Annotated in this window: 42 protein-coding genes and 2 rRNA genes (2 of these 44 running past the window's edge); 14 read left to right on the forward strand and 30 right to left on the reverse strand. The window is 46.5% G+C overall.

Going from position 1 to position 49,658, the window contains the following annotated elements:
* A protein-coding gene (locus tag DP923_RS15665; protein WP_112306880.1) for a bifunctional UDP-N-acetylmuramoyl-tripeptide:D-alanyl-D-alanine ligase/alanine racemase crosses the window boundary here: on the reverse strand, positions 1-2,381 show its 5' portion. 85 nt of this gene lie to the left of the window's left edge; only the first 2,381 of its 2,466 coding nucleotides appear in the window; its start codon is at positions 2,379-2,381; its stop codon lies off the left edge, out of view.
* Between the two features lie 212 nt (positions 2,382-2,593).
* On the opposite strand from DP923_RS15665, the gene DP923_RS15670 reads away from it, so the two are divergent.
* The gene (locus tag DP923_RS15670) at positions 2,594-3,544 is read left to right on the forward strand and encodes an EamA family transporter (RefSeq protein ID WP_112306832.1); all 951 of its coding nucleotides are present in this window, start codon (positions 2,594-2,596) and stop codon (positions 3,542-3,544) included.
* Positions 3,545-3,597: 53 nt separating this feature from the next.
* Here the strand turns inward: DP923_RS15670 and DP923_RS15675 are convergent, their stop codons facing one another.
* Together DP923_RS15675 and DP923_RS15680 are read right to left on the reverse strand one after the other, a co-directional pair.
* A complete protein-coding gene (locus DP923_RS15675; protein ID WP_112306833.1) occupies positions 3,598-3,918 on the reverse strand; it encodes a hypothetical protein in 321 nt (106 codons plus the stop codon).
* Between the two features lie 236 nt (positions 3,919-4,154).
* Positions 4,155-6,734, reverse strand: a complete 2,580-nt coding sequence (locus tag DP923_RS15680) for a DUF5686 and carboxypeptidase regulatory-like domain-containing protein (protein ID WP_112306834.1) — start codon at positions 6,732-6,734, stop codon at positions 4,155-4,157.
* A 268-nt stretch (positions 6,735-7,002) separates the two neighbouring features.
* On the opposite strand from DP923_RS15680, the gene DP923_RS15685 reads away from it, so the two are divergent.
* Positions 7,003-7,479: a regulatory protein RecX gene (locus DP923_RS15685; protein ID WP_112306881.1), complete on the forward strand. Its 477-nt coding sequence runs from the start codon at positions 7,003-7,005 to the stop codon at positions 7,477-7,479.
* A 39-nt stretch (positions 7,480-7,518) separates the two neighbouring features.
* Here the strand turns inward: DP923_RS15685 and DP923_RS15690 are convergent, their stop codons facing one another.
* From DP923_RS15690 to DP923_RS15710, 5 genes are all read right to left on the reverse strand, one after another.
* Complete coding sequence (locus DP923_RS15690; RefSeq protein WP_112306835.1) at positions 7,519-8,154, reverse strand: DUF4230 domain-containing protein; 636 nt, start codon at positions 8,152-8,154, stop codon at positions 7,519-7,521.
* Between the two features lie 145 nt (positions 8,155-8,299).
* Positions 8,300-9,202: a 1-aminocyclopropane-1-carboxylate deaminase/D-cysteine desulfhydrase gene (locus DP923_RS15695; RefSeq protein WP_394341179.1), complete on the reverse strand. Its 903-nt coding sequence runs from the start codon at positions 9,200-9,202 to the stop codon at positions 8,300-8,302.
* 61 nt (positions 9,203-9,263) lie between these two features.
* Positions 9,264-11,708 (reverse strand): YfhO family protein, encoded by a 2,445-nt coding sequence (locus tag DP923_RS15700; protein ID WP_112306836.1) that lies wholly within the window; start codon positions 11,706-11,708, stop codon positions 9,264-9,266.
* A gap of 383 nt (positions 11,709-12,091) precedes the next feature.
* Positions 12,092-13,108 carry a hypothetical protein gene (locus tag DP923_RS15705; RefSeq protein WP_112306837.1) on the reverse strand — a complete coding sequence of 339 codons (1,017 nt, stop codon included), beginning with the start codon at positions 13,106-13,108 and terminating at the stop codon, positions 12,092-12,094.
* Positions 13,109-13,166: 58 nt separating this feature from the next.
* On the reverse strand, positions 13,167-13,460 hold the full coding sequence (locus DP923_RS15710) for a DUF4834 family protein (protein ID WP_112306838.1): 294 nt from the start codon (positions 13,458-13,460) through the stop codon (positions 13,167-13,169).
* A gap of 347 nt (positions 13,461-13,807) precedes the next feature.
* On the opposite strand from DP923_RS15710, the gene DP923_RS15715 reads away from it, so the two are divergent.
* On the forward strand, positions 13,808-15,778 hold the full coding sequence (locus DP923_RS15715) for an LTA synthase family protein (RefSeq protein WP_112306839.1): 1,971 nt from the start codon (positions 13,808-13,810) through the stop codon (positions 15,776-15,778).
* A 75-nt stretch (positions 15,779-15,853) separates the two neighbouring features.
* Here the strand turns inward: DP923_RS15715 and carB are convergent, their stop codons facing one another.
* The 4 genes from carB to DP923_RS15735 form a co-directional block, all read right to left on the reverse strand.
* Positions 15,854-18,667, reverse strand: coding sequence for a carbamoyl-phosphate synthase large subunit (gene carB / locus DP923_RS15720; protein WP_112306840.1), 2,814 nt, complete (start codon positions 18,665-18,667; stop codon positions 15,854-15,856).
* 119 nt (positions 18,668-18,786) lie between these two features.
* Positions 18,787-18,987 carry a helix-turn-helix transcriptional regulator gene (locus DP923_RS15725; RefSeq protein ID WP_112306841.1) on the reverse strand — a complete coding sequence of 67 codons (201 nt, stop codon included), beginning with the start codon at positions 18,985-18,987 and terminating at the stop codon, positions 18,787-18,789.
* Positions 18,977-19,294, reverse strand: a complete 318-nt coding sequence (locus DP923_RS15730) for a hypothetical protein (protein ID WP_165838212.1) — start codon at positions 19,292-19,294, stop codon at positions 18,977-18,979. Before DP923_RS15730 ends, DP923_RS15725 begins: the two co-directional genes overlap by 11 nt.
* Positions 19,243-19,461: a hypothetical protein gene (locus tag DP923_RS15735; RefSeq protein ID WP_125047758.1), complete on the reverse strand. Its 219-nt coding sequence runs from the start codon at positions 19,459-19,461 to the stop codon at positions 19,243-19,245. The genes DP923_RS15730 and DP923_RS15735 overlap by 52 nt, the downstream gene beginning before the upstream one ends.
* Before the next feature lie 186 nt (positions 19,462-19,647).
* Between DP923_RS15735 and DP923_RS15740 the strand changes: the two genes are divergently transcribed.
* The 5 genes from DP923_RS15740 to DP923_RS15760 all read left to right on the forward strand — a co-directional run bounded on the left by DP923_RS15740 (position 19,648) and on the right by DP923_RS15760 (position 23,432).
* Positions 19,648-19,869, forward strand: a complete 222-nt coding sequence (locus DP923_RS15740) for a hypothetical protein (RefSeq protein WP_112306844.1) — start codon at positions 19,648-19,650, stop codon at positions 19,867-19,869.
* Positions 19,870-20,114: 245 nt separating this feature from the next.
* A complete protein-coding gene (locus DP923_RS15745) occupies positions 20,115-20,519 on the forward strand; it encodes a hypothetical protein (protein WP_112306845.1) in 405 nt (134 codons plus the stop codon).
* 468 nt (positions 20,520-20,987) lie between these two features.
* Entirely contained in the window at positions 20,988-21,404 is a 417-nt protein-coding gene (locus tag DP923_RS15750; RefSeq protein ID WP_112306846.1) for a hypothetical protein, read from the forward strand.
* Between the two features lie 94 nt (positions 21,405-21,498).
* Positions 21,499-23,019 (forward strand): hypothetical protein, encoded by a 1,521-nt coding sequence (locus tag DP923_RS15755; protein WP_112306847.1) that lies wholly within the window; start codon positions 21,499-21,501, stop codon positions 23,017-23,019.
* A gap of 74 nt (positions 23,020-23,093) precedes the next feature.
* Positions 23,094-23,432, forward strand: coding sequence for a hypothetical protein (locus DP923_RS15760; RefSeq protein WP_112306848.1), 339 nt, complete (start codon positions 23,094-23,096; stop codon positions 23,430-23,432).
* Positions 23,433-23,508: 76 nt separating this feature from the next.
* Here DP923_RS15760 and DP923_RS15765 read toward each other — a convergent pair whose 3' ends face one another.
* The 4 genes from DP923_RS15765 to DP923_RS15780 form a co-directional block, all read right to left on the reverse strand.
* A complete protein-coding gene (locus DP923_RS15765; protein ID WP_112306849.1) occupies positions 23,509-23,958 on the reverse strand; it encodes a hypothetical protein in 450 nt (149 codons plus the stop codon).
* A gap of 67 nt (positions 23,959-24,025) precedes the next feature.
* Positions 24,026-25,117, reverse strand: coding sequence for a DUF3616 domain-containing protein (locus DP923_RS15770; RefSeq protein WP_112306850.1), 1,092 nt, complete (start codon positions 25,115-25,117; stop codon positions 24,026-24,028).
* Positions 25,118-25,259: 142 nt separating this feature from the next.
* A complete protein-coding gene (locus tag DP923_RS15775) occupies positions 25,260-25,754 on the reverse strand; it encodes a hypothetical protein (protein ID WP_112306851.1) in 495 nt (164 codons plus the stop codon).
* A gap of 223 nt (positions 25,755-25,977) precedes the next feature.
* Positions 25,978-26,766, reverse strand: coding sequence for a phosphatase PAP2 family protein (locus DP923_RS15780; RefSeq protein WP_112306852.1), 789 nt, complete (start codon positions 26,764-26,766; stop codon positions 25,978-25,980).
* 99 nt (positions 26,767-26,865) lie between these two features.
* On the opposite strand from DP923_RS15780, the gene DP923_RS15785 reads away from it, so the two are divergent.
* Positions 26,866-27,429, forward strand: coding sequence for a DUF4864 domain-containing protein (locus tag DP923_RS15785; protein ID WP_112306853.1), 564 nt, complete (start codon positions 26,866-26,868; stop codon positions 27,427-27,429).
* An 8-nt stretch (positions 27,430-27,437) separates the two neighbouring features.
* On the opposite strand, the gene DP923_RS15790 is transcribed toward DP923_RS15785, so the two are convergent.
* The 9 genes from DP923_RS15790 to DP923_RS15825 form a co-directional block, all read right to left on the reverse strand.
* Entirely contained in the window at positions 27,438-27,920 is a 483-nt protein-coding gene (locus DP923_RS15790) for a GNAT family N-acetyltransferase (protein ID WP_112306854.1), read from the reverse strand.
* 141 nt (positions 27,921-28,061) lie between these two features.
* Complete coding sequence (locus DP923_RS15795) at positions 28,062-28,850, reverse strand: pentapeptide repeat-containing protein (protein WP_112306855.1); 789 nt, start codon at positions 28,848-28,850, stop codon at positions 28,062-28,064.
* A gap of 160 nt (positions 28,851-29,010) precedes the next feature.
* Positions 29,011-29,163 carry a hypothetical protein gene (locus tag DP923_RS16755; protein WP_165838213.1) on the reverse strand — a complete coding sequence of 51 codons (153 nt, stop codon included), beginning with the start codon at positions 29,161-29,163 and terminating at the stop codon, positions 29,011-29,013.
* 28 nt (positions 29,164-29,191) lie between these two features.
* Positions 29,192-29,560, reverse strand: a complete 369-nt coding sequence (locus DP923_RS15800; RefSeq protein ID WP_112306856.1) for a GntR family transcriptional regulator — start codon at positions 29,558-29,560, stop codon at positions 29,192-29,194.
* Position 29,561: 1 nt separating this feature from the next.
* Positions 29,562-30,296: a hypothetical protein gene (locus tag DP923_RS15805; RefSeq protein ID WP_112306857.1), complete on the reverse strand. Its 735-nt coding sequence runs from the start codon at positions 30,294-30,296 to the stop codon at positions 29,562-29,564.
* Positions 30,297-30,300: 4 nt separating this feature from the next.
* The gene (locus DP923_RS15810; protein WP_112306858.1) at positions 30,301-30,498 is read right to left on the reverse strand and encodes a hypothetical protein; all 198 of its coding nucleotides are present in this window, start codon (positions 30,496-30,498) and stop codon (positions 30,301-30,303) included.
* Positions 30,488-31,339 carry an ABC transporter ATP-binding protein gene (locus tag DP923_RS15815; RefSeq protein WP_112306859.1) on the reverse strand — a complete coding sequence of 284 codons (852 nt, stop codon included), beginning with the start codon at positions 31,337-31,339 and terminating at the stop codon, positions 30,488-30,490. Before DP923_RS15815 ends, DP923_RS15810 begins: the two co-directional genes overlap by 11 nt.
* Before the next feature lie 211 nt (positions 31,340-31,550).
* A complete protein-coding gene (locus DP923_RS15820; RefSeq protein ID WP_112306860.1) occupies positions 31,551-32,303 on the reverse strand; it encodes a LytR/AlgR family response regulator transcription factor in 753 nt (250 codons plus the stop codon).
* Between the two features lie 13 nt (positions 32,304-32,316).
* Complete coding sequence (locus tag DP923_RS15825) at positions 32,317-33,414, reverse strand: sensor histidine kinase (protein WP_112306861.1); 1,098 nt, start codon at positions 33,412-33,414, stop codon at positions 32,317-32,319.
* 269 nt (positions 33,415-33,683) lie between these two features.
* Here DP923_RS15825 and DP923_RS15830 point away from each other — a divergent pair, with 269 nt between their 5' ends.
* Positions 33,684-36,104, forward strand: coding sequence for a TonB-dependent receptor domain-containing protein (locus tag DP923_RS15830; RefSeq protein ID WP_112306862.1), 2,421 nt, complete (start codon positions 33,684-33,686; stop codon positions 36,102-36,104).
* 248 nt (positions 36,105-36,352) lie between these two features.
* Here DP923_RS15830 and lpdA read toward each other — a convergent pair whose 3' ends face one another.
* The 3 genes from lpdA to DP923_RS15845 form a co-directional block, all read right to left on the reverse strand.
* Positions 36,353-37,756, reverse strand: a complete 1,404-nt coding sequence (lpdA, locus tag DP923_RS15835) for a dihydrolipoyl dehydrogenase (protein WP_112306863.1) — start codon at positions 37,754-37,756, stop codon at positions 36,353-36,355.
* Between the two features lie 272 nt (positions 37,757-38,028).
* Complete coding sequence (odhB, locus tag DP923_RS15840) at positions 38,029-39,576, reverse strand: 2-oxoglutarate dehydrogenase complex dihydrolipoyllysine-residue succinyltransferase (protein WP_112306864.1); 1,548 nt, start codon at positions 39,574-39,576, stop codon at positions 38,029-38,031.
* 107 nt (positions 39,577-39,683) lie between these two features.
* The gene (locus DP923_RS15845) at positions 39,684-42,443 is read right to left on the reverse strand and encodes a 2-oxoglutarate dehydrogenase E1 component (RefSeq protein ID WP_112306865.1); all 2,760 of its coding nucleotides are present in this window, start codon (positions 42,441-42,443) and stop codon (positions 39,684-39,686) included.
* Between the two features lie 491 nt (positions 42,444-42,934).
* Here DP923_RS15845 and DP923_RS15850 point away from each other — a divergent pair, with 491 nt between their 5' ends.
* From DP923_RS15850 to aspA, 4 genes are all read left to right on the forward strand, one after another.
* Positions 42,935-43,225: a WYL domain-containing protein gene (locus DP923_RS15850; protein WP_112306866.1), complete on the forward strand. Its 291-nt coding sequence runs from the start codon at positions 42,935-42,937 to the stop codon at positions 43,223-43,225.
* 155 nt (positions 43,226-43,380) lie between these two features.
* Positions 43,381-43,584, forward strand: coding sequence for a hypothetical protein (locus DP923_RS15855; RefSeq protein WP_112306867.1), 204 nt, complete (start codon positions 43,381-43,383; stop codon positions 43,582-43,584).
* A 223-nt stretch (positions 43,585-43,807) separates the two neighbouring features.
* On the forward strand, positions 43,808-44,992 hold the full coding sequence (locus DP923_RS15860) for a ribonuclease D (RefSeq protein WP_112306868.1): 1,185 nt from the start codon (positions 43,808-43,810) through the stop codon (positions 44,990-44,992).
* 38 nt (positions 44,993-45,030) lie between these two features.
* A complete protein-coding gene (gene aspA, locus DP923_RS15865) occupies positions 45,031-46,440 on the forward strand; it encodes an aspartate ammonia-lyase (protein WP_112306869.1) in 1,410 nt (469 codons plus the stop codon).
* A 164-nt stretch (positions 46,441-46,604) separates the two neighbouring features.
* Here aspA and rrf read toward each other — a convergent pair.
* A 5S ribosomal RNA gene (gene rrf, locus DP923_RS15870) occupies positions 46,605-46,716 on the reverse strand.
* Positions 46,717-46,824: 108 nt separating this feature from the next.
* Positions 46,825-49,658 (reverse strand): 23S ribosomal RNA (locus tag DP923_RS15875) (it continues 61 nt past the right edge of the window).

Raw genomic sequence — 49,658 nt, forward strand, 5'->3', positions numbered from 1 at the left:
TCAACCAAAGTAAGCGCCGGACCGAAAATTGTTACTTCATCGCCAGCTTTTACGTCTAGTCCGGTTACATCTACCATACACATATCCATGCACACATTGCCGATAATCGGGCAGTTCCGGCCATTTATACTCACCTGACCTGCCCCGTTACTAAACCGCCGGTCGTAGCCATCTGCGTAACCAATGGCAATGGTGGCAATTGTTTTATCGGAATCTGCGATGCCTTTGCGGCTGTAGCCCACTGTTTCGCCTTTGCTTATTTTTTTAACCTGGGATACAGTGGTTTTTAATGTACTGACCGGTTGCAACGCATCCTGCTCCGAGCCCGACGCTTCCACGCCATACAAGCCAATCCCTAAGCGCACCATATCAAAATGATGTTCGGGAAAGCGCACAATGCCAGCCGAGTTCAGAATATGTTTTGTTACGGTATAGCCCACGCCTGCTTCAATTGCGGCTGCCATACTTTTAAATGTGGCGATCTGCTGCTGCGAGAAATCATTGTGCAATGCTTCATCTGCCCCAGCCAAATGGCTGAAAGCGCTGATAATCTGTATTTGCGGGTTTTGCTGCAGCAGAATAAAAAGCTGCTCAAAATCTTCGGCAACAAAGCCTAAGCGGTGCATGCCCGTATCCAGTTTCAGGTGGATTTTATACTTGCTGCCTGCCTCCAGCGACGTTACATAAGCCTGCAATTGCTCCAGCGAGTAGATTTCGGGTTCCAGGTTAAATTGTTTCAGTTTGGCAAAGCTGTCCGGCGACGGGTTCATCACCATAATAGGCAAGGTTATTCCGTGCTCACGCAGCATAACGCCTTCGTCGGCATAAGCTACGGCCAGGTAATCTACCCGATGGAACTGCAGTAAATTAGCCACCTCGAAACTGCCGCTGCCGTACGCAAACGCTTTTACCATTACCATCAGTTTAGTATCGGGGTTTAGTTTGGCGCGGTAATAATTCAGGTTATGCACAAGGGCATCCAGGTTTACTTCCAACACGGTGCCGTGTACTTTATGCTGAAAAGCCTGCACGATCTTCTCGAACTCAAAAACGCGCGCGCCTTTCGCTAAGATCACCTCGTTCCGGAAATCAGAGGCTGTAAACTGTTGCAAAAAATCCTGTGTGCTATTATAAAACGTAGCGGTTGCGCCAAATTTACCAGCGTATTTACTGATTTTAGGACCGACGCCAAAAACACGCTCTACCTGATGCGCCTGCAGCAAAGCAGCTACCTGGCTATAAAGTGCTTCTTCGGGCAAACCCGATTCCAGCAGATCAGAAAGTATAACGGTACGCTTGCGCTTCTGAAACTGACCTGCCTGCAGATCCAAAGCGATGGCCAAACCTGCCAGATCATTATTATAGGTATCATCAATCAAATAACAACCATTTATGGCTTCTTTCATTTCGAGGCGCATCGCAACCGGGTGCAGACGGTCGAGACGGTCTTGTATTTCGGCTAATGGCACGTTCCGGTAAAGCAATACAACCAGGCAATGCAGCGCATTTTCGATAGAGGCTTCGTCGGTGAACGGGAGGGCCAGCCGGTATTTTTCTTGCTCGAAAGTATAAACTATAATGGTTTTGTGGCCGGTGGTCGTGATGGATTTTACAGTTACATCTGCCTTGCTGTGCCGCGACCAAGTAAACGATTTTATACGTTGTGCCTGCACCGTTTCATGTAGTTGTTCGTAATCCAGGCAGTAAAACAGGACATCCACCTGACGGAAAAGTTGTAGTTTCTCTTCTATTTTTTGCTGCACCGAAACAAAGCCTTCGTTATGCGCCGTACCTACATTCGTAAAAATTCCCAGCGTAGGTTGTATAACTTCTGCCAGCTGCGCCATCTCTCCTACTTTAGAAATGCCTGCTTCAAAAATGCCCAGCGTATGGTTTGCGTTGAGCTGCCACACACTGAGCGGAACGCCTAATTGCGAGTTGTAACTGCGCGGGCTTTTCACGACCTGCTCATCGGGGCTCAGCACCATTGCCAGCCACTCTTTTACAATGGTTTTACCGTTGCTGCCCGTTATCCCAATCACCGGAATAGTAAATTGTGCGCGGTGCCAGGCTGCCAGTTGCTGCAGCGCTTTCAGGCTATCCTCCACACAAAGTATGTTTGCTTCCGGGTAAAGCTGTGCCAGTTTTTGGTCTGTCAGGTTAGCTGCTTCTTCCAGTATAAACTGCCTGACGCCACGGCTGTACAACTGCGAAAGGTATTTGTGGCCATCGTTATACTTGCCTTGTATTGCAAAAAATAACGTGCCGGCAGGCTGCGAAAGTTTGCGGCTGTCGGTGAGCAGGTACACCACAGGAAGGGGCTGCACAAACTGTACTTCCCTGCCTTGTATAACGGCTGTTAGCGCTTGGAACGTGAGCATATAAATAGACTTTACAAGTGCCAAAGATAGGCTTTTGAGAGAAAGGAGATTTAAAAGTTAAAAAGTTAGCGGGTTAAAAAGTTAGAAAGTTATCTAACGAGCCCTGATGCTGATTTATACTTTGCGGTAACAGTTTATACTTTCGGAAGAAGGCGCTGCAAAAAACTATTCCTTTCCATACCTTTACATGCTTTTTTCCTGATGATGACCCCATGAACGCAACCAACACCAAACCATACTATACGGCGGCCATCGCAGCCTTTGTGATCTGGGGCTTTATTCCGTTTCCGCTCAAAGCGCTGGCCGACTACCCAAGCGGACAAATTCTATACTTCAGAGTGGCGTTTTCGGTAAGTATACTTTTGCTGATCTCGCTGTTTTTCAGAAGAAATCATTTGCTGCAAACAATGGCTGTCGTAAAAGCCGCTGCACCTTCGGACAGGCGCTCGTTTATACTTTACACGTTGCTGGGCGGCCTGTTACTTACTACCAACTGGCTCACGTTTATCTACGTCATCAACCACATCGATATCCAGACAGGCTCGTTCTCCTACCTGCTTTGCCCCATACTGACGGCCGTGCTTGGTTTCCTGCTGCTCAAAGAGAAACTCCGCCGCAACCAGTGGTTTGCTATTTTATTGAGTGCGCTGAGTTGTATCCTGGTCGGCTCCGGCGAAATTACCAGCCTGCTGTTCAGTTTACTGATTGCGGCCAGTTACGCATTTTACCTCATCACACAACGCATCCTGAAAGCCTACGATAAAATTGTGCTGCTTACACTACAGTTGCTCTTGTCTTTTGTGCTGATCGGGCCGTTTTATACTTATTTTAAAGGTGATACTACGCTGGCGCTGGGCTCAGAATTCTTTTTGAATATCGCCTTGTTAAGTATAGTATTCACGATCGTACCGCTTTTCCTGAATTTGTTTGCCTTAAAAGAACTCACGTCCGGCACCATTGGTATCCTGATGTACATTAACCCGATCCTGAATTTTGCGATGGCGTTTTTATACTTTAATGAGCATACTACTACCACCAAAGTGCTGGCTTACATACTTATACTTATCTCGGTGATCATCTACAACCTCAATATAAAAGGGAAACCCAAACCCGGCGATGGCCTGGTCATTCCGCCTGTTGCAACTGGCGCTGTTATAAAATAAAAAGTCCTTGCCGGAGTGTACCAACAAGGACTTCTGAAGTATGATTTTATACGTTACTGGTTATTGTTCAGTGGCTTTTTGCCCTGGCGTTGTCTTTCCAGATCGTTCATATCGCGTGCATCCTGGTTCTGGTTCGGAGAAAGGTTATCGCCAAACTGGTCGGCCTGCTCGCCTGTAACAGAGGTATCGCCAATTGGTGCCGGACGCGGATTGTTCAGGTTGGCCGCAGATGAATCTCCGGCTACAATGGCTTCGGAAGCGCCGCCTGCTTCTACTTCAGCGGCTGTTTCCGGGTTTGCGTCGCAGCCAAAGCTGATAGTAGCAACAAATGCAAGGGCAATTCCGGTTTTAAGTATATCAAGTGTCTTTTTCATGTCTTATTGGGTTAGGTTCTTAGCTGATTTTAACGCACATACGCCCGAATTGTTTACCTCCCCCTGCCCTCTCCTTTTTTCGAGGGCCCCTACCCCCAAAACAGGAGAGGGTGTAAAAGCCTAATTTTACCTTTTACACCGTTACTTTACTAGTCTAAAATCAACAATTTAACAAATATGCAATATCACAATCCAGCACCCCATCCTGTTTTTAGGAGGGGGCAGGGGGAGGTTTGCTAAAATCCTAACCCGAACATCAGGCCCGTGCTTGCTTTTTTGCCTTCCTGAAAGGAGGTTACAAAATCTACCCGCAGCACTTTAAAAATATGTTCTATGCCGATGCCTACTTCTAAATAATTACCCGACGTTTTGGTATTGAGGTAGTTCAAACTGGCTACTTCCTGCCATTTCAGTTTCCGGAACAGTGGTACTTTGTTAAAGATAAAACCATTGAAGTGATGCTCGAAATGCCCTTCCAGGTAACTGTTGCTGGTGCTGTACTGGTAATAATCAAGTAACTGGAAGCCTTCGTAAGAGCCGGCAAATAAGGTGCGGTTGCCGTTAAAATGTTTGTAATCCATCAGGCGCATATCGCTTTTATTCCAGAATGTACCGCCTGTTACACTATAGCTGCCTGCGCCCAGCAAACCAAGGCTGAAATTGTCTGAAATTCGAAGCGCCGCTGTCATATAACCAACATCGCCACCCAGCGCTTTTAACCCGGTCCGGAGGCCTAACCCAAACGTAGGATACTTTGAGCCCAGGTTAAACTTATCATCGGGGCGGGTTATATAGGTTTGCCCCGGCCGGAAATTTATACTTACAGCTGCCGTTAGCGCCTGGTGCGGGGTAAAACTGGCATCTGCCAGCTCAGCATTTACAGGCACATTGGAAGTAAACCGATCACCGGGACGTTCGCGTATAGTATAGCCGGTTGTGTTCTGCAAAGGCATACGGTGCGCGTATTCCAGGGAGGTGCTCAGGTTAACGCCATTCCAGAGCTCTGACCGGAAAGTAGCCAACCCGAAATCGCGCTGGTACAGTTTCATATAATTCCGCTCGGCCAGCAACGTATAAACCGAATTTACAAAAGGCGAAATCGGGTTTGTGTTATTGATCTGCGTTACATAACGGCCGCCTTCCAGGGAAACTACACTGTTCTTAACTGCATCATACTGGTACATCAGGCGCAGTTTGGCATTCAGCTTTTCGTTGGAAAAACCATAGCGCACGGCTGGCTCAATTGTATAGCGGCGGCGGTCTTCGAAACTTTTACGGTAAGATAAGCGCACATCGGCCACGGCACCTTCCACGGTATTGTAATGGAGAATACTTGGCCCTCCCGTGAAGCTGATAAGCGGATCAAAGCCAAACTGCACTTTCCGGAACGTGTTGGAGTAGGTATAGCCGCCCAGAAAAAAGTTTCCAAATGAGGGTTTGTTGCGCACGCGGTCCAGCGAGTCCTGGTAAGGCTTCGAGTTCTTGATCACTTCCAGGCTATCTTTTTCGTGGTAATCCACCACCTCGGCTTTGGTAAGCGGCACCGGCCGTATCTCGGCCCAGTACGCTGAGTCGCGGGTGTTGGCTTCTTTTTCTACCACCAGTATTTCTTTGCTGAATAATTTTTCGTCGTGGATGGCCGGTTGCTCTTCAGGTGTGGCTGCTTTCGGTTCAATTATCCTGAATTTTGGTTTGCGCGCCAGTTTTGCTTCAGCTACTATTTCTTCTTTTTCAGGTTCAATTTCTTCTACTTTCGGAGGTTGGCTGTAGGCTGCCTGTACTTTATACTTTGAGTAAACGCCCGTTACGTAGCCGCGCCCTTTAAAACCCAGTCCGCCTGCCTCAAAAGTAAAGCGTTGCGATACCGGCATCCAGACATTAGCGTGTACCGGCGCATACACCTGCCGCAAGCGTATAAAATCAACAAACTCGATGCCTGCGTTTTTTGTCAGTTTTAAATCTGAGCTGTGGATGCGCCAGGTGCCGTCCACAATATAAATGCTACCCGAAAACACCGGATCATTGTTGCGGCGCGGCGTCACTTTTATTTTGTTGATGGTACGTCCGTTCTCTTCGAAAGCCCCCAAATACTCGAACCGGTAATAGAAAAGCGCATTATTGGCCAGTGGCGATATAAATCCACGTTCGCTCAGGCCCTGTACTTTTATCAGCGGGTTGTAGAAGCTGATGTTCATTTCGGAAGCCTGGTTAAAGCTGAAACCCTGCTTTTTGCCGCTCACCCGCGAGGAGATCATCCTTTCGTTAATCTTATTCGGCTTTTTAAAATGCAGCTCACTCACCGACTCCGATAAGTATACAATGCCCGTATCCACATCAACAACTTTTATACCCAGCACTTTGCTAGGCACTTTATCCATGCGAGCCACGCTTTTCATGTACACGCGGGCGCTCCAGGCGTTGGCTTCATTCTGGTGATATTTCCGCAACCGGATAGCATTGCGCATGATCGGGTAGGCTGGGTCTTCTTCTGCCACGCGCACTACTACTTCTTTCAGGTTAAGCGTTTCGGGGAGCAACTGTACGTTCAGTTCCTGGGTTTCATCAGCAATAGTTACCGTTACCAGTTTTGCCCGATAGCCTACATATTTAAACTCTAACGTATAAGTGCCCGGCGCCAGTTGCAGCGAAAAATGACCTTGCTCGTTAGAGCCTGTTCCGCTTGAAGTTTCTTTGATATAAATGCTGGCAAAAGGCAAACCGCTTCCAGCTTCGTCGGTGATGCGGCCACGCAATGTACCGGCTTGCGCTACAACACTAAGCAGGACCAGGCAGAAAATAAGCTTTAAAGTGCGCATGTATACGTATAAGGATAACCCGTTGAAATTACAAGATAAGCATCGGCTGTCATACATCTAAGCATCCGCATATTTTTTGACCGGCCAGTTATGTATCAGAGCCATTTTATACTTGGCAGGTTGCTTTGCCACAGATAAATTTTCAAGGTCTATACTTTAGGCCTTACTTTGCAACTTATAACGCAGGCCGTTGGCATTTATTAGTTTGCAACAGCGTAACCCAAAGCAGCTCTTATTTGTTAGCATATCAGAAAGTATAACCCACAATTTGGAGCAGAAAAAGAAATATTATACCCCAAAGGAAGCCCTCCTGAAAGCGGCTGCTTACTGCGCCTACCAGGAGCGCACGCAGCAGGAAGTACGTACTAAACTTTACTCGTATGGCCTGGAACCCGACGATGTGGAGAACCTGATCGTGCGCCTGAGCGAAGAAAAAATGATTGACGAAGAACGCTATGCGCAGAGTTATGTGCGTGGCAAATATGGCATTAAGAAATGGGGCCGTCGTAAAATTGTGCAGGGCCTGAAAGGAAAAGGTATTTCGGATTACTGCATCAAACAAGGCTTAAAAGAGATTGATTTTGACCAATACGAACAAAACCTGCTGAATTTACTGGAGAAAAAAGCCCGCACCGAAAAAGAGAAAAACCCTTTCCAGCGCCGCCAGAAGTTAAGCTACTATCTGCTCAGCAAAGGTTATGAAAACGACCTGGTACAGGATGCGCTAAAAAGTATAGGTGAGTAGTTATTTATGCTTCCTCAGGTGAAATCCGATACTTTACTATTACCTTTTTGCCGGCACTTTTGGGTTCTCTATTCTTCGTTGCGGCACCAGCACGACCCGGCGGCCGGTTATTTCTTCGAGCATCGGCTTCAGAATTTTTTCTGCATTTACCTGGGTCTGGCGCAAAATACCGGAGTTAAGGGCAGCGCGTTTCACGTTCTGCTCGGCGTAGCGGTAGCCTTCCTGCACCAGCTCAGCATCCTGGAAATAGGTGTTTTCTTTTGAGAAGACTTTTGATTTGCTATGGTCTACTTTATAGTAGCAAAGCTGCGCTGCCGGTAAGGCTACCTGTACCACCGAGTCGCCCTGAAAAACAATATCCTGCTGTTTTATTTTAGTGAAATCGATACAACCAACAGCTTCGCCAGCCACAATTAGTACCAGCTTGGAATTTGGCACCCACCTCGATACGGCCTTCTCATACTCTACCACATCCTTGAAATTATAACGCACCAGTTCCATGCGCCCCAGGTCTTCCACGGATGTTAAAATGGTGTTATAAGTTAGCGTTACTTCGGGCACTTTTTTCTCTTCTTTCTCCCCGAAAAAGTCTTTAAAGCTGCGCCAAATAAACAAGCCGACAGCAAAAGCTAAAATCCAGGGAAGTAATTTTATTAAAACTCGGAGTAAAGGCATGGGATGGTATATTTATACTTTAGTAAGTATCTAACAACAAGTTCTGTTTAAACGAAGTTATGTTCTACGAATTGACCGGTTCAGAAAGGTGGTAGATTCGTTGCCAATATACGTTAGAATCATCTTCCTGAAAACTAATCAACAATCATACCTCAACCCCCAACCGTTCTTTAAACCCTGCGTTGCCCTGCAAGCCGCCGGTGTGGATGGCTACAATCCGGCTTCCGCTTTTGAAATATCCCTGTTTAATCAGATCGAAAAGGCCGAAGAACATTTTTCCGGTATAGATTGGCTCCAGCAGTATATGGTGTTGTTTCTGAAAAGTATAAATAAAGTCTAATAACTCAGGTTTTACTTTGGCATAACCTCCAAAATGGTAATCGGTTAGCAGTTGCCAGTTGCTATACTTTTTGCCGTTATACTTCAGAATAAGCGCTTCTATTTCCTTTTGTAAAAAATTCCCGCCCTTTAAAGCCGGGAAACCCAACACCTGCTTTTCACCGTCCAAGACTGCAATAATTCCTGCGATGGTGCCGCCTGTTCCGCACGCGCAACAGATGTAATCATAGGCTATGTTAATATCTTCTACGATCTCGGTGCAGCCTTTTACAGCCAAGGCGTTGGTGCCGCCTTCCGGAATGAAGTAAGGTTGTTTATACTTTTGAGAAAGCTCTTCTAAGAAATTAGCATCATCTTTTAACCTGTATTGTTCGCGGCTGATATAATGGAGTTGCATGCCGCGGCTAATTGCAAATTGGAGCGTTGGGTTAAGAGGTTCGTGTTCTTCGCCCCGGATAATACCAATGGTTCTGAAGCCAAATTCCTGGCCGGCTGCAGCTGTTGCAGCGATATGATTGGAATAAGCACCGCCAAATGTAAGCAGTGTGTCTTTGTTTTCTGAACGCGCCTGTTGCAGGTTATACTTTAGTTTCCGCCACTTATTACCCGATATGGCAGGGTGCAGCAAATCTTCGCGTTTTACCCAAAGTTCTATACTTTGTTCATCTAAAAGCGGGTGTTTTAATTGCTGCAAAGGTGCTTCCATCATCGTTAAAAAAGAAGCCCCAGCATAGGCTGAGGCTCAGTTTATACTTTGTAAATGCTGTAATTTATACTTTGGCTACGATCTTTTCTTCCAGTGTTGGTCGCTTTTTAACGGCGTAAGCAATGGTACCGAGCAGCACCAGCACCAAAAGTATAGAAGAAATTAAAGATACCGTATTGCCTAAGGTATAAGATTGCGGCTCGAACTTAAACTCGATGGTATGCTTGCCAGCCGGCACCTGCATGGCGCGCAAAATGTAGTTGGCCCGGATATGCTCTACCGGATTTCCATCTAAGTAAGCCTGCCAGCCAGCCGGGTAGTAGATTTCAGAGAAAACAACCAGGCCATCTTCTCTCGCGTCGTACTCATACTTCAGGTAAACAGGTTTGTATTCTGTTAGCTTGATGTTCGCGTTTTCGGCGGCAAACCTGTTATACTTCACCGGAAACTTCTTTGTGTCGATAATTGCGGTTGTGCCGGCATCAAACATGGTCAGGGCATCCAGTTCTTCGTCCGGAGATTGTACCGGCTTTACTTCTTCTACAAACCAGGCATTGCCTAAGGCGCCCGGCACACGCTGCACCGGTTGTTTCGGATCGCCGGTTATAGCATAGCGGGTATTCAGCATGCGGTATACTTCCAGGTTGTTCTGCGAAATGTGGCGGTCGATCACATCCTGATAACGGCGCATTTTAGCCCCGTGGTAACCACCCACAGATTTATGGAAGTAGGATGTGCGGGCATCGTTAAATGGATTTGGCAGGTTGATTACACGGTAGCTCAGATCCTTGTCCTGCAATATAAGTTGGTCGGCTGGCGTTGGCTGAAAGTGGTTGGCTACTACCTGCGCCTGAAAATCGTCGTTGTTCAGGTAACGCTTGTCTACCGTCCAAAGATCAACTAAAATCAGAACACCAACACCCACAATGGCAACGGTGGCCGACAGTTTATTTTTCACATAGAAGTATAAAATTCCAAGCGCCAGCACGATAAATACCAGCGAGCGGAAGGCATCGGAGCGCATCATACTTTCGCGGTCAGCACGGATAGCATCGATCGGGTACTGCGCCTGAATGAGTTGCTGGTCTATGGCAGCTGTAAAACTGGCCGAACCTGCGAAAAGCCAAACCAATAAGCACAAGCCGCCGGTTATACCACCCGAGATCAACAGTTTTTTATCCAGATTTTTCAGGTTCGTACGCTCACTGATCAATTTCCAGAGGGCAAGTATAGCCAGGAATGGGATCGTGATCTGGGCAATTACCAGCGCCGAAGCTACCGCCCTGAACTTGTTATAGCCCGGGAAATAATCGAACATGAAATAGTTAAACGCTTCGAAATTCTTACCCCAGGCAAGTATAATCGAAAGTATGGTTCCGGCTACCAGCCAGCTTACCCAACGCCTGTCTACAATAAACAAGCCCAGCACAAACAGGAAACAGATAATGGCACCCACATACACCGGCCCGCTTGTTATGGGCTGATCTCCCCAATACATCGGCAGGCCTTGCTGCATCATTTGTTCGGCTTGCGCCGGAGGTACGCCTAACCGGGTAAAGGCCGCAAAGGTTTCAGAGTCTTTGCCAAGCGAGGCGTTGCTGCTGCCCCCGTAAAAATCCGGAATGAGCAAGGTGATGGTTTCTGTGATGCCATAGCTCCAGTTAAAGGCATAGTCGCGATCCAGACCGCCGCCAATTTGTTCACCGCTATTGGGTGCTGTAAGTTCTGATTTACCCCGGATGCTGTACTCGGTGTATTCGGCGGTGGTATACAAACGCCCGAAGTTTACGCCAACGGCCAAAATTGCAGCTACCAGCAGTACCAATCCTCTCTTTAATAACTCAGGAAAACTATTGTGTTTGATGGCGTAATATACTTCTACAATACCGTAAATGATCACCAGCAACAGCATATAGAAGGTCATTTGCAGGTGATTGAAGTGCAGATTAAGCGTTAGACCAAGCGCAAAAAGCGCTGCACCTATCCAAAGATTCCGGCGAAGCGCGTAGATCAAACCACCCAGCACTACCGGTATATAAGCAATAGTCAGGGATTTGGTATTATGCCCCGCCTCGAGTATGATGATGTTGTAGGATGTAAAACCGAACGCGATGGCCCCGACCGTAGCCAGCCACGGACTCATGCCCAGCGCGATCAGAAGTATATAAGCACCTAGTAAAGTGATGAAAATATTGCCGGCCAGCGCAGGCATATCAAAAGTAAGAATCGAATGGATCACACCTGAAAAATCGCCGGGATAGCGGGTGTTGATCAGGTAAGAAGGCATGCCGCTGAACATGGAGTTGGTCCAGAGGGCTTCTTCGCCGGTGGCTTCGCGGTAATCCTGAATTTCTTTGGCGCCGCCTTTAAACTGCAGCATGTCGTGCTGCGAAAGAGCTTTGTCTTCAAATAAAACCGGGGCAAAGTAAGCTGCCGTCAGCAACAGGAAAACCAGAATAGCAACGATGTGTGGTAATACGTCGCGTTTAAAGTTAATAGAAGTTGTCATATCTTTCAAAAACCGCCAATTATAGCGCTTGAAAGATAATAGTTTTATTTTACTTCTCCTTTATGATGGTAGAGTTTGCTGTTGATACTACTATAAGCTAATCATATTCAGTATATCTTTTTGTTGTCTTTTGCAGAGGTCCTAGAAGTCTCATTCAAAGGCTAATCTTATATAGCTAAACTCTTACAACTAACCATGTCGCGAGTTTAGCGAGCGCGTAACTTGTGGCTGTGCATAATGCCAGTTTGTAACTGGTATTAATTCCATTCTTATGCTTTCGCCAGTTATTCTGTCCCGAAGCATTTCGGGGAAACTGGCTGCCATACCAAACCACCAGTTACCGCTTTGCTCAAATCGGCGGTATACAATAGTTATATTTCTGTTTATCTTCTTTTTCCTCTACCACCGCCAAAATTGGCCTGCAACCCGATAGAAGGGATAATGGTGATGCCTGAGAAACTGACTTCGCGGCTTTCCAGAAACTTATACGTGCCGTAATTCTGGTAATACATGGTGAGGGCCGGCAGAACATAAATATGCTTGAAGCCGATCTTACCATTCACAAATAACCCATAAGACGGAAAGCTATTCTTCTCCATCAGGCCTTCCACTTTCACCGATTCGCCGGCTACTTTTTTAAATATCCGGCCCGGCTCAAAGCCATACTTCACAAACGTATGGTTATACACAGCGCCAAACGAAATATTCCCGATCTCCTCCTCTACGCCAAACGATTTACTGAAAACCAACGGAATTACAATATCGCGGCGCTGGGCGGTAAAGGAGAAAACAGACGTTAATCTATCCAGCAGAAGTTTATCTACAATACCTGAACTCTGGCCGGCATACTGCAAACCAACGCTGCCATACCATTGCCCGCCCTGCCCTGGATTCTGGGGTGTGCCAAGTGCGCCCATAAACTGGTACATCGCATCGAACACATGCACCCCGGAAGCAAACTTATACCCTACATCCACACGCGGCGCGACCCCATAACGCAGGTAAAAATCAAAGGTAGGGCCTACCGGATCGAGAGCATACGAGACTAGCGCTTTCGAAAAGACATCCACCTGCTCATCATAAAATACGGTATCCCGGTCTGCAATGGCATCTACGGCAGCTTTGGTGATATCATCTAACTGTGAAATAGGCTCGCTGGCAATATTGCCGCCAAAGTTTACACCCGCCTTAAACTGCCCCTGCGGTGTAACTTTACCAGAATGTATAACCGAGCGCGGAGCCGTACAACCAGCTGCCAGCGCAACCAGACAGATCATCCAAAATAAAGAAAGTGATTTAGAGCGCATGGCAGAAAGTATAAAATTGTTGTTGTAAGAAAAACAGATGCACTGACCCAAAGCCAGCTGAAAGGTATAATGGCGTTTACATACAAAAGCCATACTCCTTTACACTACTAATGAAAGAGTATGGCTTGTAAGTATAGAAATGGCTTTACGCCTATTTTACTTCTTCATAATCTACATACTTGCCGCCATCAAAACCTTTGCGGCCGGGCTTTTCGGGTATGTAATCAATTTTAATATCACTGTTAGGTGCTTTCGGGCCGCCATAGGTATTGTTAAAAGGCTGTCCGTTGGTACGCGGGCCCTGTTGGTGCATGTTGCCATTAAAAAAGGCCCCATTACCCATTTTCTTTTTGATGAACGTGGCCAGCAGATAACGCAGTAACACCGGCGCTACTAACCGCATAAAGAAAAATATCAGAGCTGTAATTATGATGAATTTTAGCATGAATCTATATGTGTTAACTATAAATGTTAAAGTAAGGCAGCAAGTATACTTTATACTACACAACTCTCCTGCCAAAAGTTTAGGATATGGCATTTTGGCGCTATAATCTTTCAAAAGAAAAACACCTTCTGCTTTATTTTACATTAGCGCTGCAGCATGGCAGTAACTTCGCTTCTGAACTTCTTAGCCCTTTGCGGCCTTTTAAGTGTTAGTGCCCGGCAGCCTGATTAAAGTATAACTTATACTTAGGCAAGTGGCTGACCGATTGTTGCGCTAAATTAATTAATTTTGTAAAAAACTAACAAACCTACTTTTCAGGGCTTCGGCTCTGCTTTTGGCTATTCCCCATGTTATTGAAGCGAAATAAAATCTGGCAGCAGGTGCACGTTGCCCTGGCGTTATACCTTGGCCTGGCCATGCTGCTGTACACCATTGCGCGCATCCTTTTCTTTGTATTTAACAGAGAGCTTTTCGCGGCCACTTCCTTCTCCGATTTTGGTTACCTGCTGCTGGCGGGCCTGCGCTTCGATCTTTCGGCGATGCTGTATACCAACCTGCTGTTTATTGTGCTGCTGCTGCTACCCTTCCCGTTCCGGTATAATAAAACGTACCAGCGCGTGGCAAAGTATGTTTTTATCATCTTTAACAGTATTCCGCTGCTCGCTAACCTGAGCGATATTGTCTACTACCGTTTCACGCTGCGCCGTACTACCTTTAGTGTGCTCCGCGAGTTTGCCAACGAGAAAGTAGGCACGCTTGCGTCCAGCTTTGTGGTTGATTTCTGGTATATTCCGCTGATATGGCTGCTCCTGATCGGGTTAATGGTTTGGTTGTATAATAGAATTAAGATTAGCACGCCGCAACGCATTAATCCGTGGCTTTACTATCCGGTGCATACGGTGGTAATGGGCTTGGTGCTGGGGCTGAGCCTGGCAGGTATGCGCGGTGGTTTTCTGCACAGTACGCGTCCTATTACGCTCAGCAACGCCGGCGAATATGTAACGCGCCCGAACGAAATGTACCTGGTGCTCAACACGCCTTTTTCCATGCTGCGCACCATCAGCAAACAGGACTTCAAGAAGATGGATTACTTTCCGGAAGCTGAACTGGACTCTATTTACTCGCCTGTACATTACCCAACCGATACGGCCGCTTTCCGGAATAAAAATGTGGTGGTGATTGTGCTCGAAAGTTTCAGCAAAGAAGCCATTGGCGGTTATAACCCGAACCGGGTGGGCCAGGATGGCTACGAAGGCTTTACGCCGTTTATGGACAAGCTGATGCAGGAAAGCAAAGTATACTGGCACTCCTTTGCGAACGGAAAAAAATCCATCGACGCGCTGCCATCTGTGCTAACCAGTATCCCGAGCTTGCAGGAGCCTTTTGTACTTACGCCTTACGCCGGCAACAAACTGCCCAGCCTGCCACGCTTACTAAATGAGAAAGGCTATCATACGTCGTTTTTCCATGGGGCACCTAATGGCTCGATGGGCTTTAAAGCGTTCATGAACCTGATCGGGGTGCAGGAGTATTACGGTAAAGATGAGTATAACAACGACGCGGATTATGATGGTATCTGGGGCATCTGGGACGAAGAATTTATGCAGTTTCATGCTGATAAACTGAACACGTTCAAGGAGCCGTTTATGAGCACGCTTTTCACGGTTTCGTCGCACCACCCGTTCGAGTTGCCAGCGCGCTACGATGGGAAATTCCGGACCGGGCCGCTGCCAATTTATGAGTGCATCAACTACACAGATATGGCGCTTCAGAAGTTTTTTGAGAAAGCCAGCAAAATGCCGTGGTTCAAAAATACGCTGTTCGTCATCACCGCCGACCATACCGCCACCGCTAAATATTATCCGGAGTACCAGTCAGATTGGGGAGCTTTCGCGATTCCGGTTATCTTTTACGCGCCCGGCGATCCGGATTTTAAAGGTGTGGAAAAGCGTGTAGTGCAGCAACTCGATATTATGCCAACGGTGCTGGGCTACCTGAATTACGACAAGCCATACTTTGCTTATGGTAAAAACATGCTGGCTCCAGCCAAAAACGAAGATTTTGCGATCAACTACCTCGGCGCTTACCAATGGTTCGAAGGCGATCACATGATCCAGTTTGATGGCGAAAAAACCATTGCCATGTATAATTATGTAGAGGATATCCTCCTGAAAACCGACCTGAAAGCACAACTGCCTGAGAAGCGCCAGCACATGGAAAACCGTGTAAAAGCCTTTATCCAGCAATACAACAACCGCATGGTAGAAGATAACCTGCAGGTACCAACCGCTAAATTAGCCGCAGAAAGTTTGCAGTAAACTCAAATCAACATATAAAAAAAGCCCTCGCCTCTTTTTACAGAGCGAGGGCTTTTTTATACTTCATACCTGGTGTTACTTACTCAGGTACAGGTTTCTTTCAGAGTATACTTTTGTAAAGTAATCGTCTTCGAGGTTATCGATAAAATAGATCGCTTCGCCAGTGGATTTCATTTCCGGGCCGAGCTCCTTGTTTACTTCCGGGAACTTGCTGTAAGAGAAGACCGGCACCTTGATCGCGTAGCCATGTTTGTGCGGGTTAAACGTAAAGTCTTTCACTTTGGCGTGGCCCAGCATAATTTTGGTAGCGTAATTAATGTATGGCTCGCGGTACGCTTTGGCAATGAACGGGAACGTACGCGATGCACGTGGGTTGGCCTCGATGATGTACACAATCTCGTTTTTGATGGCAAACTGGATGTTGATCACCCCAACCGTACGAAGTGCAACCGCAATCTTTTTGGTATAATCCTCTATCTGGCGCATTACATTTTCGCTCAAATCGAAAGGAGGAAGTACGGCATAGGAATCTCCGGAGTGGATACCGGCCGGCTCAATGTGCTCCATAATCCCGCAGATATGCACGTCTTCGCCATCACAGATCGCATCTGCTTCGGCTTCTATCGCTTTATCCAGGAAGTGGTCTAATAATACTTTATTCCCCGGATGGTCTTTCAGCAGGTCGATTACGTGGGCTTCGAGTTCTTTTTCGTTGATCACGATCTTCATGTTCTGGCCGCCTAACACGTAGCTTGGACGCACCAGCAACGGAAACTTCAGATCCTTGCACATTTCCAGCGCTTCTTCCGCCGACTCGATTACGGCAAACGAAGGGTACGGAATATCCAGATCGCGGAGCAAGGAAGAGAAAGAACCACGGTCTTCGGCAAGGTCGAGGGCCTGGTAGCTGGTACCTAAAATCTTGATGCCGTAGCGGTGCAGTTTCTCGGCCAGCTTCAGGGCTGTTTGTCCGCCCAACTGTACGATTACGCCTTCCGGTTTTTCGTGGAGGATGATCTCGTAAATATGCTCCCAGAACACCGGCTCAAAGTATAACTTATCCGAAATATCAAAGTCTGTACTTACCGTTTCGGGGTTGCAGTTAATCATGATGGTTTCGTAGCCGCACTCTTTTGCCGCCAGTACACCGTGCACACAACTGTAATCAAACTCAATGCCCTGCCCGATGCGGTTCGGGCCAGAACCCAATACAACTACTTTCTTTTTATCGGTTACAATACTTTCGTTTTCGCCATCATAGGTGCTGTAGTAATACGGTGTGCTGGCCTCGAACTCAGCAGCACAGGTATCCACCATTTTAAACACACGCTTAATGCCCAGTTCCTGGCGTTTGTTAAATACTTCGCTTTCGCGGCAACGCAGCAGGTGGGCAATCTGGCGGTCGGCGTACCCTTTAATTTTGGCTTCCTTCAGCAGTTCTGCCGGTAGGGTAGCCAGGTTATACTTTTCGATCTCTTTTTCCATCTGGTCCAGCTCCTCAATCTGAGCTAAAAACCACGGGTCGATCTTGGTTACTTTCTGAATGGTGCTGGTTGGGATACCAATGCGCATGGCATCTTTTACACTGAACAGGCGGTTCCAGCTTGGGTTTTTCAGGCTATCGATCAGCTGGTCGTAATTGGTCATTTCCTTGCCGTCGGCGCCAATGCCGTTGCGCTTGATCTCCAAGCTCTGGCAGGCCTTCTGAAGCGCTTCCTGGAACGTACGGCCAATGCCCATAACCTCACCCACAGATTTCATCTGCAAACCAAGTTTACGGTCGGCACCCGGGAATTTATCAAAGTTCCAGCGCGGAATTTTCACGATCACATAATCCAGGGCAGGCTCGAAGTAAGCAGATGTTGTTTTGGTGATAGCATTTTTCAGCTCATCCAGGTTATAGCCAATGGCAAGTTTAGCTGCCACTTTCGCAATTGGGTAGCCGGTAGCTTTAGAGGCAAGTGCCGAAGAACGGGAAACACGCGGGTTAATTTCGATGGCGATAATCGTATCATCATCCGGGTTAACGGAGAACTGTACGTTGCAACCGCCTGCAAACTGCCCGATGCCATTCATCATTTTAATGGCCAGGTCGCGCATACGTTGGTACACGGTATCAGGCAGCGTCATGGCTGGCGCTACGGTAATAGAATCGCCGGTGTGGATGCCCATCGGATCGAAGTTCTCGATTGAGCAGATAATGATGATGTTCTGATTGTTATCGCGCAGCAGTTCGAGTTCGTACTCTTTCCAGCCCAGGATACTTTGCTCTACCAACACCTCGTGCGTTGGCGAGGCGTGTAAACCACGTGTTAAAGCTGCATCAAACTCCTCGGGAGTGTTCACGAAACCGCCTCCAGAGCCGCCCAGCGTAAACGACGGACGAATTACCAGCGGAAATCCGATCTCCTGTGCAATCTCTTTACCTTCCAGAAACGAGGTAGCGGTTTTGCCTTTGCAGACGTTCACTCCCAGTTCCAGCATCTTTAAACGGAACTGCTCGCGGTCTTCGGTCGTTTCGATGGCCTTGATATCCACCCCGATAATGCGTACACCATACTTTTTCCAGATGCCTGCATTCTCGCACTCGATGGCGAGGTTAAGGGCAGTCTGGCCACCCATGGTTGGGAGTACAGCGTCTATTTTATGTTTCTCCAGTATTTCTACAATGTACTTCTTTTCCAGGGGTTTCAGGTACACGTTGTCCGCCGTAACAGGGTCTGTCATGATGGTGGCGGGGTTCGAGTTAATAAGCGTTACCTCAATTCCTTCTTCCCGGAGCGAGCGGGCGGCCTGTGAGCCGGAGTAATCGAATTCGCAGGCTTGCCCGATAACGATAGGACCTGAACCAATAATGAGAACGGATTTAATACTGGTATCTTTTGGCATAGTAGGGTATGTATAAATTGCTCAAAGTTAAAGCAAAATGTTGGGGCTGGCAAAAGGAATATGCCAATACCCGAAATTTTAATTCTGATTTATACTTTACAGCAACCTTATACTTGTGCCTAATCGCCTTCTTCTAAGATAAAAAGCTCGTTTACCGTTACGCCAAAGTACACCGACATTTTAAGGGATAGCAGTGTGGAGGGCAGGTATTTATTTTTCTCGATGGCGTTGATGGTCTGGCGGCTTACGCCCATGGCTTCGGCCAGTTGTTCCTGGGTAATGTCTTTTTTGGCACGCTCTACTTTGATGCTATTCTTCATCCGTTTCAAGTTTTTTGCGCACCACATGCAGGTTATACTTAAACGAACCGTAAATATAGGCCAGCAACAAAAGCAGCGCACCCAGCATACCGCCCACATCCGGCATTTTTATACTTTGGCTCATCAAGTAAGTATAGACATTGCTGTAAAACGGCAGCAACAACAACCCGATCACCAGAAAAAAGACGCCGCTCACAAACGCTTTATAGCGCAGGCTCTGCACCATTTCGTCTTCTTCTTTTTCTTCGGAAAAGTTTAAGAGCGCAGCGCGATAATAAGCGGGTAGTACACCAGCGGGTAATTCCACTCGCCCCAGAAAGCAGTCTCATCAGCAATCAGATTAAAGGAAGCATCCAGGGCAAGTATAAACAACCCTATACCAAACATAACCGGGATAGCCAGCGCCAGCAACCAGTAACCGATCTTTTTGTAGCTGTACGGCAACAGCTTTATCTCTAGTACATCAGCTTTCATACCTATACATTTAATGTAAAACATTATACGCTAAATGTATACTTTATTTTACATTTAGTAAAAATTTATTTTCAATTTATACCTAGTTGAATGCCGGTAAGTATAAAAACGCCAACCTGACCGCCTAAAAAACAAAAAAGCCGGTTTGCGTACGTATAACCAATACACCACTTAAACCAACAACCTATGGAAATGCCAGGAGAAGACGATATCATTACCAACGCAGACGAAAGCAAGCGCCTGCCCGACGAAAACCCGGAGCCGCTGGAAGGCACTAAAACAGAAAGCACCGATATACTGGACCAGGAATACGAAGGCAAAGAAGAAGCCGGAAACGTGGCCGCTAAAGACGAGGCAGACACCCGCAAACTGGATGGCAGCAACGCCAACAACATGCGCACCAAGTAAAATCTGAAATTGGACAAAAAATGAGCGCCGGCCAAAGTATAAACTTTGGCCGGCGCTCATTTTTTTTGCATCCGGTCCTGAAATTGAAGTATAAAAACTAACCGCTATACGAATGCAAACGGTACAATTTAAAACTTAAAAATCTGCGCTAACGGCGAGTAATGTTAAAAATCGGGTAAACACTTTGATAATCAAGCACAAATAAGTATACTTACTAACTCTTTCGTACTAAGCCTGCTCGCTATATGGTATATTTTTACTCTGATTACCTGCAGATGGAATATTATTCGGCCCAGCGTGTATTGATAAGCCAGTGGTATGCTTCCTGTAACAGTCTGCAATACCGGAACGCCCTCATCAAGTTTTTGCGCCTGACAAGGGATCTGGGTATTAAGTATGCCGTTAACGACCAGCGGTTGCTCCCAAGCCTTTCCGAAGACGACCTGAACTGGACCCTGGATGTGTACCTGCGCTCTTTTTGCGAAGCTCCTTTGCAGCGTTTTGCCATCGTTAACCCTTTCGATGCCGAAGCCAGCCGACAAACCAAGTCTATCTTGCACAACAAACACCACCAGGTACCCTTCGAGACACATATTTTCGAAGACCTCACTTCTGCCTACGACTGGCTCCTGAATGGCAACGCTAAATAAGTGTAGCTGCGCTGTACCTCCTCACTTCCCGGCTTTCAATCAGGTTGCTATAGTTACTCCTTTCCTTAAAAGTTATACTTTATACGATGTGTAGTTGCGGCCTTTGGTTCGTTTAAAATTCTTTTGCACCTATAGGGTCAAAGGTATCCTTCACTTTTTATTTTCCCGTTGAAGCCAGCCTAGCAGGATATATTTTTCTGATCGCTCTTCACTTAATTCCTGGCGCTATCCTGGCAGCCTACAAATAGTCATATCCTTTAAAAAGTGATGTTATAGTAGTGTAACACGCTTTTATTAGCCTCTGTATCAGAAATTCTGAGAGGCAAATTAAGTTTTACAAGGGCCTCCATAATCAGGAAGAGCTATATAACATTATTAATTTGGATAAATTAGTTATCCTATTTTAAAAATGTCCGTAAAAGGGGAATCAAGTTTAATTTAAACTATTAAAAATAATTTTTGAAAGCTATGAAAAAGACATTTTTAAACGTATTCGCGTCAGCTTTAGTAGTAACAGGACTACTGGCCAGCTGCTCTTCAACTGACACGACAACAGACGGAACAGATACGACTGACGAATATGGTACTACCACTGGTACTACTGACGGCACCACAACAGATGGTACTACTACTGGCACTACCACTGATGGAACTACTACCGGAACAACAACAGACGGTACAACCACTGGCACAACTACTACTGGCACCACAACAGACGGTACTACAACCGGCATGACAACAGGTACGACCACTACTGGTACAACAACCGGCATGACGACAGGTACTACTACTGGTACTACGACAGGCACAACCACCGGAACCACTACTGGTACAACAACAGGAACAACTACAAGCGGTTCTACAACCGGAACAACAACTATGTAGTAAGTGCTCTAAGCATATCATTATCATCCGTGAAAAGGCAAGCTCCAACAGGTTTTTGCCTTTTTGCTTTTACACTACATGATCTCCGTAAAACATGAAATTCCTGGAGCTATACTTCCGTAAAACTTTTACAGTTGATTTGCGCGCGCTTGCTGTTATGCGCATCTGGCTCGCAGGCATAGTTCTGATTGATCTTGGTATCCGGGCCACCGACCTGGAAGCCCATTATTCTAACATGGGAGTGTTGCCGCTGTATGTACTGCACCAGTTTCTGTGGTTTCCGCAGCTTTTCTCGTTGCATGCGCTAAATGGTATGTGGCAGTTCCAGGCCGTACTGTTTATGGTGGCAGCGGTTTTTGCCGTATTTCTGCTGGTGGGGTACCGCACCCGATTGGCTACTATTGTTAGCTGGGTACTTTTACTATCGGTACAGAACCGTAACCCGCTTATAGGCCAGGGCGGCGATGACTTACTGCGGATGCTGTTGTTCTGGGGCATCTTTCTGCCCTGGGGAGCTTTTTATTCGTATGATGCGGTCAAAAAACAGCAACCAGATCTTCAGGAAAACACCAGTTATTTTAGTGCAGCCACTGTGGCCTATATCATGCAGATTGCCCTGGTATACTTCAGCACGGCCATGCTCAAAAACTCACCGGAATGGCACACCGATGGCACCGCCTTATACTATGCCCTAAGCTTAGATCAGATCCTGATGCCTGGTGGCAGACTTATTTACCCCTACCCGGAGCTGCTGCGTTTTTTAACCCTTACAACTTACTATACCGAACTTATACTTCCTTTTTTACTGCTGATCCCGGTTTACAATAATTTCTTCCGGATGGTGGTGGTGCTTGTACTTTTAGGTTTTCATATCGGCATCAGCTTAACGTTATTTGTTGGCTTGTTTTACCTGATCAATATTGCCTCTATAACTGGTCTGCTGCCCGGCCCGGTAATGGACTGGATCGACAGAAAATTACTGCGCGTTTTCAGGAAACCGTATACCAAAGAATTCCGGGAGATCTTTGCCAGAATCACACAGCAGCCCAAAATCCTGAGTTTCCAGGTTTCGCTGCACCAATCCATCATAGAAAAAGATAACCGCCGCTATATCCGGAATGTGCTGGTAGCGGGCATGCTGCTCTACTGCATCTGGTGGAACCTGGGCACCACGCATTTGCCTGTACCTAAAATGCCTGAGGGCAGTAAATGGTTTGGGTATATGTTCCGGCTAAACCAGCATTGGGGCATGTTTTCTCCGATTGTTTTCAGGGATGATGGCTGGTATATACTGGAGGGCAAAACCGAACAAGGCACACTCGTAGACCTGAACCAACAGGGCGGTGAAATTAATTATACAAAGCCCGCTTCGGTGGTATCACTCTTTAAAAATGACCGCTGGCGCAAATATTCCGAAAATTACCTGTTTGTAAAGAATGGGTATATGCGGCCCTACTACTGCCATTATATGATGCGCATCTGGAACGAGTCGCACCCTGGCAAGCCTATTAACCAGCTTGAAGTAATCTACATGAAAGAGCCATCGCTGCCGGATTACCAGGTATCCGTACCAACCCGCGAGGTGCTTTGCAGTTGCGCCCTGGCAGCCGAGTAAAAACAGTATAATCGTTTTACTGGAAATCCCGTAAAAGACTAACTGATAAATTATTAACCTAAAAATTGACAACTATGAAAAAGACAACATATGCTTGTGTACTTGCCGGAGCGCTGTTTGCAACTACAGCTTTTACCGGCTGCTCTTCTGATACCACAACAGGCACCGAAACTGATGCCACACAGACTGAAACAGATGGCATGATCAATGAAACGGACGGAGCTATGGATGACGCTACCATGGAAATGGACTCGGCCACTATGGATACCGGCACAGATGATATGGGCACCACTACTGGTACTACTACAGGCACAACCGGAGGTACTACAGCCGGAACCACAGGCACGACAACTGGTACAACTACCGGAGGCACTACAGGCACCACGACTGGTGGTGGCACAACAGGCCGATAATTTTAATTTCTTATAAAAGCAGCAGCGCCAGCAAGATTATATTTTTTTGCTGGCGCTGCTGCTTTTAGTTTATACTTTACGCTTCGTCTTCGTCGTTACCGATCAGGCTACCAACTACGCCGGCTACTAACCCGCCCAGCAGGTATAAGCCCACCGTCATGGCCTGGGTTTCGGGTGTGCGGTTGCTGGGTTCTTCGCTCAGGCCAAGCGGCCCTGGCAATAAAACTGCACCGGCACCGGCTGCTGCGCCAAGTACAGCTCCCACCTTTAACGCACTGCTGCCAGTTCCGGCAAAGCTATAATACAGGCTGTTCGATACCACATCACCTACCATGGCCCAGGTATGTAATTTTTCTTCGCTTTGCGGTGGTGTATGGCCTGTCATTCGGAGGCCTTTGGCAATTGCCTGCATCCCCAGTATATCCATCCGGGGGGCGTTTGGTATTGTGCGGCGCACGGTTTCATGTACAAGGGTAAGAACACAGGCACCGGCCAGGCCACCCACCATTGATTTTAGTATGCTCATAGTTTCAGATTTTAAATGCTGCGATAATTTAACTGGTATAGCCAAAAGTAGATCGGAAGGTTACATTTTAGCCTGCTACTTTTACCAGGTTAGCTGTTACCGTGTGTTCGCCTAGTTTGCGCGCATCGGTCGGGCTATCAAAAACTACGAGCAAGGTTTCGTTATCGTAAATGGCCAGGCCTTCTGCTTTGTCTTTCCCGGATTCGTCGCCGTGGCCGTGCGGCACTTCGTGCAGGCGTTCCAGTTCGCTGTGATACACCAGCTTTTCTTCGTGCGCACCTTTCAGGGCATCTAACCAGCGGTAAATATAAATGGCGCCATCCAGGTCCATGGTGGGCCCGGCCAGCAGGTACATATCATCGTCTAAAATCCGTAGTTCCCGAATGCCCTTGCCACGCAAATGCAGGAAGTGTTTTTTATAAGGCCGCTTTTTAGTAAGCTGCTTTAGCGTAAGCTCGCCTCTTTCATTTTCTTCTACTTCAATTTCGAGTATGATGGCCCAGCCCCGCAGCACTGGCCCGCGCAACCCTATAAAAATACGGTTGCCCTGCATAGCCAGCCCTTCAATATCGAAGCCGTTATCTTTGCCGGGTATACTTAAAAACGGGCCTATATGCTCGTCGTGCTTCAAAGCGTCTGTTAGCAGGCTGCTGCTTTGGTTGCCTTGTAGCTTGGCAGCGCGCAACGTATGGCCAGCATCGTTAGGGTGCGGATGTTCTTTATGCAACTCAAAGCGGCCGGTTTGTTTGTTTTGGATGATGGGCACCCGGGCCAGCAGAAAGCGGTTCGGGTCTGTTTTGACTTTGGAAAGGCGCTTGATCTGGTCTGCGGCATCGCCGGCATGTTTCGGCTTTTTACGCTTCAGGCTATGCGACCCGATCAGCCAGAGATAGTGCTCTGTTTGGGCCATTCCTTCAATGTCTACTTCGCTGTTATTTTTATCGGGCAGTTCCAGGTAATCGGTCAGGCAGAAGGAGGCGTGCTGCTCAAAGTGGCCGGCTTCGGTCTGGGTCAGGCGCTCAATGGTCGTTCTTTCGTCGCAGCTTAGCCAGAGGTCATTGCCCGTGCGCAGCACCGTAGACAGGCCATCGCGTACGTGCTTGCCGTCTGCATTATAGCTCAGCGCCGGATCGAAGCACAGTTCAATATTCTTTACCATGTTATTTGTTTCACTAAAAGGATGAAAAGTGTATGCACAGCAGGCTGCTAAAGTATAAAATCGCCTGGCGTATAACCCGAAAAAATACGGGCATAAAAAAAGCCGGACGTTACCATCCGGCTTTTTTTATACTTTTGTAGGCCTAGAATCTTTTGCCTTTGCTTGCAGTCGATGGGCTCGTGCTTGCAGATGGACTGTTCTTTATATAAGTACCGCCTGTTCTGTTCGCTTTTTTCTTGTTCATTGAGTTTACAGCTAACCAGCCTGCACCCAGCGCCAGTAAAGAGCCGCCTACTACTTTTTGTGTAGTGCTCATGCTGCTTACTTTGCCTGCTGTAGAAGTTCCGAACTCCTGCAGTTTGCTGGTAATGTTATTCAGGCCGCTTTTATTTAACATATCGCTTAAGCCGCCTTTGTTGCCTGAGTTACCAGACATGCCTTGCTGATTTGAGCTTGTGTTGCTGTTGCTCTGCGTGCTGCCTGATGGCGAGTTCTGTGCTTTATTTTGAGAACCGGCCTGCGGCGAATTCTGCGTATTGGCTTGTGGTGAAGAAGCAGAGGCAGAAGTTCTTGCCTGGTTTTGTGTATTTTGTTGGTTCTGTGGGTTCTGGTTTGTTCTATTTTGTTCGTTTTCCATGATCGTGTTAATTTAGTATGTTAATCAAATAAACGATGGCGTCTCGTACAGTCTTTCCGTTAGCTTGCCAAAGTTCAGTTCTATTTTATCGGAAATCCGGTGAGATGGTTGCGTAGTTTTTCAAATTATATTTACGACTATTCAGATTACAAGCAATTTATAGAGGCTGCAAGTATAAAATCTCACCAATTGATGCGCGCCGAATCAGAAGAGAAACTGTGGCTCAGGCCCCCGTTAACAGTCTCCGGTTGCGCCGATGCAGCATTACCTCTACCAGACTAATGCCAACCATCAACCATAAAATACCCAGTAAATAACCTGCCAGCACATCCGATAAAAAATGTACCCCCAGGTAAATCCTGCTTAGCCCAACCAAAAGTATAAGTATAACTGCCGCTGCCAGTACCAAACGCCGCTGTACCCCTTTTTTCAGGCGCCGCATCAGGAAATAAGCCAACATGCCGTACAGCGCCATCGATGTAGTAGCATGCCCGCTCGGGAAAGAATAATTGTGCTCCTGGTAATAGGCTACGTCGGCGGGCCTGTCGCGCTGAATGTATGTTTTGCCGTATTGCACTGATAAGCCTACGCCCGCCATTACCAGCCAGAAAGCTACTATCGCCACAAAACGGCGCTTATACAGAAAAAATACAGTAGCTAAACCGCCAAGTATAAAGGTAGCTTCCCGTGTTCCGAAGTAAGAGATGAAGTATAAAAACTGGCTCAGGATGCTGGTACGGGCTGCGAAAAAACCGGCTGTTACCTGCTCATCAAACGCTACGATGCCTTCAGTTTCCAGCATATCTTCGGTTAGCTCGGTAAGCAGGGCCATGTTTACAAGGCCAGCCAGCAAAAGCAAGGTTAAAGGCAGGCCCAGAAAATTGCTGGTATCAAACCGGTTAAGTATAAACCCGGCCAAACCCGGAAACTGTTTGCGGAAGCGCGCCACCAAAGGCTGGCGAACCAGCCAGGCAAGAAATGAGCGGATACGATGGCTTAGGAAGTCTTTCATAAAAAATGCTGACTGACATATACGCAGCTGAAAGACTTTGTTTATTTATTTCCGGTAACACAGCACAACCATTGGCATCTATCTAAAGTACATTACCTTATGAAGACGGGGTTAGACTATGTGTTTGATAAGCTGATGCTGGTGACAGGCATTTTACTGCTGCTGTACTTCTGGGCAAATTTCCCGGAACGGCCACAGGAGGCAGATCATCATTACGCCACCCTTAGTTCGCCCGGTTCTTCTTCTAAAATAATTTCGAAATGGGCCTACGTGAAACCGGACAAGCAGCTTTCGCCGCGCGAAGTGATCCGGATACAATTAATGGCCCTGCAGCAAAACGATAACACCGACAGCGGTGTGCTAACTGTATTTAACTTTTCGTCGCCTACCAGCCGGATGCACCTGGGGCATATCAATAATTTCAGGGTGATGGTGCGCGAGCCAGCGTATAAACCGATGCTTAATTTCAGGAAGTATAAAACCGGGCAGTTGGTTGTAACCGATAATATAGCTTACCAGCTTATACTGATTACAGACCAGCAACAGCAGCAGAACGCTTACTTATTTATACTTTCGAAGCAAAAAAAAGGCCCCTACAAAGGCTGCTGGATGACCGACGGCGTCACCCGCATGGCGCAGGGCCCGGCCAGCAAACAAATCTGAAGCTATACTTAGCGGAGCGGTAAATCCATTTTAATGTTGGCGCGCTCGTAAATGGATGGCGGCATTGGCACTTCCACAAAACCCAGCGAAGTATATAAATTAAGGGCAGTTGTAAGTTGGCGATTGGAAACCAGGTAAACCAGTTGCGCCTCAACCTCTTTTGCTTTTGCAATAGCCGCCTGACCCAGTAATTTACCAATTTTTAATCCTTGAGCTTTTGGAGTAACCGCCATTTTAGCCAGTTCGAAAACCCCGTTTCCTTCGTTTATGAGCGCGCACGTTCCTACAATTTCGTTCTGGTAGCTGGCCATGAAAATAAAACCGCCTTTATCCAGAATGTAGCCTTGCGGGTTGCCCAGCGACTGATGATCCCCATCTTCCATCACAAAAAACCGTGTGATCCATTCTTCATTCAGCTCTTTAAACCTGGCGGCATGCTGTGGTTCGAAATCGATTATCTGTACGTCGGGTGTTTTATCTGTAGTAGACATTTTGTAAAGTATAGGCTGCCTTATAATACATCAAATTTAAGAATAGCCGCCGGAGATTTTAGTTAAGAACAAAAAAAAGTGCAGCCATACTTTGGAAGTATAGCTGCACTTTTCAGGAAGTATAACGATTGTTGAAATTTCTTACTTGCTCATACTTTGCAGCGCGCTCAGGCTAACTGCTTTGTTATCAAGTTTGGTATACTTAAAATCCTGGGAGCCTTTAAAGCTGGCACCGTTTATCCGGAACGAGTCGGAGATTTTGGCATATTTAAAATCTGTGAAGCTATTAAAATCTGCCTGACTGAAATCGGCGCCTTTCAGGAATTTAGCATACTTAAAGTTCGCTTCATCTCCAAAATCAGCTCCCCGAAAATTAGCCATCACCGGAAAATCAACATACTTAAAGTTGGCATCGTTGCGAAACAGGGCTTTACTAAAATTAACGGATTTTGAGAACTTGGTATACTTAAAGTTGGCCTCTTCTGAAAAACGGCTGCCTGCAAACGAGGCTCCCTGCTTAAACTCGGCATACTTAAAAGCGCTGGCTTCTTCGAATGTACAGTTCTCGAAACGCACATCTTTTGCAAAATGGGTATTGTATACTTCGTTTTTGCTGTTAAACACAATGGTAGTTGCTTCAGGGTTAAAATAGGCCAACACATCGCCTTTAAACGTACAGTTCTCGAACGTGAGCGGGCTGGTTACAGTGCTGATGTATTCTTTGGTTTCATACTTACTTTCCTTGCCTTCTTTCAGCTTCATGTTCTTTAACTTCGTCAGGTCGAGGTCGCCTACGATTTCTGCATTTTTATAAGTTACCGCTTCGCCGTTGTTGATTTTAGCGAGTATCTCAGAAGCGTTTACTTTTGTTTGTGCCCACGTTAAAAGCGGCAACACGAGCAGTACAAGCAGTATCGGTAATTTTTTCATCGTAGGGTTAGGTTAAGTATAAATTTGAGTTCATCTGAAAGATGGAGCAAAGTATAAAAAGGTTGCTTGCGGCTTGTACTTTATTTTGAAAAACAAAGCGCCCGCTCACGGAAGTATAAACTTATCCGGAGCAGGCGCTTTTTACAACACTTACTAAACTTTACTTTGATTGAAATTCTATGTTAACATCACCTGCTTTTTGAGTACCCGGAGTTGATTCGATGGCGTGGAGTTTTGCAAAGCCAATAAAGGAAACAATGCCCAACATCACAGCCACCAGCATCCCTAACAAAAGTTTATTACTCGTTTTCATTTTCGTCTTTTTAAAGTATAAATACTACTTACACATTTGCCGCCGCATACGATTTAAAGTATACTTTCAGGTCTTCCAGCGTGAGGCCCAGCAGCTGCATGGTGTTAAAAAAAACAGGAAGTTCTTCTTCCACAAACTGCTCTTTTTTCAGGGCGATGGTCTTCTCGAACCCATCGTCCGCTAAAAAATAACCGATGCCTCTTTTGTTGTAAATAATGCCTTTGTCCTGAAGGTAAGTAAACGTACGCATGGTGGTGTTCGGGTTCACTTCAAACTCCACGGCCATATCCCGGATAGAAGGTATTTTATCGCCGCTGGTCCATTTCCGTTTGAGGATATTCTCAAAAAAACGGTTTGCGATCTGTATATATATGGCCTGATTTTCTCTGAATTCCATCTTACACCTGCCTCTCTTTAAGTTTAAAATAAGCTACTACTAATAAATAAGGTCCTAACACAAACGTAACCACATAAGGCATTATTTGCTCGAAGATAAACTTCACGGTATCTTTAAATTCTCCGGACTCTCCCGAAACTACAATCCCGGTTTTGTTTGTGAGTACATACACCAGCAGAACCGAAAAGCCTGCCAGGAAGGTAATCGTTAAAAATATTGCCAGATGTGTTTTCAGGAAGTTATTGCCTCTGAACGTGGTTGCGCCCAGTAAAAAGATGGATTGTACCACTGCAAATATCTTCAGCATTATCGGGATATCATGCGCAAATAATTCCTGAACCTCGTGCATCTGGCCTGCTATCAACCCCACCAAAGACAACATTGCTATCATGCCTAAGCCAACTGTAAGTATAAACAAGGGCACTGTTATGAGCCAGGCAGCGGCCAGTTTTTCGAGCGCCGATACAGGTAGCGTTAAGAAGGCGTAGCTTTTTTGTGGCGCATGCATCTCGTTAAAAATACTGGCTGCAAAAATATTTCCGCCAATAAAGAATACCATTGCATACCACGGCGCAAGCGCTACAATTGGCCTGTGGCTGAAATAAGTTACCAACGCCGAGATAAAAATCAGCGCACCTGCAATGGCGGCAATGGCCACCCACATAGAGCTGATATTGAAGTAAAGCTGCCGCTTCAGGAAGTGGCCAAGCCTCGTTATGTTAAATTGATCTTTCATGGTTTTATTTTGTACTGGTGGCAGTTAAGTATAATATGGGCGCATCTTTCACAATGCCTTTCAAAACGATCTCGATGGGGTAAGTAAAATTAAGCGGCTGCGTCTGCACGAAAAAGGCACACCCTAGCGCTACCATCGCTACCCACATGGTGTTTAAGCTGATAGCCAAAGTATGGCTTTTGCTTTTTGGGTTAAACTTCATACTTATAAGTGGCAAAGCGTTCGTTTATTTTGCCGGCATCTTTTACAATGCCGTTAAACATCAACTCCAGGTCTACGCGGGTTTCATACCCGGTCAGGTTGGCTACGATGCCGGCTTTGCGGCCCTGCAATTCCTCAGCATAAATAATCTCCGCATCCGGTACGCCCGCCAGGTTGTACTCAAAAGTTAACCTCTCGGAGATGGCCGCTATACTTTGGTTGAAGATGATCTTGCCCTGTTCCAGCACCAGTATGTTATCGATCAGGTTTTCGAGGTCGCGTACCTGGTGGGTAGAGATAATGATGATCTTCTCCTCGTCGAGGGCAGCCGCCATAATTTTCCGGAACTGGCTTTTGGATGGTATATCCAGGCCGTTGGTGGGCTCATCGAGTATAAGCAAACGCGCGTTGGTCGCGAGTGCAAACGAGATCAGGAATTTCTTTTTCTGGCCATACGATAACGTGGAAAGCTTCGCTGTTTCGTCCAGCTCAAACTCGGCTAAATAGGCCTGCATCTGGTTGTGGCTGAACTTAGCATAGAACACCGCATTGGTCTTCACGAAGGTAGCAATGCTGAGCGCTGGCAAGCTAAACTCTTCCGGTACCAGGCAAATATCCTGTAGCATTTCGGGGTTACGGTCTGCTGCTCTGTAGCCAAATACGTTGCACTCACCGCTGTTCGGGTAAAGCAAGCCGCATAGCTGCTTTAAAAGCGACGATTTACCTGCGCCGTTTTTGCCGAGCAAGCCATAAATAAAGCCAGGCTGCAAAGTGAGGTTCAGGTTCTCGAAAAGCGGCGCCTTCTTTTTATACCTGAAGCTGATGTCTTTTAACGTAATCATAGTTTCATATCTTAGTGTATTAGTTACTTAGTACACCACAAAGGTATAAAAGGATTTGAGATTACAAACTTTTCCAGAAAAATAATTTTTGAAATTAGTAAACAGCTTTAATTTATTGATTCCAAACAAATTAAAAAGTGCTTGATTTATACTTTCAAAGTATAAATCAAGCACTTTTTGAGGTAAGACATCAGGTATGAACTCTGCGAAATTATCCCGGTAGGTTCACCCGCTCGATCAGGCTCATAAAATTATCTTTGTAGGTATCACCAACCGGAATAACGGCTTCGCCAATAAAAATACGGTTGCGCTCAATAGAATCTATTTTATCGAGCGAGATGATGTAGGATTTATGCACCCGCACAAACTGTCCGGCTGGTAACTGTTCCTCCATCTTTTTAATGTTCCGGAGCGAAAGGATGCGTTCTGTTTTGGTATAAATAGAAACATAGTTCTGCAATCCTTCCACGTAAAGTATATCATCCAGCCGGAGCTTCACGATCTTATATTCCGTTTTAACAAAAATGATATCACGCGCTGCTTCCGATGTTGGTTTTATTTCTGCTGCTGCTGCGGCTGGTGCTGAATTTATACTTTGCTGTGCATCAAACGTCTGTTTTGCTTTCAGGGCTGCTTTGTAAAAGCGATCAAAGGGGATGGGCTTCAGCAAATAATCTATGACGTTATGCTCGTAGCCTTCCAGCGCATACTCGGTGTAGGCGGTTGTCAATATGATTCGGCATTTATCGCCCAGAATCTTCATCACCTGTATGCCTGTCAGTTCGGGCATCTGTATATCCAGAAAAAGCAGATCTATACTTTCTTTTTCCACCAGCTTAAGCGCTTCGAGGGCGCTGGTAGTGCTGGCTACAAACTCCAGGAAGTCTATCTTTTTTATATAATCTGTCAGGATATCGAGAGCCAGGGGTTTATCGTCTACTACAAGGCAGCGGATTGTTTTCATGTTGTTGATGTCGTTAGTATGCTTCGGTAAGGGCGGGTTTTGTTGGTTTATGATCAGGATTTATACTTTTGCCAGCTAGTTGCAGGGTTAGCGCTACTTTAAATGTATGCTCCTCTTCTGTAATGGTGAGGTTATACTTTTCCGGATACAGCAATTCCAGCCTGCGGCGCACGTTGGTTAAGCCGATGCCGCCGGTTTTATCTTTCTGGTCTTTATTTTTCTGGTTGAAGACGGTAAAGTATAATGTATCATTTTCAACGCGCAGGTGCATCTCTATCGGGTTGTCCGGGTCGGTACAGACGCCATGTTTAAAAGCGTTTTCCACGAAGGCAATCAGCATGAGCGGCGCGATCAGTTTCCCGTTTATACTTCCCTCCTGTTCAAATTCAATAAAGGCATTTCCTTTCAGGCCTATTTTCTGAAGGTCCACAACATCCTGCAGATAGTCTGCTTCTTTGGTGAGCAGCACTTGTTTTTGTTCGCTCTCGCGCAGCATGTACCGCAGCAAACCTGATAATTTAAGCAAGGCCTCTGGTGCCAGTTCGGATTTCTGGTAAGTAAGTGCATAAATATCGTTGATGGTGTTGAACAAGAAATGCGGGTTTATTTGCGAGCGCAGAAAAGCCAGCTCTGTTGTCAGTTTGGCCTGTTCGAGTTTCTTTTTTTCTTCCTGCGTTTTAAAATAGTTTACCACATAACCATAGGCTATACCCAGCATCAGGTAGGTCACACTCGCATTCAGCACACTCTGGAAGATCCAGATCATCGTGATTTCACGGCCATAGGTAGCCCAGTTAAAATAGTTGATCAGGACAGTTTCCAGGAGGTAATGCACCGGCGTGAAAAGCGCCACTAACAGCAGCACACTTACCGCATAAAGCCCATACTTCCCTTTCCCGAACAAACGCGGCACCAGCAAGCTGGCATTGGCATAAAAGATCGCCGCCATCAGCAGGGTTCGCACAAAATCTATGGCGGTGGTTTTAGCAAGAGCTCCCAATGTATACTGGCTTTCATAGAAGTAATAATACTGAAACCCATACACGACATCTTTAAAGAAATCGAAAAACCAGAACAGGACATGGAACAGGATGATCTTCTTTTTATGCATCCTTAAAAATAGAAGAATAGATTATAAACCCATCGGTTTAATACACCAACCCCGCAAAAACATTTACCAACAAGCTCTGCTGCTGTAGCAAAGTATAAAAGCATAGCTACAGGTGTTCGTCAATTGAAACAGGCGGTTGGTGTATTACAGTCGTTGCGGCTGCGGAGCGAGTTTTATGTTTGTATCAGTTAAAACGATAACTACTGTATTTATTTGAGCACTCAATATTTACAGGCAAAAAAACGACTACACCTTTAAGCAGAGCAATAATGAAGACACTTTTAACACTAACATTAGTAACATTATTACAGCTAATATCTAATCTGGCCTGGGCACAGTCACCGACTGTTACCATAAGCGGACAGACTCTCAACAAGGAAGATAAGCAGGCAGCAGGCTTTGCCACGGTGGCCCTCTCTAGCCTTTCGGGCCAGAACCTGACTTCTACATTTTCAGATGAGCAGGGCAAATTTATACTTGCCGCTCCCCTCGCTCCTGGTTCCTATCTAGTAAGTGTAACGGCTTTTACCTTTGAGCTCTGGGCCGATACCCTGCACCTGGCAGCAGGCACCACCACAGTTGAGCTTCCTGTTATCTCCTTAACCAAAGCGGCTTTTGCCCTGAAAGAAGCCGTTGTGGAAGGCGCTAAACCCCTGATCGAGCAGCAGATCGACAAGCTGGTCTTCAACGTGGCTCAAAGCCCGGTAGCGGCCAACGGCAACCTCGTAGAAGTGCTGCAGCGCGCTCCAGGCGTGCAGGTAGATAACTCCGATAAGATCACGCTGAAAGGAAAACCCGTGACCGTGACCATTGACGGCAAGCAGACGCATTTGTCGGGCGAACAGCTGGCCAATTACTTAAAAAGCCTGCAGGGCGCTACGGTAGAGAAGGTCGAGATTATGTCCAACCCTTCGGCTAAGTATGATGCCCAGGGTGCAGGCGGCATGCTTAACATCGTGACCAAACGCGACAAAAAGCTTGGCTTCAGCGGCGTGCTAACACAGGGCGTAGGCTATGGCCAGCACGGCAAAGCCAACACCGGCTTTACCTTTAACTATAAGTCTAAAAAGCTGGGCATCTTCGGAAATACCGGCTACAGCTACGACAAAAGCAGCAACGAGAGCACCATCACCCGTAACTTTAACTCCGCCGAAAGCGGCCGCTCCAACTTCACTCAGGAGGGCACTGGCCTCACCCGCGCGCAGGGTGGCAATGCACGTATCGCTGTAGACTATTACCTGAACCCAACATCCACGCTCGGCATCATGGCCAGCGGCAATCTGAACAAAAACAGCTCAGAAGATAAAAGCATTACCCGCATCCAGACGCAGGAAGTTCTAACAGACCAGCTCCGCCAGCTAAACGAAAGCGACTCGAAATGGCAGCGCACCACCTTCAACATCAACTACAAAAAGCGTTTTGCCACACCTGGCCAGGAGCTGACCGTGGATGGTGATCTGTCCAGATATGCAGCTGACGGCGGCATCCAATACACCACCCGCTTTGCTGAAACAGGCCAGCTAAACGAGCAACTGGCCCGCAACCTGACCGAGACCGACATCCACATCAAATCCTTTAAGCTCGATTACGCTCATCCGCTAAGCGAGAAGACCATGCTGGAGACAGGTGCCAAGGTAAGTGTGGTAACCACCAACAACGACATGCAGTTTGACTCGCTGCGCCAGCAAGTATGGCGGCCAGAATCCCTACGCAGTAACAGCTTTGATTATCAAGAACAGATTAACGCCGCTTACGTGAACATGAGCAGCCAGCTGAGCGCGAAACTAGGTGTGCAGTTGGGCCTGCGGGGCGAGCAGACCATTTCGGAAGGCTATTCCCCTACTCTAAAGGCTGAGCCTGTCAAGCGGGATTATTTTCAGCTGTTCCCGAGCGCCTTCCTTTCTTACCAGGCTTCGGAAAAGCACCAGTATGGGCTCTCCTACAGCCGCCGCATTGGTCGCCCCAGCTACAAGGATCTGAACCCTTTTGTCTACTACATCGACCGCTACACCACCGACCAGGGTAACCCTTATATCCGCCCCAGCCTGACCAACTCCTTTGAGTTTAACTACATGTTTGCCCAGCAGTACAGCTTCTCCATCGGCTATCAGGAGGCAGACGATAACTTTGAGAAGGTGATCCTGCAGGATGAGCAGACGCGCGAAGTACGGCAGGTATACCAGAACTTCGACAATGCCCGCGGTTATACCTTTAGCGCCAGTGTGCCGGTAAGCTTTGGTAAGTATGTGAGTGTGTACAATAACCTGGGTGTGTATTACATCGATCAGAAGCTGGGAAATGTGGTGTCGGAAGGCTTTGCCGTAATGGCCAACTCGGCAGCTTATTTTAAGATCCTGCAAAAGTATAGCGCCGAGGTATCGGGTACTTATAACTACAACGGAGCCTATGGGGTGTACCAGGTAAAACCGAACGTGTACTTCAACCTGGGCGTGAGCCGCGAGTTCAACGACAAGCGCTCCTCTTTGCGCCTGAGCGTGAACGATATCTTCAACACCAACCAATCTGACCTGACCGCCCGCTATGGCAACGTGGACCTCAACAGCCGCTACCGCTGGGAAGGCCGGAAAGTGAAGCTCTCCTTTAGTTACCGCCTGGGCAACCAGAACGTAAAGGCCGCCAACCGCAAATCAACTTCTTCATCCGAAGAACAAAGCAGAATTAAAGAGTAATCATACTTTGATCAGAAATCATAGAAGCTTTTCAGAGTTTCCAATTGTAGTGTATAAACCTGATGTTATTGCTTTTTAGTTAACAACAATACTTGCACTACCTAGTGCTTGCTGGTGAAAACACACAGCAAGGGTAGCAGATTTTGATTTGCCAAAAAAACTGTAAACAGTTTCAGCTATACTTTCTAAACAAAACAGGCCACTCTTTCCGGAGTGGCCTGTTTTGTTATTTATACTTTATACTTTGCTTAGATATGTATAGCGCGGTTTTCAGTGGCTGCTAAACAAGCTTCTTTCATGGCTTCGGTATAGGTTGGGTGCGCGTGGCTCATGCGGGCAATATCTTCTGCCGATGCACGGAACTCCATCGCTACAACAGCCTCTGCAATCATGTCAGCGGCGCGTGGCCCGATCATGTGTACACCTAAAATCTCATCTGTATTGGTATCAGCCAGTACTTTCACGAAACCATCGGTATCCATAGACGCCTTGGCACGGCCAGACGCTTTGAACGGGAACGAACCGGTTTTATAAGCGCGCCCGTCGGCTTTCAGTTGCTCTTCAGTAAAACCAACGCCTGCTACTTCAGGCCAGGTATACACTACACCCGGTATCAGGTTGTAGTTAATGTGCGGCTTCTGACCTACGATCTGCTCTGCTACCAGCACGCCTTCTTCTTCGGCTTTGTGAGCCAGCATCGCACCGCGTACGACATCTCCAATCGCGTAGATGCCCGGTACGTTTGTCTCTAAATGGTCGTTTACAGCAATCATGCCGCGCTCGCCCATCTGTACGCCAGCGTTCTCTAAACCTAAACCATCTGTGTACGGCTTACGGCCTACAGATACCAGCACGTAATCGCCCTCAAACGTTACGGTTTCGCCTTTCGGGTTCTCAGCGGTTACTTTTACAGTTTCGCCTTCGTTTACAGCGCCGGTTACTTTGTGGTTGAAGAAGAACTCGAAGCCCAGCGTTTTCTTCAGTACACGCTGCAACTCTTTGCCTAACGAGCGGTCCATGGTAGGGATGATCGCATCCGCATACTCTACTACCGATACTTTAGCACCCAGTCGTGCGTAAACCGAACCCAGTTCCAGACCAATTACGCCACCACCAATTACAATCAGGTTCTTAGGCACCTCTGTTAAGGTTAAAGCTTCTGTGGAGGTAATGATGCGTTGCTTATCAACCGCCAGGAAAGGCAGGTTGATTGGCTTGGAACCTGTTGCGATAATAACTTTATCCGTTTCGATTTCCTGTGCATTACCATCTTCGCCAGCAATTCTGATCACATTTCTGCTTACAAAAGAGCCTAAACCGAAGTAGGTATCGATCTTGTTTTTCTTCATCAGGTAAGCAATACCGTCGTTGTTCGACTTAATTACTTCACCTTTACGCTTGATCATCTGCCCGATATTTACCTGCAGGTTTTCCAGGTCGATGCCGTGCGTTTTAAATGTATGCGCTGCGTTATGGTAATGTTCTGAAGAATCTAAAAGTGCTTTGGATGGGATACAACCCACGTTTAAGCAGGTGCCACCCAACACATTATACTTTTCTATGATAGCGGTTTTAAGACCTAGTTGTGCACAACGTACTGCTGCCACATAGCCTCCAGGGCCTGAACCGATTACTGTAACATCGTATTTCATCTTTTTATACTTTATGGAGAGTTTTAGTCTCTGTTTTGTATTTGATTTTATCTGTAATTGTAAAACCCACCCCTACCCCTCCAAGGAGGGGAATTAGTTACTGCAAAAATTCCCCTCCTTGGAGGGGTAGGGGTGGGTTAATTTATACTTGGGCCGGAGAGCCGTCTATAGCAAGTAACGTACAACGACGCTCGCGCCATTTCTGAAGTATAAAAGTATAAAAAAGGAGGAGCAAACATCTCAGTTTACCCCTCCTTCCTTATTTCAATAAATTAAACGCCTAACAGCAGTCTCATTGGATCTTCTAATAGCTCTTTAACACGAACTAAGAAGCTTACAGACTCACGACCGTCGATGATGCGGTGGTCGTAAGAAAGAGCCAAGTACATCATTGGTCTGATCTCAACCTGACCGTTGATGGCAACCGGGCGCTGCACGATGTTGTGCATACCAAGTATGGCAGACTGTGGTGCATTGATAATCGGCGTAGACATCATCGAACCAAACACACCACCATTCGTGATCGTGAAGGTACCACCTGTCATTTCTTCGATCGTCAATTTACCATCACGTGCTTTTTTGGCCAGACGGATAACTTCTTTCTCGATACCATCCAAAGACAGTTGCTCCGCGTTGCGGATAACTGGAACTACCAGTCCTTTTGGTGCAGAAACGGCAATCGACACATCACAGAAATCATTATAAACAATCTCGGTACCATCTATCTGCGCATTAACAGCTGGCCACTCCTGAAGTGCTACAGTACAAGCCTTCGTGAAGAACGACATAAAGCCTAAACCAACCTCGTGCTTCTCCTTAAACTTATCTTTATACTTGGCGCGGATGTCCATGATCGGCTTCATGTCTACTTCGTTGAACGTCGTAAGCATGGCCGTTTCGTTTTTCACCTGAACCAATCTGCGGGCAACTGTTTTACGCAGGTTGCTCATTTTCTCGCGACGTGAGTTGCGGTCGCCGGTTACTGCTGGCGCTGATGCATTTTCTTGTTTAGCAGCCGGAGCCGAAGCTTTTGTTGCCGGTTTTGCCTGTGCATTCTGAGCGTCATCTTTAGTGATGCGTCCGTCGCGGCCAGAGCCTTGTACGTCGGAAACATTGATACCTTTCTCGGAAAGTATCTTACCTGCAGCCGGAGATGGCGTACCGGAAGCATAGGTCTGAGCGCCAGATGTGGCAGCAGCAGGTTGAGCGGCTTGTTGTGCTGCCGGGGCAGCTGGTTGTGCAGCAGCTTTAGAAGTACCACCGGCACCTGCTACAATTTTACAAAGCATCCCACCGATTTCCACTGTATCGCCGGCTTGCGCTACGATCTGCAGTGTACCTGTTGCTTCTGCCGGTAACTCGAATGTTGCTTTATCAGACTCCAGTTCCGCAATGATCTCATCCATTTCCACATGGTCGCCGTCGTTTTTCAGCCAGCTCGCAATCGTTACCTCTGTGATAGATTCGCCTACAGTAGGCACAATCATTTCTACTGTTTCGCCTGCGCCGCTTTCCTGTGCAGGTGCTGTAGCAGGTTGTGCGTTTTCAGCTGCAGGAGCGGATGCCGGTGCAGAAGCAGCTTCGCCGTTAGGCTCTATTCTGCAAAGAAGGGCACCTACTGCTACGGTGTCGCCTTCCTGTGCTACAAGTCGTAAAATGCCTGCTCCTTCGGCGGGCAGTTCGAATGTGGCCTTGTCAGATTCCAGCTCCGCAATCACCTCATCCATCTCCACACGGTCGCCATCATTTTTCAGCCATTTGGCTATCGTTACCTCCGTGATAGACTCACCTACTACAGGCACTTTAACTTCTAAGCTCATATTTTTTTGATTTTTGATTCTCAATTAATGAAGTACGAACAAAGTATGAATGATAATCAAGAATAGCTAAAATTAACTACTGTTGCTTAGCATTCATACTTCATCAATTATATAGCAAAGGCTCTGTTTACTAGCTCCTGCTGTTCTTTTGCATGTATTTTAAGGTAACCGGTAGCAGGCGATGCACTTGGCTTACGTGCAATTACATCCTCGATCTGCTTGCGCATGATACGCAGGATATACATCCAGCCGCCCATATTCTCAGGCTCTTCCTGTACCCAGTATACTTTCGCATTTTCATACTTGCTGAGTTCGGCTTCCAACTGTACTTTCGGGAATGGCGCCATCTGCTCCATGCGCACGATAGCTACATCCATACGGTTGTTTTTCTGCTGTTCTTCGCGCAGATCAAAGTATACTTTACCGCTGCACAGCAATACTTTTGTAACCGATCCTGCTTGTGCAAATTCATCTCCTATTACTTCTTTAAAGTTACCGGAAGTGAACTCAGAAACCGGCGACACAACGCCCGGATGACGCAGCAACGACTTCGGAGCCATGTTAACAGCCGGCATACGGAATGGTGTTGCCAACTGGCGGCGCAGGAAGTGGAAGAAGTTAGCCGGTGTAGTAATGTTGGTTACGTACATGTTGTTCTCTGCAGAAAGTTGCAGGAAGCGTTCCGGACGGGCGTTAGAGTGCTCTGGTCCCTGGCCTTCGTAACCATGCGGTAACAGCATTACAATACCATTCATACGCTGCCACTTAGATTCTGTAGCGGCGATAAACTGATCAATCATTACCTGGGCACCGTTGGCAAAATCTCCGAACTGCGCTTCCCAGATAACCAATGCATTCGGGTTCGCCATCGCATAACCAAACTCGAAACCTAACACGCCATATTCAGATAGCAGTGAGTTATAGATTTCCAGTTTTGCCTGGTTATCCTGGATATAGTTCAGGTTAGAATAGGGTGCATTGGTATTGGCATCACGCAACACAGCATGGCGATGCGAGAAGGTACCACGCTGTACATCCTGGCCACTTAAACGCACGATCTTCCCTTCAGCAAGTATAGAACCGTAAGCTAGCAATTCGGCGGCAGCCCAGTTTAACTGGCCGTTCTCGAAGAACATATCGCGGCGCTCTTTCAGCAATTTCTCGATTTGCTTCAGTGGTTTAAAACCTTGCGGAACGTTGCTTAAGGCATTTCCTACTTTCTCTACAATTTCCTGCGAAATATCTGTTCCCGGCGATTGGTTGAAATCTTCCGACGTAGAACGGCGCAGCTCTTTCCACTCTTTCTCAAATACCTGGTAGTTGTAAGGAAGCGGCTTTTGCTTTACCATATCCAGGCGGTCCTGCAACAACTGGCGGAATTCCTTATCCATGTTCTGAGCCAGTTCTGCACTAATCTCGCCGTGACTGATCAGCTCTTTATTATATACTTCGCGCGGGTTAGCGTGCTTCGAAATCAAGTTATAAAGTTGTGGCTGCGTGAATTTCGGCTCATCCGACTCATTGTGGCCATGGCGACGGTAACACACCATATCAATAAAGATATCGTTGCCAAACTTCTGACGGTATTCAGTTGCCAGGCGCACTGCGAAAACCACTGCTTCCGGATCATCTCCGTTTACGTGCAGCACCGGCGCATCTATTATTTTAGCTACATCGGTACAGTAGATAGACGAGCGGGCATCTTCAAAATCAGTCGTAAAACCAACCTGGTTATTAATAACGAAGTGGATTGTACCACCTGTTTGGTAACCTGCCAGTTTCGACATTTGTGTAACTTCGTACACAATGCCTTGTCCGGCAACGGCTGCATCACCGTGTATAAGTATAGGCACAATGCTACGGGCATCTTTGCCATACATGGTATCAATCTTTGCACGCACAAAACCTTCTACTACCGGGTTCACAGCCTCTAAGTGCGATGGGTTCGGAGCAAGCTTCAGGTTCACTTTTTTACCGGATGGTGTTTCCACTTCAGAGGAGAAACCCATGTGGTACTTTACGTCGCCATCGCCCATGGTAAGGTCAGGTACAGCTGTGCCTTCAAACTCAGAGAAGATCTGCTCATAGGTTTTGCCCATGATGTTGGCCAGCACGTTCAGGCGGCCACGGTGTGCCATCCCGATTACTACTTCCTGTGCGCCCAGTTCCGAAGCTTTGTCGATGATAGCATCCAGTGCCGGAATAGTTGTTTCGCCACCTTCCAGGGAGAAACGCTTCTGGCCTATGAATTTTGTGTGCAGGAAGTTCTCAAATACAACCGCCTCATTCAGCTTATAAAGGATGCGTTTTTTGTACTCGATGCCCGGGTTAAATGTAAGCGACTCTTTTTCGATCTTGTTTTGCAACCAGCTTAATACTTCCGGATCGCGGATATACATGTACTCGTATCCGATCGGGCCTTCGTATATTTTCTGAACGGCAGCCACTATATCACGCAGCTTAGCCGGGCCAATCCCAACTAAACTACCAACCTGAAATACAGTATTTAAGTCAACATCAGATAATCCGAAGTCTTTCAGATCTAACAGCGCTTTGCGGTCTTTGCGATCACGTACTGGGTTTGTTTTGGAGCGCAGGTGGCCGCGTGTACGGTAAGCATAAATAAAATTACGGACAGCTACTTCTTTATCAGACTCGCCGGCTGTAGCCGTACTTTTTGCTGTGGTTGTTGCGGAAGCAGAGCTATCTGCTTCGTGTCCGTTTTCAGAGTATGATTCTGAGAACTCATATCCTTCAAAAAACTTACGCCATCCAAAATCAACAGATTCAGGATCCTGTTGATAAGCTTTGTACAGCTCATCAATATAGGCTCCGTGCGCATTAGCGATATAGGTATATTTATCCATAAGTTTTACTACAGTGTAAAGGCAAAGTTAAGAGATTATCTAATAAATCAAAATTCATACATTCGCATAAGCAAATATGCCTATTATTCAGTTAGTAAGTTTCCTATACACTGATTTTAATTTAAATTAGAAACAGGTTAATAAAGAGTTTACCTGCTGTATAATAACGTTGCTAACAAGGATTCTGGTAAAAAATAATGCATTTGTATACCTATGCCTGCCTAGTTTAGTTTGATGTGCTTTTAAGTATGAATACCTATATCATCTTATACTATGATGTTACTTTTCTATCAGTTACTCTATAGTTTGCTTTATACACCAAGCTGTAAACTTTCTTGATTACGTTTATGCTAAATTAATTAAAGGAAAAACCCATGTTACTTTTCATGTAACTTATTCCTGTTACATATTAACTCAAAGCTGTAAGTTTAAAGTATGGATAGCGGCAACTTCTAAACGCAGTTTCTTTTATATTACTTTACACTTTTCTTATGTACAGCCACCTTTTAGAGCATTTATCTGAAGCTATTGGTGCCCGACTGCTCGTGCAATTTGAGTATCATTCTGAAACCTATGTTGTAGAGCCTTATTTATTAGGAACCAACACAGCAAAACAAGATTGCCTGTATGCCTGGTATGTTGGTAAAGAAAAAGAAGGATGGAGGTGTTTCTGCCTGGCAAACCTGAAAAATGTTGTGCTACTAACAGAAAGATTTTCTGCCAAGCGCCCTGGCTACGAACCTTACAATAACCTGATGAGCCGTATCTATTACAGGGTATGATATGCCAAAATTCTGTATTCAACTTTGTTAGCTCCTGCTGTAAGATAGCGGAATTCATACTTTAGATTTCCAGATTAATTACCAACTAAAGGTTACTATTTTAAAGTAAGCGTATTAATAGTCATTAACATGGTTTTCCATCTAAATCTATACTTATGAAAAAATTATTGAAATCTACGTTCGCTATTGCAGCGGTATTTGCTTTTACAGCATGTGATAACCAGAATAATACTGCAACGGAGACAGACACTGCAACAGAGCAAGTGGAAACACAAACTCCATCTGATGTGGATGGCGGCCTTGACACTGCAGACATGGATACGACTATGACAGATAGCACCATGATGATAGAAGAATAAGTTTACTTACATTAATACTTAAAAAAGGTCCTTGCTTACTGGCAAGGACCTTTTTTTTATACTTTGATTTGGGCACCCGCCCTTAAAACCAGAATGAGTAACACTTTGCACCTTATCAGATGAGCACACTATAAAAGAACTTTATTTAAGTTCGAACATCAGTTTTTATACTTTAAGCTCTGAACATAGTATGTATATGCGCTAATATTTTTAGATTTAAGAAATGGAAAATGGAGTTTTTATGCATGATGGGGTAGCCATTGAATTGGTAGAATCTGATAAGCATTTGCTTGAGGTTATCAGTAAATTAAAAAATTGCAGGGAGCTTGCCCTTGATCTTGAATTTGATCAGAACCGCTATACATATGGGTTTAATTTATGCCTGATACAGCTTACAGGCGGAGATGGTACATGTTATATAATAGACCCTTTACCGCTAGCTGACCTTAGCCCGCTTTTTACATTGCTGGAGGATCCTTCAAGTATGAAAATCATACACCACTCTAACAATGACATTATGCTGTTGAGCAAGCTCGGCTGCCAGATTAAAGGGGTAATGGACACAGATGTGGCTGCCAAACTCCTGAATTATGAACGCTCTTCGCTTGCAACTGTATTAAAAGAGGAATTTAACCAGGAGATAGATAAGTCGCAGCAATCCAGTAACTGGAATAAACGCCCTTTAACCCACGACCAGCTTAAGTACGCTGCCATAGATGTTATTTACCTGCACCAGGTAAAGCAACGTTTAGTTGAACAATTAGAGGCTAAAGGCCGGCTGGAATGGCTGAAAGAAGAAAACCAATTACTTGAAAAGATCCGGTACAGCGAACCTGAAAATCCTCACCTTAAACTGCGTAACGCTTTCAGGCTGAATTTATACCAACAATATATTTTACAGCGCCTGTATGCTTTCAGAGAAGAAATGGCACGGCAGTTTAACAAACCGTCTTCTTTTGTTATTGGTAACGAATCTTTAGTTGAGCTGGCTACCGATATTGATACGGATATAAATGAATGGTTAAACCATACAAAAGGTATTCATGGTGGTTTGAAAAAGGCACGTAACGAACAGTTATTGATAGATGTAATTGCAACTGCCAAGCATGATGCTATTACTGAAAATATTAGCCATGAATTTGCTACCAACCGTTATTACCGCCCTTTAAAAACATCAGAAACAGAGCAACGTAAAGAGATGCTTACCCAAGTGCAAAAGCGGATAATGGAGCTTTACGGTGAGTTTACCTCACGCCTGATCATCAATCAAAGTATAATCACAGAGTATAGCCAGACCGGCCAACTGCGTTGCACCAAACAATACGCTACAGCTATTGTTCTTTCTGCTGCGCAGGAGTTAAATATTATACTTCCGGAACCTGAAATCAGAGCAAAGCTTAACAATTAATTTTCAAGATCAAGTTTTAAATAACATTACAATCCACTATGGAAACATATAGAATAGAGCATGACTTTTTAGGTGAGAAAGAGATTCCTTCCGAGGTTTACTATGGCATCCAAACGGCGCGTGCTTTAGAGAATTTTTATATAACAGGCATTCCGGTAGCAAAAGAACCTTTGTTTATAAAAGCATTTGGCTACGTTAAAAAAGCGGCCGCAATGGCTAACAGAGATTGTGGCGTCATAAATCCCATTATTGCTGATGCGATCTGCAGAGCTTCTGACAGATTAATTAATGGCGAGTTTCTGGACCAGTTTGTAACTGATATGATACAGGGAGGTGCTGGAACGTCGGTTAATATGAATGTAAACGAAGTTATAGCCAATATCGGCCTGGAAATACTAGGCCATAAAAAGGGTGACTATGACTACCTGCACCCGAATAACCATGTTAACTTTTCCCAATCTACCAACGATGCTTATCCGACAGCGTTCAGGCTTGCGCTTTATCGTAAAATAGAAAGTTATATTAAAAGCCTGGATGCCTTACAGGAAGCGTTTGCTATAAAGAGCGTTGAGTTCGCTAACGTATTAAAAATGGGTAGAACGCAGCTTCAGGATGCAGTGCCTATGACGTTGGGTGATGAATTTCATGGTTTTTCTACAACAATCAAGGAAGACATACAAAGGCTGAACGAAGCTAAAATGCTTATTTGCGAAATCAACATGGGAGCCACGGCAATCGGCACCTCCATTAATGCCCCTGCAGACTATCCTAGAATTGTAACAGAGCATTTACGCGAATTAACAGGCATACCGGTAACTTTAGCAGAAGACTTGATTGAAGCTACTTGTGATACGGGGGCCTATGTACAGATTTCTGGGATACTAAAGCGTAGCGCTATTAAAATTTCCAAAATCTGTAACGATCTACGTTTACTTTCCTCTGGCCCGAGAACTGGTATAAATGAGATTAACTTGCCAAGTATGCAGCCAGGTTCATCTATTATGCCAGGTAAGGTAAACCCGGTTATTCCGGAAGTAGTAAACCAAACTGCTTATTATGTAATAGGTACAGATATGACAGTTACTATGGCTGCTGAAGCCGGCCAGTTGCAGTTGAATGTAATGGAGCCTGTTATAGCTTTTAGTTTATTCAGCTCGTTTACTTATATGGAGAATGCCTGCTATACTTTAAAGAATAAGTGCGTGATAGGTATAACGGCAAATGCAGAAATATGCAAGAATATGGTGATGAACAGTGTTGGGATTGTTACAGCACTTAACCCTATTCTTGGCTACGAAACATGCTCCGAGATTGCAAAGGAAGCATTAGCTACTGGTAAATCAATTCATCTGATCACTGTGATAGAACGGCAACTAATTCCGCAGTTTAAATGGGACGAGATATTCTCTATTGAGAATTTAATTAGGCCAAAGTTTATAAATCACTAATCTCTTAAGCAACAAAAAAGGTCACTTGTAATACAAGTGACCTTTTTTGTTATCTAATGCTCTTCACTAAATCTGAGCTGCTGTATTTCAACTGTTGTTTCCTTGGATTGTTATAAAGCAAAATCCTCCCCGTCTACGTGGCGTAAACGGGGAGGATTTGAAGGGGTTGGCGGCCACCTACTCTCCCACCTGTGAAGGCAGTACCATCGGCGCATCCGGGCTTAACTTCTCTGTTCGGGATGGGAAGAGGTGAACACCGGAGCCATAGCCACCATTATCGTTGTGCAGTCTTGGTTGCACATAATGGCATAAGTTATTTGACTTTTGGGAGAGAGCAAGAAGAGGCGGGCCGGTTGTAAACCGGATTCTTCAAGCCGAAGCTTATAGAGAACGCGCCCGGGCAATTAGTACCGCTCGGCTGTGCTGTTTCCAGCTTTACACCTGCGGCCTATCAACGTCATCGTCTCTGACGGCCCTTACAGGGAGATCTCATCTTGGGGTGGGTTTCGCACTTAGATGCTTTCAGCGCTTATCCCATCCGAGCGTAGCTACCCTGCGCTGCCGCTGGCGCGACAACAGGTACACCAGAGGCTCGTCCAACCCGGTCCTCTCGTACTAAGGTCAGAACCCCTCAAATCTCCAACGCCCACAACAGATAGGGACCGAACTGTCTCACGACGTTCTGAACCCAGCTCGCGTGCCACTTTAATCGGCGAACAGCCGAACCCTTGGGACCTTCTCCAGCCCCAGGACGTGACGAGCCGACATCGAGGTGCCAAACCTCCCCGTCGATATGAGCTCTTGGGGGAGATCAGCCTGTTATCCCCGGCGTACCTTTTATCCTTTGAGCGATGGCCCTTCCATGCGGAACCACCGGATCACTATATCCGCCTTTCGGCCCTGCTCGGCTTGTAGGCCTCACAGTCAAGCACCCTTGTGCTATTGCGCTCTACGCACGGTTACCAAGCGTGCTGAGGGTACCTTTGAAAGCCTCCGTTATTATTTTGGAGGCGACCACCCCAGTCAAACTACCCACCAAACACTGTTCCCCCTTCTAGGAGGTTAGGCTCCAAGCAACTCAAGGGCCGTATTTCAAGGATGGCTCCATGACGCCTAGCGACGCCACTTCACAGCCTCCGGCCTATCCTACACATGAGTTACCCAGAGTCAATGTTAAGCTATAGTAAAGGTGCACGGGGTCTTTCCGTCCCGTTGCGGGTACTCGGCATCTTCACCGAGACTACAATTTCACCGAGCTCACGGCTGAGACAGCGCCCAGATCGTTACACCATTCGTGCAGGTCGGAACTTACCCGACAAGGAATTTCGCTACCTTAGGACCGTTATAGTTACGGCCGCCGTTTACTGGGGCTTCGATTCAGAGCTTCGCCTTGCGGCTAACCCCCCCTCTTAACCTTCCAGCACCGGGCAGGTGTCAGGCCTTATACTTCATCTCTCGATTTCGCAAAGCCATGTGTTTTTGTTAAACAGTCGCCTGGGCCTTTTCACTGCGGCTTCTTGTATTGCTACAAGGAAGCGCCCCTTCTCCCGAAGTTACAGGGCCATTTTGCCGAGTTCCTTGGCCGTGATTCACTCGAGCACCTTAGGATTCTCTCCTCGACCACCTGTGTCGGTTTGCGGTACGGGCGGCTACATATTTAAACGCTTAGCGGGTTTTCTTGGGAGCCGGATTAGGGACATTATCTCCGCGCCCGAAGGCTTGGAGTACTATCAGCTTTCAGCAAGACTGGGGGATTTGCCTCCCAATCCTATACCTACGGCCTTTAACGCACTATTCCGTCAGTGCGCAGTCCTTTCACTTCTCCGTCACCGCATCGCTATATGTAGCCGGTACTGGAATATTAACCAGTTGTCCATCGACCTGCGCTTTCGCCTCGGCCTTAGGACCCGACTAACCCTGATCCGATTAGCGTTGATCAGGAAACCTTGGTCTTTCGGTGTGCGGGTTTCTCGCCCGCATTATCGTTACTTATGCCTACATTTGCTTTTCTAAAAGCTCCAACGCCCCTGACAGGACGCCTTCACCGCCGTTAGAATGCTCCCCTACCACTTATACAATGTATAAATCCATAGCTTCGGTGCCATGCTTGATGCCCGATTATTATCGATGCCCTGTCGCTCGACCAGTGAGCTGTTACGCACTCTTTAAATGAATGGCTGCTTCCAAGCCAACATCCTGGCTGTCTAGGCAACTGGACCCCCTTTGTTCAACTTAGCGTGGACTTTGGGACCTTAGCTGATGGTCTGGGTTCTTTCCCTCTCGGCGCAGGACCTTAGCACCCTGCGCCTCACTGCCGTGTATATCAAGTGGCATTCGGAGTTCGTCAGGATTCGGTAGGATTTGACTCCCCCTAGTCCTATCGGTAGCTCTACCTCCACATGACTCTACCACGACGCTGCCCCTAAAGGCATTTCGGGGAGTACGAGCTATTTCTCAGTTTGATTGGCCTTTCACCCCTACCCACAGGTCATCCAAATACTTTTCAACGTAAACTGGTTCGGACCTCCACTGTGTGTTACCACAGCTTCATCCTGCCCATGGGTAGATCACAAAGTTTCGCGTCTACCCCCTCTGACTGTGCGCCCTATTCAGACTCGCTTTCGCTGCGGCTCCGTTTCTCAAGAAACTTAACCTTGCCAGAGAGGAGTAACTCGTAGGCTCATTATGCAAAAGGCACGCCGTCACCCCACTAAAGGGCTCCGACAGCTTGTAAGCGCATGGTTTCAGGATCTATTTCACCCCCTTATTCAGGGTACTTTTCACCTTTCCTTCACAGTACTGGTTCACTATCGGTCTCTCAGGAGTATTTAGCCTTACCGGATGGTGCCGGTGGATTCAAGCGGGATTTCTCCGGTCCCGCCCTACTCAGGATACCACTAAGGCCAAAGAGCTTACGCACACGGGACTCTCACCCTCTCCGGTGTACCTTCCCAGGTACTTGTGCTTCAATCTTTGGTCCCATCACGTGGTCCTACAACCCCAGCTCTGCCGTAACAGAACTGGTTTGGGCTCTTCCGCGTTCGCTCGCCACTACTTACGGAATCATTATTATTTTCTCTTCCTCCGGGTACTTAGATGTTTCAGTTCCCCGGGTTTGCCCCCCGTAGGGTGGTATGTCTTCAACATACCGGGTTGCCCCATTCGGAAACCTGCGGATCAATTCATATGTGCTGATCCCCGCAGCTTATCGCAGCTTG

Origin of the sequence: Pontibacter arcticus (assembly GCF_003284895.1) — a bacterium.
Classification (GTDB): domain Bacteria; phylum Bacteroidota; class Bacteroidia; order Cytophagales; family Hymenobacteraceae; genus Pontibacter; species Pontibacter arcticus.

What these genes read in the sequence shown, in the direction of transcription:
- odhB (WP_112306864.1), bottom strand. Translation starts at nt 39,576, where the DNA reads ATGAGCTTAGAAGTTAAAGTGCCTGTAGTAGGTGAGTCTATCACGGAG.
- DP923_RS15845 (WP_112306865.1), bottom strand. Translation starts at nt 42,443, where the DNA reads ATGGATAAATATACCTATATCGCTAATGCGCACGGAGCCTATATTGAT.
- DP923_RS15735 (WP_125047758.1), bottom strand. Translation starts at nt 19,461, where the DNA reads ATGAAAGCTGATGTACTAGAGATAAAGCTGTTGCCGTACAGCTACAAA.
- DP923_RS15695 (WP_394341179.1), bottom strand. Translation starts at nt 9,202, where the DNA reads ATGATGGAAGCACCTTTGCAGCAATTAAAACACCCGCTTTTAGATGAA.
- DP923_RS15780 (WP_112306852.1), bottom strand. Translation starts at nt 26,766, where the DNA reads ATGAAAGACTTCCTAAGCCATCGTATCCGCTCATTTCTTGCCTGGCTG.
- DP923_RS15700 (WP_112306836.1), bottom strand. Translation starts at nt 11,708, where the DNA reads ATGACAACTTCTATTAACTTTAAACGCGACGTATTACCACACATCGTT.
- DP923_RS15860 (WP_112306868.1), top strand. Translation starts at nt 43,808, where the DNA reads ATGGAAAATGGAGTTTTTATGCATGATGGGGTAGCCATTGAATTGGTA.
- DP923_RS15680 (WP_112306834.1), bottom strand. Translation starts at nt 6,734, where the DNA reads ATGCGCACTTTAAAGCTTATTTTCTGCCTGGTCCTGCTTAGTGTTGTA.
- DP923_RS15820 (WP_112306860.1), bottom strand. Translation starts at nt 32,303, where the DNA reads ATGAAAACAATCCGCTGCCTTGTAGTAGACGATAAACCCCTGGCTCTC.
- DP923_RS15670 (WP_112306832.1), top strand. Translation starts at nt 2,594, where the DNA reads ATGAACGCAACCAACACCAAACCATACTATACGGCGGCCATCGCAGCC.
- DP923_RS15790 (WP_112306854.1), bottom strand. Translation starts at nt 27,920, where the DNA reads ATGTCTACTACAGATAAAACACCCGACGTACAGATAATCGATTTCGAA.
- DP923_RS15765 (WP_112306849.1), bottom strand. Translation starts at nt 23,958, where the DNA reads ATGAGCATACTAAAATCAATGGTGGGTGGCCTGGCCGGTGCCTGTGTT.
- DP923_RS15690 (WP_112306835.1), bottom strand. Translation starts at nt 8,154, where the DNA reads ATGCCTTTACTCCGAGTTTTAATAAAATTACTTCCCTGGATTTTAGCT.
- DP923_RS15745 (WP_112306845.1), top strand. Translation starts at nt 20,115, where the DNA reads ATGGTATATTTTTACTCTGATTACCTGCAGATGGAATATTATTCGGCC.
- carB (WP_112306840.1), bottom strand. Translation starts at nt 18,667, where the DNA reads ATGCCAAAAGATACCAGTATTAAATCCGTTCTCATTATTGGTTCAGGT.
- DP923_RS15855 (WP_112306867.1), top strand. Translation starts at nt 43,381, where the DNA reads ATGAAAAAATTATTGAAATCTACGTTCGCTATTGCAGCGGTATTTGCT.
- DP923_RS15760 (WP_112306848.1), top strand. Translation starts at nt 23,094, where the DNA reads ATGAAAAAGACAACATATGCTTGTGTACTTGCCGGAGCGCTGTTTGCA.
- DP923_RS15800 (WP_112306856.1), bottom strand. Translation starts at nt 29,560, where the DNA reads ATGGAATTCAGAGAAAATCAGGCCATATATATACAGATCGCAAACCGT.
- DP923_RS15815 (WP_112306859.1), bottom strand. Translation starts at nt 31,339, where the DNA reads ATGATTACGTTAAAAGACATCAGCTTCAGGTATAAAAAGAAGGCGCCG.
- DP923_RS15740 (WP_112306844.1), top strand. Translation starts at nt 19,648, where the DNA reads ATGGAAATGCCAGGAGAAGACGATATCATTACCAACGCAGACGAAAGC.
- DP923_RS15675 (WP_112306833.1), bottom strand. Translation starts at nt 3,918, where the DNA reads ATGAAAAAGACACTTGATATACTTAAAACCGGAATTGCCCTTGCATTT.
- DP923_RS15725 (WP_112306841.1), bottom strand. Translation starts at nt 18,987, where the DNA reads ATGAAGAATAGCATCAAAGTAGAGCGTGCCAAAAAAGACATTACCCAG.
- DP923_RS15750 (WP_112306846.1), top strand. Translation starts at nt 20,988, where the DNA reads ATGAAAAAGACATTTTTAAACGTATTCGCGTCAGCTTTAGTAGTAACA.
- DP923_RS15810 (WP_112306858.1), bottom strand. Translation starts at nt 30,498, where the DNA reads ATGAAGTTTAACCCAAAAAGCAAAAGCCATACTTTGGCTATCAGCTTA.
- DP923_RS15795 (WP_112306855.1), bottom strand. Translation starts at nt 28,850, where the DNA reads ATGAAAAAATTACCGATACTGCTTGTACTGCTCGTGTTGCCGCTTTTA.
- DP923_RS15705 (WP_112306837.1), bottom strand. Translation starts at nt 13,108, where the DNA reads ATGGCTTTTGTATGTAAACGCCATTATACCTTTCAGCTGGCTTTGGGT.
- DP923_RS15755 (WP_112306847.1), top strand. Translation starts at nt 21,499, where the DNA reads ATGAAATTCCTGGAGCTATACTTCCGTAAAACTTTTACAGTTGATTTG.
- DP923_RS15785 (WP_112306853.1), top strand. Translation starts at nt 26,866, where the DNA reads ATGAAGACGGGGTTAGACTATGTGTTTGATAAGCTGATGCTGGTGACA.
- DP923_RS15715 (WP_112306839.1), top strand. Translation starts at nt 13,808, where the DNA reads ATGTTATTGAAGCGAAATAAAATCTGGCAGCAGGTGCACGTTGCCCTG.
- DP923_RS15805 (WP_112306857.1), bottom strand. Translation starts at nt 30,296, where the DNA reads ATGAAAGATCAATTTAACATAACGAGGCTTGGCCACTTCCTGAAGCGG.
- DP923_RS15770 (WP_112306850.1), bottom strand. Translation starts at nt 25,117, where the DNA reads ATGGTAAAGAATATTGAACTGTGCTTCGATCCGGCGCTGAGCTATAAT.
- DP923_RS15710 (WP_112306838.1), bottom strand. Translation starts at nt 13,460, where the DNA reads ATGCTAAAATTCATCATAATTACAGCTCTGATATTTTTCTTTATGCGG.
- DP923_RS16755 (WP_165838213.1), bottom strand. Translation starts at nt 29,163, where the DNA reads ATGAAAACGAGTAATAAACTTTTGTTAGGGATGCTGGTGGCTGTGATG.
- DP923_RS15830 (WP_112306862.1), top strand. Translation starts at nt 33,684, where the DNA reads ATGAAGACACTTTTAACACTAACATTAGTAACATTATTACAGCTAATA.
- aspA (WP_112306869.1), top strand. Translation starts at nt 45,031, where the DNA reads ATGGAAACATATAGAATAGAGCATGACTTTTTAGGTGAGAAAGAGATT.
- DP923_RS15825 (WP_112306861.1), bottom strand. Translation starts at nt 33,414, where the DNA reads ATGCATAAAAAGAAGATCATCCTGTTCCATGTCCTGTTCTGGTTTTTC.
- lpdA (WP_112306863.1), bottom strand. Translation starts at nt 37,756, where the DNA reads ATGAAATACGATGTTACAGTAATCGGTTCAGGCCCTGGAGGCTATGTG.
- DP923_RS15850 (WP_112306866.1), top strand. Translation starts at nt 42,935, where the DNA reads ATGTACAGCCACCTTTTAGAGCATTTATCTGAAGCTATTGGTGCCCGA.
- DP923_RS15775 (WP_112306851.1), bottom strand. Translation starts at nt 25,754, where the DNA reads ATGGAAAACGAACAAAATAGAACAAACCAGAACCCACAGAACCAACAA.